The sequence below is a fragment of the Chitinophaga sp. S165 genome (genome assembly GCF_003182155.1).
Lineage (GTDB): Bacteria > Bacteroidota > Bacteroidia > Chitinophagales > Chitinophagaceae > Chitinophaga.
Map to the genome: position 1 here is coordinate 883,646 of NZ_QGTG01000002.1, position 57,671 is coordinate 941,316.

At 43.8% G+C, this 57,671-nt stretch carries 35 protein-coding genes (1 of these 35 cut by a window edge); 16 read left to right on the forward strand and 19 right to left on the reverse strand.

Annotated features, from left to right (window positions below; genetic code table 11):
* Window positions 1-437 precede the first annotated feature (437 nt).
* A complete protein-coding gene (locus C7475_RS11885) occupies window positions 438-1,304 on the reverse strand; it encodes an alpha/beta fold hydrolase (protein ID WP_110053565.1) in 867 nt (288 codons plus the stop codon).
* 118 nt (window positions 1,305-1,422) lie between these two features.
* On the opposite strand from C7475_RS11885, the gene C7475_RS11890 reads away from it, so the two are divergent.
* Together C7475_RS11890 and C7475_RS11895 are read left to right on the forward strand one after the other, a co-directional pair.
* Window positions 1,423-2,004 (forward strand): dihydrofolate reductase family protein, encoded by a 582-nt coding sequence (locus C7475_RS11890; RefSeq protein WP_110054049.1) that lies wholly within the window; start codon window positions 1,423-1,425, stop codon window positions 2,002-2,004.
* A 135-nt stretch (window positions 2,005-2,139) separates the two neighbouring features.
* Window positions 2,140-2,568: an energy transducer TonB gene (locus C7475_RS11895; RefSeq protein ID WP_146217530.1), complete on the forward strand. Its 429-nt coding sequence runs from the start codon at window positions 2,140-2,142 to the stop codon at window positions 2,566-2,568.
* Between the two features lie 115 nt (window positions 2,569-2,683).
* On the opposite strand, the gene C7475_RS11900 is transcribed toward C7475_RS11895, so the two are convergent.
* The 5 genes from C7475_RS11900 to C7475_RS11920 all read right to left on the reverse strand — a co-directional run bounded on the left by C7475_RS11900 (window position 2,684) and on the right by C7475_RS11920 (window position 7,936).
* Window positions 2,684-3,079, reverse strand: coding sequence for a DoxX family protein (locus tag C7475_RS11900; protein ID WP_110053567.1), 396 nt, complete (start codon window positions 3,077-3,079; stop codon window positions 2,684-2,686).
* Between the two features lie 277 nt (window positions 3,080-3,356).
* Complete coding sequence (locus C7475_RS11905; protein WP_110053568.1) at window positions 3,357-4,193, reverse strand: helix-turn-helix domain-containing protein; 837 nt, start codon at window positions 4,191-4,193, stop codon at window positions 3,357-3,359.
* A 32-nt stretch (window positions 4,194-4,225) separates the two neighbouring features.
* A complete protein-coding gene (locus C7475_RS11910; protein ID WP_110053569.1) occupies window positions 4,226-4,765 on the reverse strand; it encodes a thioredoxin domain-containing protein in 540 nt (179 codons plus the stop codon).
* A gap of 182 nt (window positions 4,766-4,947) precedes the next feature.
* Window positions 4,948-7,140: an ATP-binding protein gene (locus C7475_RS11915; RefSeq protein WP_110054050.1), complete on the reverse strand. Its 2,193-nt coding sequence runs from the start codon at window positions 7,138-7,140 to the stop codon at window positions 4,948-4,950.
* A 100-nt stretch (window positions 7,141-7,240) separates the two neighbouring features.
* Window positions 7,241-7,936: a LytTR family DNA-binding domain-containing protein gene (locus C7475_RS11920; RefSeq protein ID WP_110053570.1), complete on the reverse strand. Its 696-nt coding sequence runs from the start codon at window positions 7,934-7,936 to the stop codon at window positions 7,241-7,243.
* A 108-nt stretch (window positions 7,937-8,044) separates the two neighbouring features.
* Between C7475_RS11920 and C7475_RS11925 the strand changes: the two genes are divergently transcribed.
* Window positions 8,045-10,744, forward strand: coding sequence for a sigma-54-dependent Fis family transcriptional regulator (locus tag C7475_RS11925; protein ID WP_233259829.1), 2,700 nt, complete (start codon window positions 8,045-8,047; stop codon window positions 10,742-10,744).
* Between the two features lie 69 nt (window positions 10,745-10,813).
* On the opposite strand, the gene C7475_RS11930 is transcribed toward C7475_RS11925, so the two are convergent.
* Both C7475_RS11930 and C7475_RS11935 read right to left on the reverse strand, forming a co-directional pair.
* Window positions 10,814-11,011, reverse strand: coding sequence for a hypothetical protein (locus tag C7475_RS11930; protein WP_110053571.1), 198 nt, complete (start codon window positions 11,009-11,011; stop codon window positions 10,814-10,816).
* Window positions 11,012-11,024: 13 nt separating this feature from the next.
* Window positions 11,025-11,510, reverse strand: coding sequence for a ribonuclease H-like YkuK family protein (locus C7475_RS11935; RefSeq protein ID WP_110053572.1), 486 nt, complete (start codon window positions 11,508-11,510; stop codon window positions 11,025-11,027).
* 701 nt (window positions 11,511-12,211) lie between these two features.
* Here C7475_RS11935 and C7475_RS11945 point away from each other — a divergent pair.
* Both C7475_RS11945 and C7475_RS11950 read left to right on the forward strand, forming a co-directional pair.
* Entirely contained in the window at window positions 12,212-12,970 is a 759-nt protein-coding gene (locus C7475_RS11945) for a nucleotidyltransferase domain-containing protein (protein WP_110053573.1), read from the forward strand.
* Window positions 12,967-14,037 (forward strand): DNA polymerase beta superfamily protein, encoded by a 1,071-nt coding sequence (locus C7475_RS11950; RefSeq protein ID WP_110053574.1) that lies wholly within the window; start codon window positions 12,967-12,969, stop codon window positions 14,035-14,037. Before C7475_RS11945 ends, C7475_RS11950 begins: the two co-directional genes overlap by 4 nt.
* A 49-nt stretch (window positions 14,038-14,086) precedes the next feature.
* Here C7475_RS11950 and C7475_RS11955 read toward each other — a convergent pair whose 3' ends face one another.
* The 3 genes from C7475_RS11955 to C7475_RS11965 all read right to left on the reverse strand — a co-directional run bounded on the left by C7475_RS11955 (window position 14,087) and on the right by C7475_RS11965 (window position 17,106).
* Window positions 14,087-15,364, reverse strand: a complete 1,278-nt coding sequence (locus C7475_RS11955; RefSeq protein WP_233259830.1) for a DUF5690 family protein — start codon at window positions 15,362-15,364, stop codon at window positions 14,087-14,089.
* 35 nt (window positions 15,365-15,399) lie between these two features.
* Window positions 15,400-15,918, reverse strand: a complete 519-nt coding sequence (locus tag C7475_RS11960; RefSeq protein WP_110053575.1) for a hypothetical protein — start codon at window positions 15,916-15,918, stop codon at window positions 15,400-15,402.
* Between the two features lie 81 nt (window positions 15,919-15,999).
* The gene (locus tag C7475_RS11965) at window positions 16,000-17,106 is read right to left on the reverse strand and encodes a slipin family protein (RefSeq protein WP_110053576.1); all 1,107 of its coding nucleotides are present in this window, start codon (window positions 17,104-17,106) and stop codon (window positions 16,000-16,002) included.
* A 663-nt stretch (window positions 17,107-17,769) separates the two neighbouring features.
* On the opposite strand from C7475_RS11965, the gene C7475_RS11970 reads away from it, so the two are divergent.
* The 4 genes from C7475_RS11970 to C7475_RS11985 all read left to right on the forward strand — a co-directional run bounded on the left by C7475_RS11970 (window position 17,770) and on the right by C7475_RS11985 (window position 25,368).
* Entirely contained in the window at window positions 17,770-18,810 is a 1,041-nt protein-coding gene (locus C7475_RS11970; RefSeq protein WP_110053577.1) for a YafY family protein, read from the forward strand.
* On the forward strand, window positions 18,807-20,411 hold the full coding sequence (locus tag C7475_RS11975; protein ID WP_110053578.1) for a DUF6377 domain-containing protein: 1,605 nt from the start codon (window positions 18,807-18,809) through the stop codon (window positions 20,409-20,411). Before C7475_RS11970 ends, C7475_RS11975 begins: the two co-directional genes overlap by 4 nt.
* A gap of 434 nt (window positions 20,412-20,845) precedes the next feature.
* Complete coding sequence (locus C7475_RS11980) at window positions 20,846-23,800, forward strand: SusC/RagA family TonB-linked outer membrane protein (protein WP_110053579.1); 2,955 nt, start codon at window positions 20,846-20,848, stop codon at window positions 23,798-23,800.
* A 26-nt stretch (window positions 23,801-23,826) separates the two neighbouring features.
* Window positions 23,827-25,368, forward strand: coding sequence for a RagB/SusD family nutrient uptake outer membrane protein (locus tag C7475_RS11985; RefSeq protein ID WP_110053580.1), 1,542 nt, complete (start codon window positions 23,827-23,829; stop codon window positions 25,366-25,368).
* 1,723 nt (window positions 25,369-27,091) lie between these two features.
* Here C7475_RS11985 and C7475_RS11990 read toward each other — a convergent pair.
* The 3 genes from C7475_RS11990 to C7475_RS12000 form a co-directional block, all read right to left on the reverse strand.
* Entirely contained in the window at window positions 27,092-28,177 is a 1,086-nt protein-coding gene (locus C7475_RS11990) for a family 10 glycosylhydrolase (RefSeq protein WP_110053581.1), read from the reverse strand.
* On the reverse strand, window positions 28,170-29,279 hold the full coding sequence (locus tag C7475_RS11995) for a carbohydrate-binding family 9-like protein (protein WP_110053582.1): 1,110 nt from the start codon (window positions 29,277-29,279) through the stop codon (window positions 28,170-28,172). The genes C7475_RS11990 and C7475_RS11995 overlap by 8 nt, the downstream gene beginning before the upstream one ends.
* Before the next feature lie 164 nt (window positions 29,280-29,443).
* A complete protein-coding gene (locus tag C7475_RS12000) occupies window positions 29,444-30,346 on the reverse strand; it encodes a carbohydrate kinase (protein WP_110053583.1) in 903 nt (300 codons plus the stop codon).
* Window positions 30,347-31,264: 918 nt separating this feature from the next.
* Between C7475_RS12000 and C7475_RS33410 the strand changes: the two genes are divergently transcribed.
* From C7475_RS33410 to C7475_RS12030, 6 genes are all read left to right on the forward strand, one after another.
* Window positions 31,265-31,891 (forward strand): TetR/AcrR family transcriptional regulator, encoded by a 627-nt coding sequence (locus C7475_RS33410; RefSeq protein WP_110053584.1) that lies wholly within the window; start codon window positions 31,265-31,267, stop codon window positions 31,889-31,891.
* Window positions 31,881-33,245, forward strand: a complete 1,365-nt coding sequence (locus C7475_RS12010) for a TolC family protein (protein ID WP_110053585.1) — start codon at window positions 31,881-31,883, stop codon at window positions 33,243-33,245. Before C7475_RS33410 ends, C7475_RS12010 begins: the two co-directional genes overlap by 11 nt.
* Window positions 33,246-33,289: 44 nt before the next feature.
* A complete protein-coding gene (locus C7475_RS12015) occupies window positions 33,290-34,417 on the forward strand; it encodes an HlyD family secretion protein (protein WP_110053586.1) in 1,128 nt (375 codons plus the stop codon).
* 150 nt (window positions 34,418-34,567) lie between these two features.
* Complete coding sequence (locus tag C7475_RS12020) at window positions 34,568-36,142, forward strand: DHA2 family efflux MFS transporter permease subunit (RefSeq protein ID WP_110053587.1); 1,575 nt, start codon at window positions 34,568-34,570, stop codon at window positions 36,140-36,142.
* A 652-nt stretch (window positions 36,143-36,794) separates the two neighbouring features.
* Window positions 36,795-37,016: a hypothetical protein gene (locus tag C7475_RS32775; protein WP_146217531.1), complete on the forward strand. Its 222-nt coding sequence runs from the start codon at window positions 36,795-36,797 to the stop codon at window positions 37,014-37,016.
* 27 nt (window positions 37,017-37,043) lie between these two features.
* Window positions 37,044-37,304: a hypothetical protein gene (locus tag C7475_RS12030; protein WP_110053589.1), complete on the forward strand. Its 261-nt coding sequence runs from the start codon at window positions 37,044-37,046 to the stop codon at window positions 37,302-37,304.
* A gap of 3 nt (window positions 37,305-37,307) precedes the next feature.
* On the opposite strand, the gene C7475_RS12035 is transcribed toward C7475_RS12030, so the two are convergent.
* The 5 genes from C7475_RS12035 to C7475_RS12055 all read right to left on the reverse strand — a co-directional run bounded on the left by C7475_RS12035 (window position 37,308) and on the right by C7475_RS12055 (window position 45,234).
* Window positions 37,308-39,185, reverse strand: coding sequence for a monovalent cation:proton antiporter-2 (CPA2) family protein (locus C7475_RS12035; protein WP_110053590.1), 1,878 nt, complete (start codon window positions 39,183-39,185; stop codon window positions 37,308-37,310).
* Window position 39,186: 1 nt separating this feature from the next.
* Entirely contained in the window at window positions 39,187-39,735 is a 549-nt protein-coding gene (locus tag C7475_RS12040) for an NAD(P)H-dependent oxidoreductase (RefSeq protein WP_110053591.1), read from the reverse strand.
* Between the two features lie 39 nt (window positions 39,736-39,774).
* Window positions 39,775-41,619, reverse strand: coding sequence for a chloride channel protein (locus tag C7475_RS12045; RefSeq protein ID WP_110053592.1), 1,845 nt, complete (start codon window positions 41,617-41,619; stop codon window positions 39,775-39,777).
* A gap of 19 nt (window positions 41,620-41,638) precedes the next feature.
* Window positions 41,639-42,547: a transglutaminase-like domain-containing protein gene (locus tag C7475_RS12050; protein ID WP_110053593.1), complete on the reverse strand. Its 909-nt coding sequence runs from the start codon at window positions 42,545-42,547 to the stop codon at window positions 41,639-41,641.
* Between the two features lie 116 nt (window positions 42,548-42,663).
* Window positions 42,664-45,234, reverse strand: a complete 2,571-nt coding sequence (locus C7475_RS12055; protein ID WP_110053594.1) for a hypothetical protein — start codon at window positions 45,232-45,234, stop codon at window positions 42,664-42,666.
* Window positions 45,235-45,947: 713 nt separating this feature from the next.
* Between C7475_RS12055 and C7475_RS12060 the strand changes: the two genes are divergently transcribed.
* Window positions 45,948-57,671, forward strand: the 5' portion of a protein-coding gene (locus C7475_RS12060; RefSeq protein ID WP_110053595.1) for a gliding motility-associated C-terminal domain-containing protein. Its footprint extends 537 nt past the window's final position; the window shows 11,724 of its 12,261 coding nt (coding positions 1-11,724); the start codon lies at window positions 45,948-45,950; the stop codon falls past the right edge of the window.

Consider the following 57,671-nt stretch of genomic DNA (forward strand, 5'->3'; position numbering starts at 1 on the left):
AGCTGCTTTTGCGTAGGCTTTTTCCTTGAAGGGCCGCGTTTCTTCGCCATAATGATCTGCCCATTCCTTTCGTAGATCGTGATTTGCTTGCCGAGAGAACCTCGGACAAGTTGCATGAGGATATTGTCTTTAACAATGGCCATAAAAAGGTCGTTTTGAGGTTAGTAATACAAGTTTCCTGTATCGTTTCTCAAAGGTACGTATAAGGATACTAAATGGACATCAAAATATCATTTAAAGGTCACTTCAATATCGATTTGATATATAAATGACCTTTAAATACCCTTTTGGTGACATTATAGTAAGCTTGTATGAAGCCTATAGAAAGCCTATCAGAACACTTCAGAAGGATTAACTATACGGGCGGAGGTTATTATCAAGGGAACTCCGAAAAGTGGAAAGTGGAAATTAATGGTTACCAGAAAAAGGGCTACTTATCAAAACTTCTTAAGAAAATCACTTATAAGACTCAACACTTCATTAAAATTTGTTTCAAGCACCCAATGGCTACCATCGATAAGATGAACCTGGGCATCAGGTAAATCTCTCTTGTAACATACCGCCTCCTCTGCATTAAAGAACGGATCATATTTTCCCCATATAACAAGGGCACGGGGCTGATGAACACGGAAGTACTCCTGATAGGCAGGGAACATTTTCATATGATGTTGGTAGTCACAATTCAATTCATATTGCATGTCGATATTGCCAGGCCTTTTCATCGACTCCCAATCAAGTGTCCATAGTTCAGGGCTTATTGTTGGCAGCAATTCTTCAGGTAGGCCAGCAGTGTATTGCCATTTTACGCCTTCCTCACTTAAGAATGCATAGAGTTCATTCTTTTTTTCAGGAGTGGGGTTCTCCCAGTAGGCCCTCATTTCATCCCATATTCCATGAACACCCTCTTCGTATGCATTGCCGTTTTGCACAATTATTCCTTCAATCTTTTCCGGATGGTGTAAGCATATTTGAAGGCCGACAGGAGTTCCATAGTCGTGAAGATAGATAATGAAAGTCTTTAGGCTTATCTCATCCGTGAACTTGTTCATATGAGCTCCTAAATTCCTGAAAGAATATTCAAATTGATCCTTATCTGGAAAAGCGCTGAATCCAAATCCGGGGAAATCCGGAGCTACCAGATGAAATCTGTCTGACAAAGCAACCATCAGATTTTTGAACATTAAGGATGAGGTCGGGAAACCAGGTAAAAGTAGGATGGACGGATTTTTCCTATCTCCGGCCTCACGGTAGAAAATATCAATACCGTCAACTTTAACGGATCTGTTAAAAATTTGCCTGCTCATATTTCTGTATTGGTCAAAGACTGTGCCTCAAGTCCGCAATTACCCCCTATCTTAGTCTCTATTCCCCCCGTATCGTCGCGTGAGGATGGTCTATTTTTGGAACACAACTATTTTAACTATGAGAAAATTACACATGAAGATGTCAATGTCTCTCGACGGTTTTGTTGGCGAGACTAATGGGAATGTTGACTGGATCTTTAAGACGGGTGATGCGGAGTCGAAAGACTGGTCTGTAGGACAAGCACAGGAAGCGGGGATGATTATCATGGGCAGGAAGTCGTTTGAGGGAATGGCGCCTTACTGGCCGACTTCGACAGATGTCTTTGCGAAGCCGATGAATGAAATACCGAAGGCGGTCTTTACCAGAAATGGATTTAAAGGCGTTGATCTGGGAGATGATAAGTCACCTGCGGCAGCTTCCTGGAAGAATGCACGGGTCTTTGATGGAGATCTTGCCGAAGGGATCAGGGAACTCAAAGCTGGGGAGGGAAAACCAATTGTAGCGATCGGGGGCGCCGAATTCATGAGGAGTCTAATAGCAACGGGGCTTGTCGACGAATTCTACCTGGCTATCCATCCGGTGATATTAGGAGGGGGATTGCCGATCTTCAATGGTCTTGCGACACCGCTCTATTTGAAGCTGGCTGATGTCAAATCATTTCCAGGTGGCACCACCGTGCATGTCTATCGCTCTGCGTAAGTACCAGAATATGTTTCAGGCTGCTGGTTTCAGTTGCTGTTTAAGCGCAATCTGTTCCTGAAAGACAAACACTTCTACATCTTTTTATATTCCAACGGATCAGAAGTTAATTCTTCCTCCGACTATAGTTCTAGTATGAGAATAGGTATTAAAATAAAAGCGTGCTTTCTGCTGCTATCAAGTGCTTTTTTCAGCGGTAGCTCAGAAGCACAGTCTAAGTACGATTCTCTTCTGAAAATGACTGTATATACGTTTGTAGAAAGGCCTCCTGTTTTTCCTGGTGGCGAGGAAGCTTTAGCCAGATTTTTAAGTAAGATAGATTATCCCAAAGTGGAAAAGGATGCAGACATACAGGGGAAGATATACTTTTCATTTGTTGTAGATACTACCGGAAGCATACTTGATAAACGTATAGGTAATAAAAAGGAGAGCCAGTATACAAATTTGGAAAAGGTGGCGTTAGCTGCGCTTGATAAAATGCCAAAGTGGAAACCAGGAGAGCAGGACGGGAAGAAAGTGGCGGTAAGGTTTATAATACCGATGTTTATTGGCTGGCAGGAATAAATTGGATCTTACTAAAGATTAGGCCATCTATTTGCAACGTTATAAAAAAGAAAAGACTTGCAATAATGCAAGCCAGTTCTTTCCGCCAATATTATTGATCTATTCAATTCTAAGATTATGCAGTAACCGCTTTCCCGTAAGTAGCAGGATATAATTTCCTGAACATAATGTAAGTCACTGTTACCATAACAAATGCAACAATAGCGTCTGTACCGGCCGCGAAGTTAAGTACACTTAATTTCGAGAAGAAGGCAAAAGTGATATCGAAGAATATGCCTGCAAATACCCACTCTTTTAATCTAAGCAGTTTGTTCGGAGTTAAAAGAACGATAATGCCGGATAGCTTCGCAACACCGAGAATATAGATGAAGTGTGGAGGATAACCCAGTTGTACTGTTATGTCCCATACAATCGGATTGGTTGTTAGTTCAAAAATACCGCTTGCTCCAAACCATAAAGAGGTTAATATAACACCTATCCAATAAATTACTTTTGTTGTTTTTGAGTTCATGATCGTTGGTTTTACGTTGTTTGTGTTTGTGATACAAAGATGTTCCAAAACCCGTAGGCGTGCGAGTGGTTTGTCTTGAAGTGGACAAATTGAGGTGCCGGTCAGACAATTCCCGCCGTCACAACCTGGGACTAAACGAAAAACCGCCTCATATAGTAATGAGACGGTCTCTTTATAGTTGGGGTGTTTTTATTTTTGATAAATGCGTGAGTTATTGATAATCCAGGTAATTGAAAAAGAAGGAGCATAACGGTCAATGCCGGTATGCTCCTATCTGCTACACAGCTAAAACTTTCTCCTGTCGTTTCTTAAATTCCGAAAAATTGTATCCAGTCTCTTTCTTAAACAGTTTGCTGAAGTAACAGATGTCAGTGAAACCTAAATCCCACGCGACCTCTTTCATGCTGTTATCTGAATAAGCAGCATGTCTTTTGGCTTCCAGTATGACACGTTGACGGATATGGTGACCGGCGGTATACCCCGTGGTCTTTTTTATAGCCTCGTTCAGATAACTGGGAGTAACGCACATAATGTCTGCAAATTCAGAAACCTTTTTATGTGCTTTGAAGTGTTGGTCGACTAATTGGATGAATCGTTTTGCCTGTCTGTTGTTATGAGTTTGCTGATTAGTTGAAGGGGCGGCATGCGATTGCCTGGACATATGAATGAAAAGAATATTGAGGTACCTGCTTAGTATATCTGAGCTGTAAAGTTGCTGTTGCGAAAATTCCTGGATCAGTTTATCCATGATCGTCTTCATCTCATTACGGATCTCTTCACTGTAACTGACATTTGCTGATTGCATCAATACGAGGAGCAGATCGGCGTGATAAACGGAGTTATATTCCTGGAGAAAAAGTTCATTAAAACGGATGATATATCCTTGTGCATTAAAATCTGCAGTGAACTGATGCAGCTGATGAGGCATGATACCAAATACCTGGTCGCACTTGGGAGAATAAGTTTGCATGTCGACCTTCAGAGAGCAGTTGCCGGAAACGGCCCAGATAATTTCAATGAGGTCATGCGCATGCGGAACGGGGTTATTGAACTGTTGATTATTTTCTACCTGGTCAAAAGTATAGATTTCAAAAAATGGTTTGCTGGTATTCATAACAACGATATTTAAGCGTTAAGGAGGAAGGTTTATGCATGTACCTGCGAAATGGTCATCGCATATTTACAGGTCTTGTACAATGTGGCATAATGAAGATGCCCGTTATATTTTCTACCATTGATGAAGATGGTTGGAGCCACGTCTACACAACTTTTGTTGCCACTTTCATAGTCATTAATGATCTTATGAAAGACTTGTTTACGTCTACGGCCTTCCTCGTAAAGAGGCATTTCAACGCCAATAGCAGATGCTAAATAAGGAAATATGGTACGCGTCAGGCTGGATTGATTCTCAATAATGATATCGTGCATTTCCCAGAACTTGCCCTGTGTTGCCGCTATTTCAGTTGCAATAGCAGCTTCGAGTGACAAGGGATGTTTATCCGGGGCCGGATAATGACGGAATACAAATTTCAGATCTTTGCCCATAGTACACATCAGGTGTTTTATGGCAGGATATATGGCTGCACATGCTGCATTCTGCAGATCTGAATACATCAGCAATTCTACCGGAGCAAACTGGTTACCCTGGTAATGATCACGGACTGCGTTGAATATAGGATGTAGCATAACTGGCGGATTTAGATTTTAATAAATTGTCTGCTAATAGTTGATGTTATAAAACTACCCTAATTGGAAGGTGGGAAGAAGTGACGTTCGCTAAACGGGCAAAAACTGTCGCTATGAGGGGATACTTAAGCGCATAAAAAAAGGACAGCCATTGGCTGTCCCTTTGAATAACCGGGTTAACATTACACCTGTGAGTAAAAATCTTCAGCCTCCTGTAAGGCGTTATTCGTAAATGATTTTAGCATATCGATATGTATCAATAGCGCAGGAGCGACTTCTGTAGCTGATTCCAGTTCATCCAGCGTGGGAAATAAACGCTCCGTCAATCCCATAATAGAAATCGTCGTCTTCATATTATGGGCTGTACTTCTTAATGATTTTATATCGTTATTATGGAATGCAGATTCAAGTAATGCTATTTCCTGTGGCATTGCATCAATGAACTGTCCGGTCACTTTTTTCTCATACGCTTTATTTCCCCGGCTGATCTCTTTCATGTATTCCAGGTTGATGTACTGATAAACCGGCGTTTCCTGTTTATCCTGTATATACTGCCGTTCCTTAATAGAAGAGATAGAGGCAAACCTATTGATAAGCTGATACAGTTCCTTTTCGTTGATCGGCTTCGAAATATATTCATTCATGCCACTACTGAGACATTTTTCCCGTTCCCCCGCCAGGGCATGCGCTGTCATAGCGACTATAGGAACGTCCAGTTGCAGTTCCCGCCGGATGAGACGGGTGGCTGTATAGCCATCTATTTCCGGCATCTGGATGTCCATCAATATCAGGTCATACCGGTCTTTCTTCAGATAGTTGAGCGCTTCTGTACCATTGCCGGCCATGTCGAAAGACAGGTCCCACTCTGTCAGCAGATGCTTCATCAGGCTGCGGTTCATTTCGTTATCGTCCACCACTAATATCTTCACAGAACGGTTGGCTGTGATCTTAAACTGGCTGATATCTACTGTTTCCGGAACCGGTATTTGTCTGGATGCAATTGTATAAGGAATGAAGAATCTGAAGGTGGTGCCTTTCCCCGGCTCACTCTCAACGCTGATATCTCCGTCCTGTAATATGACCAGGTCCTTTACAATTGAGAGCCCGAGCCCGGTACCTCCATATTTACGGGTGATGGAATCTTCGGCCTGATTAAAACGGTCGAAGATGCAGGATAATTTGGAAGGCTCAATACCAATACCGGTGTCTGTAATAGAAAATTCCAGCTGAATAGTGTGGCCGTCACTTTGTTTATTACTGACTGCAATGGTGATCCCTCCTTTCTCTGTAAACTTAAGCGCATTGCCGATCAGGTTAACCAATACCTGTGTCAGACGGGTGGCGTCCCCTACCAGGGTATCCGGAACGGAGGGTGCTATTTCTCCCTGCAGTACCAGCTTTTTCTCTTTCACTTTTTCACTGAAAAGGGTCTGGATGGAGTGCAATAAGCCACGTACACTGAATGGGGTGGCTTCAATCCTTACCATGCCGGCCTCTATTTTGGAGAGGTCGAGAATATCGTTGATGATAGTAAGGAGGTTCTCCCCTGCTTTCTGTATAGAGCCGACGAATTCCGCGGAGCCCTCATCAAGCTTTTTCGCTTTTAACAGATTGGTAAATCCAAGTATGGCGTTTAAGGGCGTTCTGATCTCATGACTCATATTTGTCATGAAATTTTCTTTGATCATCGCTATTTCCCTTACCTTCTTTTCTGATCTGTCCAGCTCCAGTATCAGCTTCTGTTGCTGACGGATCCTGGTCATGACAAACCATAGCATTCCTCCTGCGGTCATCAATATCAGGCAGATGAGGATAATGCCCCAGTTCCTGGCTCTCCGGCTACTCTCATTAATATTATTACTGAGCTCTGTCATAACAGACTGTCGGCTGTCATATATCTTACGTGTAATAGTGCTGATCTCATTTGAGATCTCCCTGGCGCGGGGATTGGCGATCAGACTGGTATCATCCATTCTTCCGGTCCGGAAGAACTCGTGCATCAGCTGGTTTTTATTATGCAGTTTCTGACCTGCCAGAAACTGAAGTCTTTTGATATACGATATAGCACTATCATCAGTATTAACCTGTTTCAGGGTATCGACGAAAGCTTCCACTTCGGCAATTTTGGCGTCAACGCCTTCAATATGAGAGGTGTCGTCAGTGGCAATAGCAGCGCGGATGCGGCTTTCTACCCAGATGATATCCCGTTCAAGTTCACGCAGCTTGTTGCCTGCCTGCAATTCTCGGAGTAACTTTTGGTTTCCTTTGATCAACTGATCTATATTCCGCGAGGAATTATATTGTACAAATGCGAGCACCATTGTACCGGCAAGGAATGCTATCAGAATCAGATATGTAAAGCGATTGTTGTTCATGGTCAATCTATAAAGGTCATTTGCCATCATCATATCCATTGATCCGTTTCGCCAGAGAGGCAAAAACAATAGCCGGATGTCTCCAAAAAGCAGGTGGAGATCATAGTACGTTCATCCGCTTGTTAAGTATTTTACGGTAAGCATCTGCTACCGGAAGGGATTTGTCCCCTATTAGTACGGCTCCATCCTGAAGTGTATCTATTTTGTCAATCGCTACCATATATGACCTGTGGATCCTTAAAAAACGGGCAGCGGGAAGACGTTCTTCCAGTACCCGCAAGGATACGTGTATCGCGAAGAATTTCTTTGCGGTGAATAACTTTACATAGTCGCCCATCGCCTCTGCATACAGGATCTCTTCCAGCTTCAGTCTTCTTACAATATTCGAATCGCGGATAAATATAAATTCATCATTTTCCCAGCGCATCTCTTCTTTATTGCTGTCCAGGATCTGACGGGCCTTTTCTATAGCCTGTATAAACCTGCCGGGAGTGATAGGTTTTACGAGGTAATCGGCTACATTCAGCTCAAAAGCTTCTGCTGCATACTCTTTCTTGGAGGTGGTGAAAATGATCACCGGTCTTTTATTTCCGAGATTTTTTGTTAGCTCAAGTCCCGACATTCCTGGCATTTCGATGTCCAGCAACAACAGATCTACAGGATTCTCCTGTAGATAATTGTAGGCATCCAGCGCACTCCCGCATTCACAGGCAACAACAACACCTTTGATCTGGCTGGTCAACTCCAGAAGCGTACTACGTGCGATGGCATTGTCGTCGATAATAAGTGTGATCATAATAGGTCGAAAAGCTGATTTTTTATGTTGTGTCTAAGATTACTTAATTCCATGCCAATTGATAATTAATTGATTATTAAAGGTATGCGGTTTTTTTATAAAAAATGCATGACGATATATCGTCGTTTCGCCAAGGTCGGCCGTTATTTTGCTATTATAAAGCGATTATCTTTGTCAGTCAATGATTTATACAACTTTGGTTTTATTCTTTTTAATGCTGATATCGTGAATGCCAACAGTACGCCTTTTAGGGAAACATTACAGACCATTGATTTTTTGCTATCTGTCAGTAACGGGATTACTTCAATAAGGGATAAAAAGACCCTCTTAAATGTGCTACAATATAAGTTAAAGGAGGCATTCCTTTTTAAGGATATTGCAATACACCTTTATCCTTTTGAAGGACCGGATGAAATAGAGTGTCTATATACCGGCCGGGATATGGAGAATATGTCCGATCTGTTTGAAAATGAATTTATTGCTAAGGTCCGAAATGCAACGGTACCTCAGATCCTGCATACAGATGCTTTAAGTGTCATTTGTACTCCTATCCGGAATAAGGAGACGATAATAGGCGAATTGTTACTTTTTACCGTAAATGAAGAAGCGTATACTCCGGATGTTCTTTCACTGTTGCAGTTAGTCACGAATCACATATCGGCCGTTATCTGTAATATTCTTGCACAGGAACAAATTGCTGAAAGAGAACAGGAAAGGGCTATTCTGCTATCATTGAGTAATGACCTTGCATCGGTAAGAAGCAAAAACGATCTGTTGCAGATCATCCACCGGAAAATAAAAAAGATATTCCCTATCCGGAATGTGTCCATTAATCTTGTAAATGAGGATAGCATAACATATTCTCAATACCTGGTTGTGACCGAGGATGCATTGCAGCCCGTAAATTATGAAAATGTTATAACCAATAGCTATCCTGTTAATGACGGCTTCTTTAACAAGCTCCTTTATGCCGCAGATCCTGCGATCATAGATCTTGAGGCGCTGGCCGCTACCGGTAGTATTCCTGTTTTCATGAAATTCATGTTAGAAACAGGCATTAAGAAGGCGGTTATTGTGCCTCTTCGTACTGAAGCAAAACAGCTCGGGTTATTTACTTTATTCTTCGAAGAAAAGGTGGTGTTACGCCGGCGACAGCTCAACCTGATCAATGGTATTTCCTATCAGCTTTCCATTGCGCTGGCCAATATTTTTGCCAATGAAGACCTGGAGCAAAGAAATAAGGAGAAGGCCGTATTGCTTTCTATCAGCAACGCTATAGCAACCGTGCGTAATAAGGAACACTTGCTGGATGCTATCAATCCTTTCTTTTCACAATTGTTTCCTTTTTCATACGATCTGATAGGTAGCATCAGTGCAGACGGTAATAAGTTCAATATTGTTACTGCACGTTCAGGGAAACAGGCAGATCCCCTGGCTTCTTTTCAGGAAGGGGACGTCTGGCAATATTCAAGAGAGTACGAGCCTTTCCGGGAAGTTGTAGCATCGCCGCATCCTGTTGTATTCGATTTGGATACATTAATGAAGGAAAGACATAATCCTGACTTTCTGAAGTGGGCATATGTGCAGGGAGCCCGTGAAATGATCATAGCGGCTATTCGAAGCAAAGACAAGATCTGGGGCTATTTTATCTTTTTCTCCCAAAAGAAGAACAGGCCGGACCATAATCAGCTCAGCATCATTCAGTCAATAACAACGCAACTGACTACGGCATTATTTAATTTATTGTCAACAGAGAAGGTGGAGAAACAGCTTCTGGAGATCAGGACCTACAAAGAGAAGCTGGAGATGGAAAATATGTACCTGCAGGAAGAAATAGGAACAGTATATAATTACACTGAAATAGTTGGTAACAGTCCTGAACTGCAACAGGTGTTTCAGGTAATAAAACAAGTATCTCCATCAGACAGTACTGTATTAATATTGGGCGAGACGGGCACCGGTAAGGAACTTATAGCCAGAGCTATTCATAGTAATTCCGGAAGTAAAGGCAAAATGATGGTGAAGGTGAATTGTGCCACGCTGCCTGCTAACCTGATAGAAAGCGAATTGTTCGGTCACGAGAGGGGAAGCTTCACCGGAGCTACAGAACAGCGGATCGGTAAGTTTGAGCTTGCGAACAATGGCGTTCTTTTCCTGGATGAAATAGGCGAATTGTCGCTGGAACTTCAGTCAAAATTGTTGCGGGTATTACAGGAAAAGGAAATAGAACGGATTGGGGGGAAAAAAACGATCCGGCTGAATGTAAGGATTATTGCCGCTACCAACAGGAATCTCTGGGACGAAGTACAGCAGGGAAGATTCCGGGATGATCTCTATTACAGGTTAAACGTATTCCCGGTTGAATTACCTCCTTTAAGAAACAGAAAGGATGATATCCCATTACTGGTAAATCACTTTGTAAACAGGTACAGCCGTAAAACCGGCAGAGAGATAAAACAGGTTACTCAGAAAGTAATGACACAACTGGTGGAGTACAGCTGGCCGGGAAATATCCGCGAGTTGGAACATGTAATTGAGCGAAGTGTTATCATGAATCCCGGACCTGTAATAAAAGACCTTGTTTTGCCATCTGAAACAAAGAAGAGTGGTGTACATATCACTTCTGCCAACAGTGGATTTGAAGTAAAGACAATTGATGAAATGGAGCGCGATTACATTTTAAGTATCCTTAAAAGGTGCAATGGCCGGATTTATGGCGAACGCGGAGCGGCAGCCTTACTTAAGATCCCTCCTACCACCCTGAATTCAAAGATTAAAAAGCTGGGTATAAAAAGAGTGCATGATTAAATAGACGTCATTGTCAGCATTTGAAACGTATCTGACAGTGAGTTGTTCATTGCATTAAACAATGTATTTCTAATCATCCCGCTCGATCTCAGGTAAAGCCATCGCTCCCTTCATTATCGTCACGCCGGCATTATCAACAAGACCTGCACCCCGGTGCATTCTTGTTGCGACCATCACAGTTTCTTGTAAACCGGAGATGAGTGCTGTGTTGGCAATATCGTTGTCTTTTGTTAGTTCAGTGGCCTGAAGGCCGTTTACATAAACCATACAATTAAGAATTTTAATGAACTATTTTATTAGCGCAGGAAGTGCTTGCAAAAGCATGTGGCTTCGCTCTGAATGTGAAGCCCATCCCCATGATGTATCCCATTGCTTCCTTTAATGCATCATTACTCCTGAAGTTGGGATTGGTGTTGATATCGGCATGTACTTCCATATCCACATTATACCTGGTGAAAATGTTACACAGAGAATAAGCCACTTCAATACTCTTTCCTACCTCTACAAGCATCCTTTCTTTGATGCTCATTTTGCGTAGTGTACTGTCGTTATGGATGTACATGAATCCGCCTTTGCCCTTCCGGATAAAAACGATCACAGTGGCAAATTCAGTGACCCTGCCCTTTACCTGGCTATCGGTACCGATGCATACTTTCAGGTCATTACCTGCTTCTTTTTCTGCTGATAACATGTTGCTGATCTCATCAGCTATCGGCATGTTTATCTTTTCACCGTTCAGCCTTCTCCATTTGTAGATCTGTTGCATTGCTAAGTCATATTTTGTTGCATAAGAATTTAAAACATCATTTTGTTTCCAGACTCAGATTCGAACTGAGAACATCACAGTCAAAGTGTGATATGTTAGCCATTACACTATCCGGAAAAACTGTTGACCTGACCGGATTTGAACCGGTAACCTGCTGCGTATAAGGCAGATGCTCTAACCGTTGAGCTACAGATGAATAAAGGGTAACAAACAATAAAAAACCCGGTCGTGATAAACGACCGGGTTTATATGTAACTGATACAAGCGTACGCTAAATCAGACTATAATTTGGTCGTTGAAAAACAGGGAGCAGCTCATTACCTGCATACATCCACGCATAGCTATGGGATGTGCCTGATAACTGTCGTGCACTGATCTGTTTAAATTGTATGGGCGATAATTGTATTTGCATATCGTAAATTCAGGTAAATGAAAAAGCCCCGCAATTGCTTGCGGGGCTTGTGTTATATCGAATCAGTTATTATCAACTATTCTGCAGCATAACATGCCCCGCAAGTGCCTCGCCATAAATCTGGCAGAAGGTACTTTTTGGTTCTATATGTAGCTGTATGCGTGACATGATATTGTTTGTGTTTTGTTTTAACGATGCAAAGATGAAACTATTTTTTCGATAATAACAAATTCAACAGTAAATATTTTTATGAATTTTTATATCTTGTTGAGTTATAACCCTGTGTATAATGAACGATATAATAGCAGAAAAACTGCTGGCTATAGAGAAAGAAAAGAATGTAAGAATACTATATGCCTGTGAGTCTGGAAGCCGTGCCTGGGGCTTCGCTTCACCTGATAGTGATTATGATGTCCGGTTCATTTATGCCCAGCCGGAAGATAGTTATCTCAGTATCGAGGAGAGAAAAGATGTAATAGAATTGCCTGTGAATGAAGTGTTGGATATCAGTGGATGGGATATACGAAAGGCGCTGCAACTATTTCTAAAATCGAATGCGCCGCTATATGAATGGTTGCAATCTGATATTGTTTATAAAGAAAGCACTGAGTTTAGAAGCGAATTGTTCCGGATGGCTGGAGAATACTTCTCAGGGCGTGCCGGGTGCCATCATTATATTTCCATGGCAAGAAATACCTTTGAGCATGATCTGCAGGAAGAGCAGGTAAGGATCAAGAAGTATTTTTATGCCTTGCGCCCGGCATTGGCAGCACTGTGGATTATTGAGAAAAAGACTGTACCTCCTATCACTTTCAGAGAGTTGAGGGTCGCTGTTGATGATAAAGCCTGGAACGATGCGGTGGACGATCTGCTGGCACTGAAGAAGATCTCCGATGAGAAAACAAGGATATCACCACTACCTGTGCTGCAGGAGTGGATAGGAAAAATGATCACTTACTGTAAGGAACAAGCAGCATTCATACCTGCTATACAGCATGATACAATAGCGCTGAATAATGTATTCAGAAAATATATTAAAGTTCAATGACCTTAGAAGCATTACAATCTGGTACACAACACCTTTTATTGAAGTGTATAAGTGGCAGCAGAGCGCAGCACTTGCATTCCCCTGCCTCAGATACGGATATAAAGGGGATCTTTGTATTACCGCCCGGTGAGTTGTACGGATTGACTTATACGCCACAGATCTCAAACAGCACAAATGATGAAGTTTATTTTGAGATAGGCAGATTCATAGACCTGTTGAGTAAAAATAATCCTAACATCATAGAGTTGCTTAGCACACCGTCTGACTGTGTGTTGTTTCGTCATGCATTGATGGATCAAATAAAGCCGGAAGATTTCCTGTCGAAGTTATGTAAAGACACCTTCGCCGGTTATGCTGCATCCCAGATTAAAAAGGCAAAGGGGCTGAATAAAAAGATCCATAGGCCGGTAGATGAAAAACGCAAATCTGTACTGGATTTCTGTTACGTCATTGCCGGAAATGGTAGTGTACCTTTGCAGCAGTGGCTGGATGATCAAGGATACTCACCAAACCAATGTGGTTTGACACAGGTAGCGCATTTCAGGGATGTTTACCTGTTGTTTCATCAGCATCAGATAACGGGTGATGCGTTCCTGAAAGGCATCGTATCCGGAGATGCTGCTAACGACGTACAATTGAGCTCAATTCCTGCAGGCATTCCTCACCTCGCTGTCATGAACTTTAACAAAGATGGGTATTCAGTATATTGCCGGGAATATCTTGAATACTGGGAATGGGTCGAAAAAAGGAACGATGCCAGATACCAGAATACAATGACCCATGGAAAGAACTATGATGCAAAAAATATGATGCATACTTTCCGTTTGTTGAGCATGGCGGAAGAGATAGCGGTGGAGCGCAAGGTAATTGTACAGAGAAAAGACAGGGAATTTCTATTGAAGATCAAGAGCGGGGAATTTGAATACGATGACCTGTTGAAAATGGTGGATGCAAAACTGGAGAAAATGGATGATCTGTATGAGCGTTCCGGTTTGCCGGACGCGCCGGATATAAGTAAGGCAGAAGCTGTTCTTGTAAGTATCAGAGAGCAATTTTATAAACAATAGTCATGGACGGAACATTGCGCCAGGAGATTGGGCAGAATTGTTGCAGTAACTAAGGTTTTACTTCGGATCGATATTTCCTGATGAAGTAGACCATACAGATACTTGTGCCGATTATGCCCGCGCATCCTGTAATCAGCACTAATTGTGTATAGAACTGCAACCAGTTTGCCTGAATGCGGAACAGGGATTTGGTTAGCAGCACTCCTACACTGCCAAGATAACCGAAGGAGTCTGCCAGGTAAATGAGGAATCCGACATTGCCGGAAAACCGGAAGGTGGCAATAAAACGGTCAAACAATATACTGTTGAATGGAATGTAGACCATAAACAACCCTAAACCCACAAGTATCATCCACAAGTATAATGACAACCCCGATTGCAGATACAGCACAGTTGCTATCAGAGAAATGATGAATCCAAGCAGCATAATAATTTGAGTAATTAAAAATGCCTTATAATTATGCTGGATAAATATCATAGAGGCGATCATTACTAAAATGACGAGGGAAATGATAGTCTCCGTCTGGGCGAATACGCTGGCATCAAAGGATTCGCGCGAGGCTCTCCACATATCTGCCATAAAGCTGTCTCTTACTTCTCTTAGTATTGTAACGAGTATATAAATGATGATAAGCATTATCAGGCCTGGAAGAAATCTGGATATGAGTTTTTTTCTTTCTTCTACCGACATAGGTAAGCGCTGCATTCGTTGTGCTTCATCTGCCGCATCCGGTAATGGGATCTTCTCAAGTAAATATACAAATAGCAATAGCGGCAGGAGAAATACGCCACCCACTGTGAAGGGCATCCAGAATTCATTTACGTGAAGGGACTGCATTACCCATTGGGCGGTAGATTTAGCAAGGCCGGAGGCAAATATAAAACTGACAGCCAGGGCTGCACTGATGAGATCTGTAGTGCGCCGCCCTTCAACAAAAGAGAATACAATACCCCATATCATCCCTAATGGAAATCCGTTAAAGAAAAGACACCAGGCATTATAAGGCGGAGGAATGATCGCAAACAGCAGCCAGGCGGCCCAGGATAGCCCCACCAGAAATAATATCAATCGTCCCCTCCCAACTCTTTTCATTTCAGAAATGAACCTAATTCCGTAAAACTTGCTGCTCATATATCCGAATACCTGGGTGATCACTAATACGATCTTATAATCCAGCCCCAGTACAGTATGTCCCTCATATGGCGCTACATTAAAGGCTTTCCGGAAAGCGAAAATGCAGGTATATGCTGCAAAAGCGATCAGAGCAGAAAAAAATGCCACACTAAGCTGGCGGGAAGAGAAACGATTTGGTATTGGCTGATGCAAGGGAACAGGTTGATAGTACCTGTTAAAAATAACAATTAATTGCGCTCCAGGAACACAGCTTTTTCCTGGATCTTTATCTGTTTGCGGAATGAAGATTTATAGGGGCCTGACATCACATCTCCTTTAATTGTAACCAGGTAGCGTTTGGTATGACTATGGCTGGTATTGAAAGTAAAGGTGAAGTGTTGGTCTTCTGTCAGAGGTTGCAGCAATTTGGCCTTACAGGGCAATTCCCTGTAAGAATTGGCCTCGCATCTGCTCTCGTCATTTCTGACTGCAATTGGTATGAGGGGAGTGGCATTAGCCGGTGAAATATTGATTTCGAGATTATTTAGGTACACTGTTTCCCTTATGTCTTCAAAGTTGACAATCACCCTAAGTTCGTTATCGCCACTGATAAGAAATTCGGGCACGGCAGAGAAATAAGGGGTCATTGATGTATAAGCCGCTGCACGATCATACAACACAATAGTATCCAATTTGTAAGCAAACAGGAAATAACCGCAGATGGCTGCAGCGGTCACAATAAAGATGGTAATGCCATATTTTAGCATGTGCTAAAAATAGAGTGCATTGGGAAAAAACGGAATCCCTGAAAACAGGGGTTTTATAAAATAAAGAAGGGATGAACATTGTCACCCCTTTTTTGCTGGTAGGAAAATTTGTTTCAGTTGCCCCACGATGTCTCCACCTCCGCTTACTGTGATATTGCTGATGTTATCGGCAATCTTCTCTACATATTCCATCTCCTTCAGTTTGAACAGCATTTCATTGTCCTCCATTAATCGTGCAGTGTTCAGCAGGCTCCGGGTACTTGCAGTTTCTTCTCTTCGCATGATGCTGTTGGCCTGCGCCTTCTTTTCAGCGATCAGCACCTGGTTCATGATCTCTTTTACATCACCGGGGAGTATGATATCGCGAATACCGCAATCAAGCAACTTTACACCAAGATCGAGAGCCTTTTCTGTGACTGTATTCATGATCATTGGAGATATATCATCTCTTTTGTCAAGCAACTCGTCAAGGGTATATGCCGCCACCTGTTCCCGAAGGGCCAGTTGCAGCAACACATACAGTTGCTTATCATATTCTTTGTTCTCTACCAGCTTGTAAATGTCCGTCACGCTGTAACGAACAGTGAAGTTGATACGGATATTGGCCTTATCCTTTGTCAGGATCTCCTGTCCGTTGATCTCCATCTGCAATTGGCGGATATCTGTCTTGTATACTGTTAATGCAATCGGGTTCTTCCAGAAGTAGTGTATACCTGGTTCAAGCTCCTTGCTGAACTTTCCATCAACATAGAGCAATCCCTTTTCGTAAGACTCAATGGCATAGATCCTGATATAAGGCTGCAGCTCTGGTCTTACCAGGATGGCGCGTTCTACCTGCTCAGTGATATCATACTTGGAAAGGTCGATCGGGGTAACGTTATATTCAGCCATTCCCTTCCAGAATGCATGTTTTCCGGCTGTTAATACAGACTTGAAAAGGCCATTCTCATACAGCAGAGCGATCTCTTGCTGCTTAACAATGATCACATCCAATGCTTCTGCAATTGTTGTATGCTGTAAAAGTATATTCAGATCGATGGAAGGTTGAAATGGTTTTGTCATATCATAATGCATGACCTGCTCATTGGACTTCACCCAATATGCCCCTTCGTCAAGCATCCTCATGTAGCGGTTGTTTCTGAACACCAACGCCTTGCTATATGCTGCTACTTTAGTACGTGCTATCATAAAATTATTGTTTTCGGTTTAGGGATTAGTATTGATAATCAATATATAGACTCCTTCAGGAGTTGTGTGTCAATAGGGTAGCTACCATTTCTGTAACCTGCGGAAGCGGGCTTGAGTTGTTGTCGGTGAAACGTGTTCCAGCCACGGTACCTCGTGGGCTAAATGGATATAGGGATACCGGCAGAAATAAATCAGGCGCCGGGCCAGAGATCAGTTACACGTTCAACAACGGTATCTGCCTTTTTCAAGGCGGTTGCAGATGGAAAAGAAACCTTTTGCTTCCCTGCCGGCTGCTACCCTGTTTTTGTCAGAAGCAATATTTGTTAAAGCAGTTTGCTTTCTGCTGGAATTTGGATTTTCAGTCCATGTTTGAACCTGTTAAGGGTCCTACGTCTATTGCTCTACCTGTCTGAGCTATCTGCCTTGCGGCGGAGAGGGATTTGAACCCACGACCCATAGAATCACCAGTAACGATTAGTTGCGGAAGCAGCATATTGCCAGCTATTGCTGGCAATACTACGGGGCCATTCAGAAACCCTCATCCGGTCCGCCGCGGCCTTTCGAAACCATGCCATCAGCGATGACAAAACAAAGGTGAAAGTCATGTGCGCACTTTTTTTGCGCATTAGAATAATTTTTTCTACTTTTTGAAAAAATAGCCTGATGCCTGTTAATAAGAATGCCCTTATCCGTTACAGAACAATTGATTCCTGTCTCCGGAACCGTTTGCGGAAATGGACATTGCAAGACCTTATTAACGCTGTTGGAGATGCATTGTATGAATACGAGGGTGTTGAAAAAGGGATCAGCCGGCGTGCCATTCAGATGGACCTTCAGGCCATGCGAAGCGACAAACTGGGATATAGTGCGCCTATCATCGTAGTGGACAAAAAATATTACACGTATGAAGACCCGGAATACAGCATCACTAAGATACCTTTAAACGATCTTGACCTGAGCCGGATGAATGAAGCGGTAGAAGTGCTTAAGCAATTTAAAGGGTTCTCCCACTTCAGCAGTTTGAATGAAGTCGTACAGAAACTGGAAGATCATGTGTACGCGGCTTCTAACAATACAAAGTCGGTTATAGAGTTTGAAAAGAACGAGCGATTAAAAGGATTGGAATACCTGGAATTGTTGTACCAATCTATTATACAAAGGAAGCCGGTGAAGATCGGTTATCAGTCCTTCCGGGCAAAGAGCGGCAACTCGTTTGACTATCATGTTTGGTGGCTGAAGGAATTTAAGAACAGGTGGTTTGCCGTAGGAGTAAAGGGAAAAGGCATGCTGGTCACTCATCTGGCCCTGGACAGGATACAGGAATTAGAACTTTTGGACAGCCCTTTGTATATTGAGAATGAGGAAGTGGATCCGGCTGCCTACTATAAAGATGTGATAGGGGTGACTGTTTCCGAAAATATGCGCGCTCAAAATGTAAAGTTACTTGTCAGTCATGAACACGCGCCATACATTCTTACAAAACCGATGCATCATTCCCAGGAACTCATCGAGAGCCGGGAGGATGGTATCGTTATTAACTTAAAGGTCCAACTGAATTTTGAGCTGGAAAGGGAAATCCTCGGCTATGGAGATGGAATGATTGTTTTATCTCCCGGAAGCCTGGCAGCCAGAATGGAAAAAAAAATGCAGCAGGGAGTAATCAATTACAGTGACCCGCTACTGTTCCACAAAACTGAAAAATGAAATCGAAGCTTATTTGTTTGTTATTGCTAGTTGCATGTAAAATGTCATTTGCCGGTTCTTCCCGGGATAGTTTATTGGACAAGCTGAATCTGACAATCGAAAATGCGCATCTCTATGACGCGGAAAAACTGAAACAGATCAATACCTTAAGACATGCATTTGCTGCGGCAAGACACCTGACCCTTCAGGAGCAGTTTGTCATTTGTCATCAGTTATATGAACAGTTCAAAGTTTTTAAATATGATTCTGCTTTTGCCTATGCACGGAAATTACAGGATCTGGCCCGCGAAATGAATGATTCGCAGCGCATCAATTATGCAGGAGTTAAGCTGGGATTTGTATTGCTTTCATCGGGAATGTTCCGTGAAGCAGGGGACTACCTGTTAACAGTAAACGTCAATTCCCTGCCCGATACTGCCAGGGCGGAATACTACTCATTAAAGGGGCGTTATTACTATGACATGTCTGACTATAGCAGTGATACCTACTTTGCGCCTGCCTATACGCGCCAGGGGAATATCTACATTGACTCTGCTCTGATGTTATATAAACCACATTCTTTTAATTATGATTATAGTTATGGTTTAATGTATCAGAAAAAGCAGATGATGGACAGTGCGAAATATTATTACACCTTAACTGTGGCTCATACGGATATTACCATGCATCAGCAGGCCATCGCAACCTCCTCACTGGGTAATATTTATATACGGACAGGTAAACAGGACAGTGCGATCATCATGATGACAAAAGCGGCGATAGCCGATATTATGTCTTGTACCAAAGAAACGACGGCAATGTTCATCCTGGCTGAACTGCTTTTTAAGGAACGGGATGTCAAACATGCCTCCCGCTTTATAGAATATGCCGTTGCGGATGCTTCGTTTTATGGCGCCCGCTTGAGGAAGGTACAGGTTAGTGCGATACTGCCCATTATTGAAGTGGAGAAGATCAATACGGTAGAGGCACAGAAAAAGCTGTTGTTTGTCTATTCCGCCATCGCGACGCTGTTGTTGTTGGCGCTGATCTGGTTGTCGGTGATCATTTACCGGCAATATAAAAAACTACAGGCAGCTCAGCAGGTTATCACGTCAGCCCATGCACTGCAGCAGGAGATCAACTATAAGTTGATGGAGGCAAACAAGATCAAGGAGGAATATATTGGTTATTGCTTCCAGATCAACTCGTCTTACCTGGACAAAATCAAGAAATTTAAAAAGCTGGCTGATCAGAAGCTAACTGACAATAAATATGCAGAGGTCAGATATCTTGTCAATAATATTGATCTGAAGGAAGAAAGGGATGAATTGTTCAGAAATTTTGATCGTATCTTCCTGAAAATATTTCCCAACTTTGTAACAGTTTTTAACTCATTTTTTAGAGAAGAAGACCGGATCAGGTTAAAAGATAACGAACTACTAAATACAGACCTCCGGATTTTCGCCCTGATAAGGATAGGTATCAGTGACAATGTAAAGATTGCCCAGATCCTCGAATATTCAGTGAATACAATTTACACTTATAAAACTAAGATCAAGAACAAGGCAATTATTCCCAAAGAGGAATTTGAAGAACGGCTTATGGACATCAAAGCCCTTTAAACACGTTATAAAATGATAAGAAAACCCGGTTATTATCATTATATAGTAATAATGATAATATAATATTAATGCATTGTTAATCAATAAATTGGTTCTTATGAAAACACCATTTTGCGCTATATTTTCTATATAACGATCATATAAATTGTTAACCTGTGTCAGGCAGGCTTACTTTGACTTATCGACCGCATCCGTAAACTATCCGTTGGAGGTAGAACCAGTGAGACCACGTTAAGATCAATGTCAACAAATCCAGTTATGAAGCAAACAATCAGGCCCTAATTAGCCTAGCCAGGACTTATTGCAGAGAGACATTATCACGTTATGTAAGACATCGGTGCAGGGTTAAGTATTCCACGTTTGGTGAGCTGCCAGGCTTACCAGACCCATTTATTTCAGGCATCAATATTCCACAAACCAATAAAAACTGATCTATGACCAATCTTCTATTTCGCAAGGTGCGTCTGCTATGCTCGTTATTACTGCTTGTAGCAGGTATAGCCAGTGCGCAGACCAAACCCGTGACCGGCAAGATCACGGATGAAAATGGCAGCCCTGTTCCGGGAGCCACTGTACAAGTAAAAGGTACCAGTACGGGTACGGCTACAGGTGTAGATGGCACGTTCAAAGTGAATGTACCGGCTACCGCAACTACGCTGGTAATATCTTTTGTCGGCTATGTACAACAAGAGGTCGCCATCGGTAGTAAATCTGATTTTTCTATTTCACTCGTACCAACCAGCACTACCCTGACGGATGTTGTGGTAGTAGGTTATGGTACTACCAGGAAGAAGGACCTCACGGGTTCTGTTGTTTCTATTAAGTCGGCCGACTTTAACCGTGGTATCGTAACAGCTCCTGATCAGTTGATCCAGGGTAAAGTTGCCGGTCTCATGGTGGTAGCCAACAGTGGAGCCCCTGGCGGTGCCACTACGGTGAGAATCAGGGGTAATTCCTCTGTAAGAACTGGTAACCAGCCACTGTATGTGGTAGACGGTATGCCGTTGGACGGCCGTACTGCCAAACCCTCGGTAAGTGCCAATGGTCTGGGGCAGACCCCGGATGCCAACCCATTGAACTTTATCAATTCCTTTGACATCCAGTCCATGGACGTACTTAAAGACGCGTCTGCTACTGCTATTTACGGTGCCAGAGGTGCTAACGGCGTTGTGATCATCACTACTAAAAAAGGTGCGGTAGGAACCCCACGCCTGGATGTGAACTACTCCGCCGGTATGAGTAAGATCCTTAAAAAACTGGATGTATTAGATGCTGCCGGCTACAGGAGCGCGCTTAAGCAATATAACCTGGCCGGTGGAGATGAAGGCTCCAGTGTGGACGCAATGGAAAGCATTCTTCGTACAGGCGTTACACATAACGTGAACGTTGGTATCAGCGGAGGAAGTGAATCCAGTGTTTACAGAGCATCTTTTGGTATGCTCGATCAGCAGGGTATTGTAAAAAAGACCGGACTGAAGAAATATACTGCCAATCTGAATGGTCAATATAAGTTGCTTGAAAATAAGAGACTTGGAGTAGATTATTCGATACAGGCAGCGCACACTACCGAGCAGATCGCTCCAATCACCAGTAACGCAGGTTTCACTGGTAGTTTAATTGGTCAGGCATTGCAATGGAACCCTACTCTTGCACTGCGTAAACCTGATGGTTCGTTTAACCTGTTAGGCGTAGGTTCCGCAATCAATCCGGAAGCCATGTCGGCAGCCTACGACGATAAGGTGAACATCAATAGTATTCTGGCAAACGTGTCACCATCTTTCAAGTTCACGGATTGGCTGGAATACCGTTTTATGTACAGTATTAATCACCAGGTAGGTGAAAGGGAAACACAGATCGCCTCCTTTATTAATATTGACCAGGTATTCGGTAATGGCCAGGCTTATTATGGCAATAATACGCTGACGTCTCAATTGATGACCCATACCCTAAACTTCAACAAACAGGTTACTCCTGCCCTCTTCGTTGGTGCCGTGGTGGGATATGAACGCCAGAAGTTTGATTATAAGGGCAGAAATCTGGGAGGTCTTGGATTTACTACGGATGAGTTGAAATATACTGACATCCTCCAGAACCCAAGCCAGACGAATACATTCTTGAGCTCATTCCGTAATCCGAGGTCAGAACTACAATCCTATTTTGGTAGGGCTAACCTGAACTTCTTTGATAAGTACCTGTTGACAGCTACCCTGAGAGCAGACGGTTCAAGCAAGTTCGGTTCCAATAACAAGTACGGTTATTTCCCTTCATTTGCTGCAAAATGGAACTTGAGCAATGAGGCGTTCCTGAAAGATAACAAGACCATCAACCAGCTGGCATTACGTGTGGGCTGGGGTATTACTGGTAACCAGGAGTTCCCTGCAGGAGCTGCACAAGAACAATACACGCTTAATTCAAATGGTGGCGCCAGCTTGAGCAATGTTGCCAATCCAAACCTGAAGTGGGAAAGTTCCAAACAGCTGAATGCTGGTATTGACTATACTTTCTTCGGCGGCAGACTCTATGGTAGCGTAGATTATTTCCACAAGAATACGTCTGACCTGCTGTTCAATTTCCCTGCTATCCAGCCAGCGCCTGCTTCCAACTACTGGATCAACCTGCCGGCTAATGTGATCAACAAAGGGGTGGAAATCGTATTACGCGGCGACGTGGTGGCCACCAAGAACTTTACCTGGAACCTTGGTGTGAACGCTACTTTCCTGAAGAACAGACTGGAAAACTATGATGGTCCTCCAGTGCTGACCGGTTCCATCAGCGGACAGGGAGTGTCTGATGCTTATGCTCAGCGCCTTACCAACAATCAGCCGCTAAACTCATTCTATCTGAGAAAGTTTGAAGGTTTTGATGACAATGGCCAGGGTAAATATACTAACGGCGGTAACAGCCTGTTTTACCTGGGAGATCCTAACCCTAAAACAATGTTAGGTATTATTACTGCTGTTAATTATAAGCAATGGGCATTAAATATCAGCATGCACGGCGCCTATGGGTTTGATCTTTATAATAATACAGCCAACACTGTACTGCCTATCAACAACCTGGGTTCCAGGAACATTGCTGCCGACCTGGTGGGAACACAGGAAAGCCTCTCAAACCCAATCACAGTATCCAGCCGTTATCTGGAAAAAGGCAATTTCATGAAAATGGATAACGCCACTATCAGTTATAGTATCGGGAATATCGGAAAGGTGATCAAAAACGCTTCTATCTACATCACCGGACAAAACCTCTTCATTATTACGAAGTATTCCGGTTTTGACCCTGAAGTGAATACAGATAAGGCTATCAATGGTGTGACCTCTCTGGGTATCGAGTATTCACCTTATCCGACAGCCAGGAACTTTCTGGCCGGCATCAATTTCTCGTTATAATTCACTGATTTAAAAAAATTACTACTATGCGATTGAATAAAGCATTTATAATATTATCACTTGTCTTCGGATGTGGAATGTCTTCGTGCTCTCTTGATGAGGAGCTGGGTTCCACGCTGACACGTGAGCAGGCAGATTCACTGATCAAAGTTCCTGCACTTTTGATCTCGGCATATAATGGCCTGCAATTGCCTTTTCAGGACCAATCCAACTTTTGGGCACTTCAGGAAATGACGTCAGACGAAGCGGTAGCCCCTACCCGCGGTGGCGACTGGGATGACAATGGTGTATGGCGTGCACTTAAACTGCACAACTGGACGCCGGATCATACTTATATCAGCAATACATTTTCTAACATTCTGCAACTCCAGTTCCTGGCATCTAACGTACTGAGTTTTAAACCTACTGCACAACAGGCGGGAGAAGCGCGGTTCCTGCGGGCTTTTGCTATGTTTGCCATCCTGGACGGCTGGGGACAGGTGCCTTTCCGTAACCCGGGAGACACATTGCTGAACGCACCAAGAGTAATGCAACCTGCTGAAGCAACGGAATATATCATCAATGAACTGACGGAGATCATTGATATACTCGATGAAAATGTTCCGGCTTATACTGCTAATAAAAATGCAGCCAGGGCACTTCTGATGAAGGTGTATCTGAATAAAGGCGCTTTTGCAAACAGAGCGGCACCTACGTTCGATGCTGCCGATATGCAGAAGGTTATTGAACTGGCAGACGCCATCACTGCGAGCGGTAAATATACCCTGACTAATTATTATGACAACTTTGCCTTTAATAACGATGCTATCTCAAAAGAAAACATCTTTACCCAGCGTAACGGACCGGGTTTCAGTACAGTAAGAAGTGGTAATGCGGTATTCTGCCATTGGGCGCCTACCCTGCATTATAACCAAGACCCGAGCGGCTGGAACGGATATGCTACGATCTCTGATTTCTATGATAAATACGAAGCGACGGATGTTCGTCGTGGAGGCGCTTATCCGGGTGTAACAGAGAAAAGTGGTCTGAAAGTAGGCTTCCTGGTTGGACAGCAGTATAATGCTGCGGGTACAGCTTTAAAAGACAGGAAGGGAAATCTTTTGATCTTCACAAGAGAATTGAAACTACAGGAGACGGATCCGAATACACTGGAAGTAACAGGTATCAGGGTTGTGAAATATCCACCAGACATGACATCCAGTGAAACCAAGAGTAGTAATAATGCAAACAATGATTATGTTTTCCTGCGTTATGCAGACGTATTGTTGATGAAAGCCGAAGCGCTCCTGCGAACAAACAGTGCTCCTCAGGCATTGACTATTGTTAACTCGATCAGAGCAGACCGTCATGCCAGCGCCTGGACTTCTATCGATCTTGACAAACTGATTGATGAAAGAGGCCGGGAGCTTTATTGGGAAGGATGGCGGAGACAAGACCTGATCCGCTTTGGAAAGTTCCTGGATACCTGGCAGCTGAAGCCTTCTGATGATCCAAGAAATTTGTTATTCCCAATACCTACCAGTGATCTCGCCGTTAACAAAAATCTCAAACAGAACGACGGTTATTAATAATTTATCAGAAGAGACTGTACTATGCAGTCTCTTCTGATCTTTCACATACTTTTCATAGCATGACAACCTGCAGATTCTCCAGCAGGTGATCATGCCGGGTATTATTTGTCCTGCGGAGCAGGAGTATATGAAATGTCTTTAACACAAGAAACCTATGCATTGAAATTTACATCTTACGCCTAAACAGTATAGCAGGTGCTATAGCTGCAAATGGTAGTTTACACAAGGGGGATATGCTGGATTTGCTATGAACAAAGCAGTAAGCATAAAGATAGTGCAGAGTGGAATTGTGGTGGAATTTTGATGCAGCTTATTACCCGGTTGGGGGTAGAGATTGGTTACCTCCACCGGGAATAGGCATATATATCAGTTGTTCTGTTAATCCAATAATTGAGTTATTGTAATCCCGATTTTTCCTTCCTCAATTTGCATCCCGACTTGTTACTTATGCATTACAAATTTTTCCTTTCACTGCCTGAGTTGTATTAAAACTGAATAAAATGAATGCTATTGGTTTAATGAATATAATGATGCAAGGTTAATCGGAGAAGCCTGGTTACTTTTGTATTGTTGTCGCTAACGCCAATGGCATTTTAATAAAACAGCTTTAAGTTAATCCATATACCTATACGAAAATGATACGAGAATTTACTTAGTGAAGAACGCAAAATATTTTTCTTTCAATAAATTATTAAAGGGGATAAAACACAGCATCATGCAGGTAATGATTTCAGTCCTAAAGTACGGACGTTAAGCTCATATTGCCTTTGTTTTCCGGTCTATTTAGAATTTAGGGGTTAATTCAACAATTGGACACCGGGTATTAGTCTTGATACCTGGGATTTCTTAAATCATTCATGTTTTTCAGTAGCAAAATACTGTTATGGCGGTCTTTTGCCCTGATGTAAATAAAAGAGTTTTGTTTATAGTTATAAGTCACGCATTAACAAACAAATACGATCTCCAACCCGGGAACCATTCTTGGTACCTGGTCTATTTTAAAATCAATGAATCTATGTTACTGTGGTAAATAGAGGAAGAGGCAGTATAGATGATGTGTTGACAGAAAATACCAGGTGCTTTAAGATTTATATACGCCTGGTAGCGTATAATGGTTATAGTGATATGGCGCAGCGGGATGCTACTGATTTTGGAATATCTGGAATGATGATGATTGTGAGGGAGACTGAATGAAAGTGTCAGTAAAAAAAAGAAGATTAGCGCTGGGGTATAGGAAGTAGCTATGATATGTAGTCGGTGAGATAAATGAAGATTGTTATGATCGCAGTATTTGCTTTAAATGAGCATTTAGTATAGTGAAGAAACTTTTGGGGGGATGACACATGCGGCGCTGAGAGTAAAGTGGGAAAGCACTGGCGAAGGGCGCCGCATCTTTAATGATAATTTCTATTAGGGGTTTTCAATTTGTGACCCGGAAGCTAGTCATGGCATCCGGAACTTTTATGCCTCTTTAAGATATTTAAACTGGAATAATCTCAATCGCATAATAGGTGATTAGTCTGAGCTGGGCGCCATTCCTGGCGCCTGGTAATCTTAATGGTGTTAATTTATCGTTTTTGGTTGACAACAGGTATCATTCCTGGTACCTGAAACTTTTTTTGAAGCGAAGAAAATTCATAGTTACATGGGGTTAAATCAAAACCGGGGACCAATCATGGTCCCCGGCTGTATTTTAAACAAATGTCAGTATGATATTACACTATACACTTGCCTTTTTAATTGTATCCAACACAGTGCTGTCTACATGTCCGAATAGAGATACTCCAGCGGCCCCATTTTGCAATGCCAGGCGAACACCTTTTTCAAGATCGGCCATATTACCTTTAAAATCCGGTAGGTACAAGCCTGCATATAACGGGAATTTGCCGTGAAGGCCATTTACTCCCTCTGCCACGGCTTCTCCTATCCAGTTTACATCTTCTTTATAAAAACCATGATAGATCATTGGATTAACCGAATCCAGCGGCCAGTTCGTCCAATCTTGCCTCACAATACGTTTGGCGATATCGGGAGTTGGAAATACAGCAGCTGTAATAGGCTTTTTATGTTGTTTGGCCACTTGTGCCAGGTTGGTCACAACGTTAGTGATGCGGTCATATCTGTACTTCCTCCAGGAAGGGCTCTGATCAGGATGTTCCATTTCCAGAGGATCTATTCCTTTTTGTGCTTTATATTTTTCCCTGCAGGTTTCACAATAGCAGAAATCGTACTCAGGCAGTTCTTTAGACTGATCGATGCCATAGTTGCTCCATAAGTTTACAGGCAGCACCACATCGCAGTAGCGAACATAATCAAGGTGCAGGCCATCCACATAGTCTTTTGACAGTACAGACTCTGCCTGCTCTTTCAGGTAATTTATTACTTCCGGTTTGCTTGGACATAGCCAACGATAATAACCCACATAAGGAGGGTGTGTAGCGCAGGATTCACCTTTTCTGTTTTTTGCGTACCATTCAGGATGGCTGGCCAGTAGTTCCTTTTCGCCACGATTCATTGTCCAGATCCATCTATGTGCTTTAATGCCATTCTCTTTCGCCGCCCTGAAATGCTTTTCACTGTCTGCTTCAAAGAAGATGTCTCCAATACCGGCTTTTCTATAAGCAGCATAACGTTGTTGCAGTTCGGCAACGGTATCTTTTTCATCTGGATTGATCCAAACACGATGTCTGGCTGTTTTAGCCGGTTGTGCCGGTGCCTTGGCGGAAGCAGATAAGGTCGGGATGGCTGGCTGCATGATAGCCAGGCTACCGAGGCCAACTGATTTCAGGAAATTGCGTTTATTCATTTGACGATTTTTGAGAGATTTTCCCTTCTTGATTAATAGAACAATGTTCTTTGGTGTTTTTACTTACCAGTGTGGCTGTGAATTGGTCGGTAATACCTTCCATCAGCAAAGTGTAGGTAACTCCTTGCTCTGTAATAGCTGTCGCAGTTATACCAAGAGCACCGAGTGTGGATGCATAGCGGCCATTCTTTCTGCGATATTGTTGTTGTCTGGCATAGACGTCCCAAAGATATTCTTTGGCAGCTTCAATGGCCGGGAGTGGTAACGTTACAGGTGCGCTGCCAGCTGGTTGGGCAACGAAGGACAGGTAGCCCCACTTTTCGGGTGCGTGCATATTAATGATACCCTGAGGAGACCATACCCAGTTATGTTCAGGTAGTGATCTGCCGGTTTTGGGATCTTTCCGTTTAATATACTGTCCGTTCACAATATCGGTATCCCATTCAACACGGGAAAAATTAATTCTCCAGCGGGTGCCGTCTTTAGGTGTTAGTCCCTGATTGAATAAAACGAATGCACTGAAGGGAATGGCCATTTCTACTGTCCATTTTTTGTCTTTATCCTTTGGATTATTCAGGGTGCCGTCTATCTGTACTGCTGTCTGGATTCCTTTGGTGTCCCAGGTTAATAAGGCATCGCCGCCGGCCCTGTATGCTTTAGGCATAAAGAGGTCCATAACTGTGTTATGAGGATTGATCTCAATTTCAAAATACCTTTCACCGTCTCCATCCGGATCTACAAAAACTTCAAAATCATTATCCTGGAAGATAATGGTATCATGTTGATGTAAGGTAGCCCAGATATGAGGTTCTTCCAGTTCGGCGAAAATATATAGGTACTGCTTGTCCCACAGCATCTTCAGGCGGGTCCGCATAGCCGGAGTAGGCTGCTTGTCACCTTCGATATCTGTGAAATCATCACTCCATAAGGCTTTTGCCCACGCATCTTCGTCAGCTATCCCATCGATCTTGACGGGTACTGCCGTTTGATAAGAGTGATATTGCCTGGGTGGCACATAGGCCGGTTTCTGTTGTGCGTAGGATGGGAGGTACAGGCATACCATTCCTAATCCTGTAATCACATGACGAATAAGTTGAGACATGAGTTAAATATAAGTAAGATGAGCACGTTATTCATATTTTTTCAATGAATGGTTCAATGGGGTGTTTAAATTGCAAAAAAAGGGTATAATTTTAGTTATACCCTTTTCGATGTTGACTTGATCTGTTTCCCTGATTGTTTTAACAACCAGGTTATATGAAGTGTTTATTTATGGGCTGCTATTAGTGTAGTAATCTCAGTTTTCTGATAATCCGGACATCCTCCCTGGTAGGATGCGACTAGGGCACCGAGAGCGCAGGAGAATGCAAGAGAGTCAGAAGGATCATATTTTTTAATGGTGCTATATAAATATCCGGCCAGGAAGGCGTCGCCACTACCTATGGTGTCCGCTACTTTCACTGGATAGCCGGGATGTTGATAGAATTTCCCCCCTTTTAATAACGCTGCTCCTTTTTCACCCAGTGTCACAATGATCGTAGGAATAGCGTATTGTGTGCTAAGTGCTTTTACTTTTGCTTCCATATTATCCGGCCATTGATGCCAGTCGCCAATAATAGAGAGCTCTGTTTCATTCAGTTTTAGTATATGACAATGATGTAAAAGTTCAACCAACAGCTCCTGGTCGAAATGAGGAGGCCGTAAATTAATATCCAGTATAAACGTGCGATTTCCCTTTAACAAAGACAACAACGTTTGGCGGCTATCTATATTCCTGGCTGCCAAACTGCCGAAAACGAGAAAGGTATCTCCTGTCTGTTGGGCTAATTCCCGAAGAGAAGATGTAAAGGAAATATAATCCCAGGCTACGGGCTGAATAATCTCATATTTCATCTCCAGTGGATTGTCTGATGATGGGCGTGCATATACCTTTCCTGTTTCATGAACCGGATCGGTTTGAATGTAGTCGGTCGTCAGTTGATATTGCTTCAAGATTTCCAGTAAAGTCTGCCCTGGTTCATCATTACCAATACTGGATATCATTGCTACAGGCACGGATAGTTTCTGAAGATGATAGGCCACATTCATCGGTGCTCCTCCAGGTAAGGCCTTGTCCGGTAAAATATCCCAGAGCACTTCTCCAAAACAAGCTACTTGATACTGCGTCATAATTAATGTATTTGCGCTCAGTAATTATATTTTGATTACATAATAATACTCTTTTCCAATAGAACCTTTTATAGAAAGTGGTAGTTCAGGTGTTGGGACACCCGGGTCATTTTACTTACTACTTATGAATATGAAAGTGCCAGAGCGCTGAAAAGCGCTCCGGATTTTATATCTATTTTATCAACCTTGGTGTGTATAATACAAACCCCGTCCAGTGCATTATAATGAATTACAACGCCTTAGATACAAGCAATGGATGGACCTAGCGGCTATGACAGCGTCAAAGCAGCGTGGTAAACCTAAAAATGGAAATATTGACATGCCCGGATGGGACGGAACGATTGAATCCGGTATCGTTTTTCAGATAATGGATACGGATAGATATAGAGATCGGTTTAACCTTAGAATTAGATAAAGTAATAGATATAAATATAGAGATAGGTATAAAGATAGGCTTGGATGAACCTTGTTAACGGATATAGGCAGACAGCTTAATAAGCTATAGTCTTTTAAAGTATACTCCATAATAATGTATTGGTTCGAGATAAAGAATTAATGATTTGTTTTATCAAAGTGAACTCACGTAGGACTAGAAATAGCATAAATGATTGATTGAGTGGGACAACAATTTTTTTGACGGCTCAAAAGTAAAATGAAAACCAGAGAATCAGTGAAGCCATTATGTTCATTTTGATACTGTTAGTTCGTTCTGTTCACTGTCTTTGAAACAAGTGCTGGAAATTAAAAACGTATTAAAAAAAAGCATGTGTTACGCTCTCACCTTAGCCAAAATTAACCTGCCAGGGTATAAGACCTTAAAATTGGCTTAAAAAGGTATTGAATTTATCTAGAATTTAAACGGTCGTTTGATTTAATTAAATGTTTGTTTAACTTTGTGCCCACAATTCGATTTTACACATGGAATACAATCAAAAGCAATTATCAATACTGGAGGCTGCCGAGAAGCTATTCGCTTCTCATGGTTTTCATGCTACTTCAGTGAGGGATATTGCCCATGAGGCTGATGTGAACATCGCAATGATATCTTACTACTTTGGCTCAAAAGAGAAATTAATTGAAGCCATCTTCCTGAAAAGGATTTTTGCCTGGAAATTGACATTGACGGAAATGCTGCATAATTCAGCCCGTTCATATGTTGAAAGATTTGATTCGTTGGTGGAAACATATGTGGCCCGTGTAATGGGCAATCCCTGCTTTAACCTGATGATGATCAGAGCGCAGATCCAGGAGGATATCGGGGTAAACGACCTTATTCATGAAAATAAAAAGGAAGTTCATGAAGTGATCAAGGCATTTATTAATGAAGGGCAAGAAAGTGGCGTATTTAATAAAGATCTGGATATTCTAATGATGGTGAATACCCTGGTAGGGACTACTAATCACATCATGTCCACCAGGCATCATTTTCAGCGCATGAGTAATCTTGAGCATCTCTCAGACAACGAACTTCAGGAATACCTGATCAGTCATACTAGCAATCATTTGAAAAATTTGTTTAAAGCCATTCTAATCCATGAAGCTTAATAGCACATACAGGCGACTATGGTCTCTGACAGTATGCGCACTACTGACTTTACCGTATTATTATAGTCAGGCGCAGGACAGGAAGAGTCTGTCATTGAAAGAAGCCATAACGCTTAGTATACAAAACAGTAAAGAACTCAAACTCAGCAAAACAAAAATCGATGCCGCACTGGCATCAGTGAAAACTGCAAACAATTCACAATTGCCAGATATAAGCGTTTCGGCCTCATATCTGCGTATTAATGAGCCAAACGTAGATTTTAAACTGAATGTAGGCGGAAACGACAGTTCTGGTGGTGGGTCATCACCCAAAGTGAATTCAGTTGCTTATGCAATGGCGACTGTTTCCCTGCCGATCTTTTCAGGTTTTATCATTCAAAGTCAGAAAGCATCGGCCCGGTACCTTGCAGAAGCGGCCAAACTTGATGCAGACAAAGACCGGGAAGCAGTGATCCAGAACACGATAAACGCCTATAGCAATCTTTATAAAGCGCAGCAGGCCGTAACACTTGTACAGGAAAACCTAAAACAACAGCAACAGCGTGTGGCGGATTTTACCAACCTTGAAAAGAACGGGATCGTAGCACGTAACGATTTATTAAAAGTACAGCTGCAACAATCTAATGTTGAGGTATCGCTTGTAGAAGCAGAAAGTAACCTCAAGCTGGCCAATATTGCAATGAACTTATTGTTAGGATTGCCTGAAACTACAGTACTGGATGCGGATACTACCACTTTTAAACAAACGCCAACCGGCACGAAAGCTGCTGCTGAATGGGAACAAATAGCTATGCAGAACCGTAAGGATGCCGCCGCACTGTCTGCCCGTGAAAGAGCTGCCACAGCAGGCATTAAAGCTGCAAAAGGAGAATATTATCCTTCTGTCGGACTTACAGGTGGATACGTTGCTCTGACTGTACCTAATGCGCTTACTGTAACTAATGCACTGAACGCTGGTATCGGTGTTAAGTACTCTCCTTCTTCACTCTGGAAAGCAGGATCAAAAGTAACAGAAGCAAAAGTACGATTGCAGGAAGTACAGGTGAATGAAGAGCTGCTGGTAGATAATATCCATCTTTCTATCAATAAGGCATACCAGGATTACTTAGTGAATCAGAAAAAGATAGATGCCTATCAGAAAGCAATTGACCAGGCAAGCGAAAATTATAAGATAGTAAAAAATAAGCAGGAGAATAATCTGGCCACAACTACAGATCTGCTGGAAGCAGACGTAGCTAATGTTCAGGCAAAACTGAATTACGCTTTTGCAAAGGCTGATGCAGTGGTTGCTTATACCAGACTATTAGAAACGGCAGGCATTTTAAGTGAAACCGGCGCAGAGGCAGGGAAGTAATCAACTCAGGATTTAAATAAAAGTAACAATCATATATATACTATATGGAAACGCAAACAGCTACAACTAATAATAAAGGTTCCCACAATACTCAGGATGCTCCTAAAAAGAGGAACTATCGCTTTATCATCGTTTTGGCAATCCTTGTTATCGGTGGTGGTGCCTTCGGTATCTCTAAATACATACATGCTCAGCATCATGAAGAGACCGACAATGCACAGATAGAAGCAAACGTGAGTCCCGTAATACCAAGAGTAACAGGTTATGTGAAAGAAGTACGTGTAAAAGATAACCAGCGCGTTAAAAAAGGAGATACGCTGGTAATCCTCGATGACAGGGACCTGCAGATAAAAGTTGCACAAGCAGAAGCTGCATTGGCTGCTGCACAGGCAAATGTACAGGTAGCAGTTGCCACCACTACTGCTTCCCGCTCAAACATTTCTTCCTCTCAAGCCAATATCTATGCAGTAGATGCACAGATAGAAGCCGCTAAAGTAAATGTATGGCGCGCCAACCAGGACTACGAACGTTATAATAATCTTATAAAGGACCATTCTATCACTCAACAGCAATATGAACAGGCCCTGGCAGCGAAACAGACTGCTGAACGCCAATTGAACGTACTGCAGGAGCAGAAAAAAGTGGCAACCCGTCAAACAAGCGCAGTGTCTACACAGAGTGATGCTACTGCTGAACAGGTTAATGCTGCAAAAGCAATAATAAAAGAACGTCAGGCAGAAGTAGACAATGCTAAACTGGTACTGAGCTATTCTATCATTACAGCTCCTGAAGATGGTGAAGTATCAAAGGTATATGTGCAGCCAGGACAGCTGGTACAGGCTGGTCAGTCACTTTTCAGCGTGGTTTTATCCAACGACGTTTGGGTAGTGGCCAACTTTAAGGAAACACAACTGGATAAAATGAAACTGGGCCAGAAAGTAAGTGTACATGTGGACGCTTTTCCTGGTAAAAGTATTGAGGGTAAAGTGACATCCTTCTCTCCTGCCACCGGCGCCCGTTTTGCCTTACTGCCTCCGGATAACGCTTCCGGTAACTTCGTAAAAGTAGTACAGCGTCTTCCTGTAAAGATCGAATTTAATGATCTTAATCAGGCAGAAGTAAAACAACTTCGTCCAGGTATGAACGTAGTTGTAGACGTACATCTTGACTAATATCGGTTACGAATGGTCCCGCTTGTGTGGTGCAGATTGATAAACAAAATGGAATCGCTCTCAGACTGGTCTTATATACAATAGCGTATTATGCGTCACCAGGCGGGAACATTTGGTAACTGATCTTTATACAACTAATTGATAAACGTGATGCAACAACAATCATTGGTAGAATATGGGGCCCGCCGGGTCATCATTACAATTACTGCCATATTTTGCGCCTTGCTTGAGATCGTGGATACAACCATCGTGAATGTGGCATTGAATGATATGCGCGGAAACATGGGAGCGACGTTGAGTGAGATCGGTTGGGTGATCACTGCTTATGCTATCGGTAACGTAATTATTGTACCGATGACGAGTTGGTTATCACAACAGTTTGGACGCCGTAATTATTTCGCAGTTTCAATAGTAATATTTACCATTTCATCCTTTCTTTGCGGAAATGCTACCACTATGTGGGAGCTTGTATTATTCCGATTTATTCAGGGATTGGGCGGCGGTGCGCTATTGGTGACTTCGCAGACCATTATCACTGAAAGTTATCCTCCTGAAAAAAGAGGGATGGCGCAGGCAATATACGGTCTGGGCGTGATCATTGGTCCGACACTGGGCCCTCCATTAGGTGGTTATATCGTAGATAACTATGCCTGGCCTTATATTTTTTATATAAACATTCCTATCGGTGTAATCGCAACCCTGCTTACACTTCAATTTGTAAGAAGTCCAAAATATGGTGAAAAGAAATCTGCCAGTGAAGTGGATTGGTTTGGAATTGGGTTCCTGGCCTTAGGGGTAGGATCGCTTCAGTACGTCTTAGAACGTGGGCAGGAAGATGACTGGTTTAATGACTCGACAATATTAATATTAGGAATTGCAGCAGTATTAGGCTTCTTCTTCTTTGTCTGGAGAGAACTTTCATATAAGAATCCGATTGTAGAGTTAAGGGTATTGGGAAATGGGAACCTTCGGGTAGGTACGCTGTTATCGTTCCTTATGGGTTTTGGGTTATATGGGTCTACATTTATTATTCCTTTATATACACAGAGTACATTAGGTTGGACAGCTACACAATCAGGTATGCTAATGATACCGGCCGCCTTGACAACTGCATTTATGATGCCTTTCATTGGTAAAATGCTGGAAAAAGGAGTGCCACAACAGTACCTGGTAGCATTAGGCATGTTCTTATTCTTTATATTCTGTTTGTGGGGATATAAGATCATTACACCAGATACAGGTTCAGAAGCATTTTTCTGGATGCTCATTGTACGCGGTATGGGGATGGGGATGTTATTCATTCCAATTACGACACTTTCATTGTCTACACTGAAAGGCCAACAGATAGGACAAGGCGCTGCGTTCACCGGTATGATGCGTCAGTTGGGCGGTTCTTTTGGAGTGGCGTTGATCACTACTTTTGTTTCCCGCCGCAATGAATTGCATCGCGTAGATCTTGTAAGCAAGCTGGATACAAACAATCCGGACGTGATGAAAAGAGTTTCCGGAATGACAGCCAACTTTGCAGCAAAAGGAATGGACCTAAAAAAAGCAGCAGGAAGTGCTTACCAGTCACTGGAATATAGTGTGATGAAACAAGCTGTAGTGATGTCGTATATGGATGTATTCCTTTATCTGGGATTGATGTTCCTGATCTGTGTGCCGTTTGTATTGATGGTAAAAGGAAGCAAGAAAACGAAACTTGATCCAAGTGCTATGCACTAAAAGATATTAAAGATATGTTACTAACAGTGTAACAGTTGTAGGTTTAGGTAATGAGCCGGAATAATCTTATTCCGGCTTTTTTTTATTAGCGGAAATACGATGAAATGAGGTTTAGGTAGATCTGATATGAGCAGAGAAATGGAATAAAAACCCTTGCCTGGAAAGGCAGTGGGTACTTTTTATCTCAAATTAATCAGTACCGGTGTAGAGTCAAAAAATAGAAACACCGGCATCACTTAATCATTATAAACTGGAAATATTCTGATTCATCATTTTGGTAGTTATTCACATCACATGGTAGTTAATTACTATGCCTGTCACGGCGTTTAGCCGTTGCGTAATACTAAAGTAGGATAAAATTATGGTAAAAAAGTTTATAAATGATTCGTTTATGTAAAAGTTATCAGTATGATATGTGCAATTTCAATACGGAATATTGGCGATAATTTAGACATACAGTTATTCACATTTTCTAAGTTTCCATTAAATGTGGAAAAATATCTACGTGAAAAATCATCCTGATAGTACCTTTGCTTCACGGACACCCATGGCATTTTGTTTGCCCCCTGAAACATTAGAATTAACCAACAAAAAAACGGACAAAAGATCAATTAATTCGAGAAGATTAAACGGATCCCAAAACGTACCCTTTATGAAGAGAATTGCATTCGCTTTTGCGATCTTAGGAACAGTACTGGCTGTTTTAGCGCAGTACGCTATCATTAACGACTGGACGTTGTTCCGGCTATTTCACACACTCGGCTTTATCGGATATATACTGATTATCAGTGCCGCAGCCTCTCTTTCGTTGCTGTTCATTCATCAGTTGTCAAGAGAAGAGAAAATGCGTATCCGGAATAAGAGTTTTGAATAATGTATTTTGCATGCTAACTAGTGAACTATGGAAAGTTTAGACGAACCATTTATACTGAAGTTTGAATACAAGGAGAAACCCCATATCCTAGAAGTACGTCCGTGGATACAGCAATACAAGATCAGCTACAAAGTTACTGTAGAAGAATGTGAGATCACCTTTGAGGAAGATGAAGAAGGGCAGCTGCGAGCTATTGGTGATAAACACGTACATGCAGGACATACGGTTGATCAGCAATTATTGCAGGACATCGGCCGCAGGATACAGGAAGCTGTAAGCGGTCAGTAATCTTTAGTCCTGATTGGCCTCATCAATGAGAGATTGCTCATCCCATCCCTGTGCAGAAGGATTCCATTTGGTCACCCTTTCATTGGACATCAGTTTTTCGAGTTCTTCAATACGCTCCTTCACCGTATTGATGTAGAGTTTCTTGTCATTTCTGATGGCAGACAGGCCCTTCAATGCTTTCTCATCCTGTTTTCTGAATGTGCTGACATTGCGGTGTGCATGGTAGGCCCTTATACCTAACATCTGTAAGGCATCTGCGCCCATACGTAGTGAAGTGTCAAGCGTTTCCCGGTAAATATGTAATACGCCGAGGTCCATCAGCTCATAGGTATCCGGGATGTTCTCCGCTTTTACCAGCATCTGCAGATGAGGAAAGTTTTTACGAACCATTTTTACCACATCAAGTGTTTGTTCAACAGTATCCATGGCAATGATGATGATCTTCGCATCAGCGGCGCCCGCGGCTGCCAGCAGATCGCGACGGGAAGCGTCTCCATAATAAACCTTTACACCCAGGTTGTGTAATGCATCCACCCTGTCTGAATCCAGGTCCAGGATAGTTGCCTTTACACCATTGACACGCAGGAAACGTCCTACGATATTTCCGAAACGGCCAAAGCCAGCAATAATTATAGGATGTTTCTCATGGATCTCGTCAGCTTCACGTGTATTTGTGTCTTTGTCCGTCTTGCTGAACTTTGGTTGAATAACACGCTCGTGTATTAGTAACAACAATGGTGTCAAGGCCATACTAAGTGCTACTACAGCCGTCATTATACTGACCATCCGGGTGGAGAGTATATTGTTCTGTTGTGTAAAAGCCAGTAATACAAAAGCAAATTCTCCTATTTGAGAAAGCGCCATTCCAAAGAGCAGGTTTTGTTCTGTATTGATCCGGAATACTTTTCCAAGAATCAGTAGTATTATCGCTTTCAGTATTATTAAGGATACAACCAGCCCCAATATCACCCATGGCATGGACAATACTAGCTTGAAGTCGATAGATGCTCCCACAGCCATAAAGAACAGTCCTAATAGCAGCCCTTTAAAGGGCTCAATATCGCTTTCTAATTCATGTTTATATTCACTGTTGGCAAGTACCACTCCTCCCAAAAATGCACCTAATGCCGGGCTTAAACCCACAAGGCTCATAAGTACAGAGATCGCTACTACAAGTAATAAGGAGAAGGCTGTAAACAATTCCCTTACGCGTGTTCTTGCCACTACCCTCAACAATGGACGAACCAGGTATTGTCCGGCTACAACGATCACTATTACAGCGCCCAGTACGACTAACGTTTGCATCCAGGCCGGCAGGTTATCTCTAAGTGAGGCAGTATGCCCTGCATTATTGCTGGCATCCGGGCCAGCCAGCAATGGGAAGATTGCCAGCATTGGAATAACGGCGATGTCCTGAAAAAGTAGTACGGAAAAAGCACTTTGGCCGGCCGCGGAGGCAAGTTGCCCTTTCTCCTTCAGGCTTTGTAATACGATCGCTGTTGATGACAGGGAAAGTGTCATCCCAAGTGCCAGTGAGGCATTTAGCGGTTGCCCAAGTAAGAGGGCAATACCAGTAATTGCAGCAGTCGTGATCAGTACTTGTAGTCCACCTAACCCCAGAATAGGCGCCCGCATATTCCATAGTAATGCTGGCTCCAGTTCAATACCGATCAGGAACAGCATCATCACTACGCCAAATTCCGCGAAGTGCATAATATCCTGACCTTCCTGTCCTACGAAGCCCATTAGAGAGGGGCCTATCACGACACCTGCCAGTAAGTATCCCAGCACAGAACCTAATCCGAGTTTTTTGGCCAATGGGATGAAAACCACCGCAGCGGCCAGATATATCATTGCTATAAAGAAGTAAGAATGTTCCATGTCACTTAATTTTAAGTTGTCCGTCTCTCAGCCTTTCCAACATCTGTTTGTAGGAAACGGCCTGCTCTGCAATGCCCGAATAGGTAAGGCGGTGCGTGCCGTAAATAACGAATGGTTCTAGGTACTGCATATTGCACAATAGTGCAGTTTGCCTGAATGGCAGAAGGAATTCACTCACGGAATAGTGATGCCATCCTTCTCTGCCGTAAGCTGTTTCTTGTGCACCGGCAGTAACAACACTACCGGCTATTTTGCCCCGTAAAGCAGTACCGGTATGGCCATAAGCCCAGCCATGTTCCAATACGAGGTCCTGCCATTGTTTAATGAGGGCGGGAGCACTATACCAGTAAAGAGGGTGCTGAAATAATATAATATCGTGTTGAAGAAGTAATGATTGCTCATGCCTTACGTCAATACCCATGTCAGGATATACTTCATAAAGGTCATGCAGGGTTACTCCCTGCATCCCGCGTATGGCAGCCAGTAATTGAGAATGCACCCTGGATTTTTCAAAAGCCGGATGCGCAAATAAGATGAGAATTTTGGCCATAAAACGGATTAAATTTCAAGCATGATCCAACCAACCAGATCATGAATATTCCTGCAATAATAGTCTATATTGATTAAGGATGCCAGACTTGGAAACAAAGCCAACCAGCTTATTTTCTTCAATGACCGGAAGGTTCCAGGCATGCACCTCATCAAATTTATTGACTACATCCACTACGTTATCATTGATGTCAATAACAGCCAATGGTGGCTTCATGAGTTGCCTTACTGTTAAGGTATCGTATAGGTCTGGACTGAACATGATTGGCCGGATATCGTCTAGTGTGATCACACCATCGAGGTTGCCGTCAACCCCTACAACACCGATCATGTTACGGTTTCCTTCTTTTACAAGTTCTATTAATTGGCGAAGAGTCTCATCCGGAGATATTCTTTGAATATTTTTTTCCACCAGTTCTTCCAGTTTTAGCATCGACAAGATATTTTTATCATGCGCTTTGGTGAAGATCTTTCCCTTATCTGCCAGATGTTTTAATTCAGGAGAAATCGGGGAAAACCATTTTGCCAGGAGAAAGGAAGTGGTAGACACGATCATCAATGGTATGAAAAGGTCATAACCAGAGCTGGATTCTGCAATCAGGAAGATGGCTGTCAATGGTGCGTACAGGACACCACTCATCACACCGGCCATTCCTACTATTACAAGGTTAGTGAAGGGGACATTATCAAATCCAAGATGAGAACATAATAAGGCAAAGAAATATCCCAGGAAACCACCAGCAAAGAGAGATGGTGCGAAATTTCCACCATTACCTCCACCATGAATGGTAAAAGCGGTCGCAAACACTTTCAGTAAACATATGCAACCAGTGAACAATAACAATATCCAGCTTTGTGTAGGAATATATCTGAAAAAACTGTTCTGAATGATCTCATCGGAGTGGCCTCCCGCCAGTAATTTTACACTGGTATAGCCTTCTCCAAACAGAGGCGGCATCAACACGCATAATATAGAAACTATCACACCGGCTATAATGGCTTTTCGGAGAGCAGACCACTTTAAGCCGGCAATAAAATGCTCGATACGCCCGGATACGACGATGAAATAACGTGCATACAATGCAGATAATAACCCTAACCCAATGTAGAAAGGGACATTATGGTAATTGAATGCCTGCCTTGTTTCAAAGTGGAACAGCACTTCTTCCTGTAAAATGATCTTGGACAATAAGCTACCGCAAACAGCTGCTAATATCAATGGAATGAAGTCTGAAAAAACAACCCCCGTCAATAGGATCTCAAATGCGAACATAACCCCTGCAATAGGTGCATTGAATGCCGCCGCAATACCTGCGGTAGCCCCTGCCGCCAGTAGTAAGGTCCTTTCTTTATATCCCAGGTTATAGTTGTGGGCATAGTTACTACCGATAGCTGCACCGGTCACCGCAATAGGGCTCTCTAATCCTGCAGATCCTCCCAGTCCGATGGTGATCGCACTCTGCATGATCTGGGAATACATTTTTACTGGTGGAATAAGGCTGGAATTCTGGGCAATTTCATGTAGAATAAGACCAATGCCTTTCCTTGATTGGCCTTTAAATACCCAGATCACCAGTATCGTGGTTAATACAATGCCCAGGAAGGGAAAGAGAGCATAAAAAATTACCTGCGTACTGAAATGTACTTTATGAGTTATAAAATAGTGTATATAATGCACCAGGACTTTAAGTAATACACCTGCCATTCCTGCCACAAACCCTACGAGGATACCGGACAATATCAGGAATTGACTTCTGGTTAATACTTTATGCAACCAGTGAAAGATAATCTCGTAACTTCTTACTTTTCTTAAACTATAGCGCTCAAAATCACGTTTAAACTTGAAAAATGAGTGATATTTTTTTACTGTTTTAAATTGGCTCATTACTCATGCTTTCTTTGTGTCATAATTCAATCAACGCATAAACCTTGTCGTTCATATACTTCCCGCCCGGATGGCGTGCTGTATAGTCGAGGTTTATCCAATATTCGCCTTTCATCTCGTGGTAGTGAATCTCCTTCACCGGTGGTTGAGGGAACAAAGTAACAATTGCCTGTTTCATGATCTCAAAGTCTTCCTTACTACCGCAATAAAGCTCCGGATAGGCATGTCCCTGAATAAGTACGATGCGGCAACGCGCACCGATAGATTGCAGGCAGGATGCCATCAGGATGGAGTGGTCATCACAATCGCCACCCAGGCCATTCTGGATAGTCTCCATAGGTGTAGCAAAATATTCGTCACGATGCGTATCTGGCACATATTTAAACCGCCTGTTTATGTAGTGAAATAGTGCGAGGTATCGCGACACCTTCCCATATTTGGGAAAATATTCGTCAAAATCTTCCAGTGAATGTGCTACGGAAAAATTGCGGACAAGGGAATCTTTATAGTTGACCTTATCCCTCATGCCTCTTACCGTTTTATCCCGGTAAGTTTCTACACGTCTAGGATATAGACTGAGGATATCGAATTGTTTGTTATTCTTGGCGCCCCAATTACCCTGTACCATTCCTTTATAGTCGTTAAGGACATTATTAAAGGAATAATTGTCGGTAAAGTAGTTGATAACCAATATGCTACATACTAATACGAAGGCCGGAATAATCAACGGTTTAAAAATCCACAGTAGCAAACGGGTGAACAGAAATGCGATCAATACGGCCACAAACATGTCCATGTGCCAGCCCTGCAAAACTAATGTAGGAATATACCTGTTCAGATAGGGAGCTAATGGTACAATGGTCAACAAGCTCAGTAGATTGAGCAGAAATTGCTGGAATGTAGAGTATTTACTTTCATCGATGGCCATTATCGTATGCAATAACGCAAAATTATGCCAGACGAGTTGCAAAAAAAAGCTAAATCCGGTTTAAAAGCTTTCCCTCTGCTCTTATTGATCAGTATAAATTATTGATTTGTAATGGATTATTTAGCGACAGCACTTAAGAGCTTGTCAAAGTGTTTAAAGGAGGTACTTTTATTGATCAATACCATCTGTTGTTGTGCCTGATTGTATTGTTTGTCGAAACGGACTTGCGAATACATCTTACTAAGTAATTTAAATCCTGTCAGCAGTAACAATTTATAATCCATCTTCTGAGAAATTTCTATAGCTGCTTCTGCTGTACGGATTGCCCGGTTTAACTCCTTTTCCTTAAAATATACCTCTGCCAGGATCATTTTCTGTAGTACCTCAATATGTCGCCCACCGGTAAAATCAAAAGAATAGGTCTTCAGAAGCTTATCAGTATGTTGGCAGATCCTGTTTGTCATGGCAAGATTATCCTGCCCCAGATAGGACATAGCCTGCCAACATAATAGGGACAGGCGTAGAGGGCTAGTTCGTTGGTATACCAATGCCGGGAAACATTCAAATATGCGCTTGGTATAATTGAACATATGTGGATAATCATTCAGCAAGGCAAAGGCAAACCCAGTCAGTCTGAAAACGGTTTCCTGTGCAACTGTGGGTGCATGTCTCGTACTACCGGTCAAATAACGCGGGTAGTTATAGATCTTATCCTTTATGCTCTCATTGATGATCCCGAATTTCATGTATTCGTATACAAACAGGTAGAGGTCATGTGGTGATACCCATACTTCATCGTCAATGGTATCCCTGGATATGAGTTTTTTGATATTATTCAGTTCCAGTTCACATTGTTCTGCGTCCAGCTGCAACAACGACATTGTAAATAGGATACTTCTGATCTTTAGCCTGTCGTTGGGCATTTCGGATAGGTCAAGAAGCGCGTTAAGGACCTTCCTTTTTCCGAAATGGAGGAAATTATCATTGAGGAATCGACTTAATGGATTTTTGCGGAAATACCCCTGTGGGAATACCGTGCTCAAGATCTGTTTTTCTCCTTCATGCTGATAGTGCACGGCCAGGTATTCCAACAAATAAGACTTTTCCATTGTACTCAACGGCAGGTAGAAGATCTTATGGATCCCTTCTAGTTGCTTATTGTTGATCGCATAACGTAGCAGCCATTTAAATACTCCTACTCTATAGGAAGATGCCGGTAATTGTTTGGCGATCTTCTGCAACATATTGTCATCGATCACATCATTGGCGTGTTTGATGTAATGCATGGCTGAAAAGTATTCAAGCAGGAACTGGTGAGCGAAACGTACTTTAACCACGAACATCACTTCCTGACTGAGATTTTCTTCTACCAGTATATTGTCTGCCAACAATTCTTTATATGCCGGGAAAAGATCTGCATTTTTATTCAGCAGCAAGTTTTTGTCTGTGTATTGTCCTGCTTTGCCGAGGTCCAGGAGCCATAGCATTTTCTCAATGATCCGGACTTTGAAGGTATTGGCTGGAGAATTGAAGACTTTGATCTGAACAAATTTTGAGATCATCTCGAAGAGGCTGAGATGCTCACTGACGAAATTTTGTTCCGGACCTGTATTCAGCTGACAGAATAATTGCAGATAATAAGGATATCGCAATTTTTGCAGGAAGCCTTCACTGAAGGTCCGGACTGTAGCAGGATCAATTCGGTGATTATATAATACCGATTTTACCTCCTGCTCAGTAAGAAAAGGAAGGTTAATACTGGTTTCTTCATCCATTTCCGGCCCCAGGTACCAGTATCTGCGGAAGGCAGGATATTGAAGTGAGTGCTGGAAAATATCAGACCAGGTACTGCTGCGTATGGAGAGGATCACTTTTACCCAGGGGAACAGATCGTTTGAGTATACAAATTCTTCCAGTTTGGTATATAGCAGTTTCAGCTTGTCCCCCGCTATCGTGATTTCATCAAAACCATCTATGATCAGTATCAGTCTTCCCCGGATTTTATCAAAATGGGAAGCGAAGTATTCTCTGAAATTTTCTCCTGCGCCGAGGTTCAGCTGGTTGTCGAGCCAGGTTGCCAGTGAGAAGCCTCTAAGCAGGAGGCTACCTGCAGCATGAGCATGAATGAACCAGCAGATGTCCTTTTTAAACTTGGCGTCCTTACTGAACCAGAAATGTTCAGCCATATGCACCAGGGTCACGGATTTACCCCAGCCCGAAGGGGCTATCAGTGCAGTGGCCGCATAGTCACTTTCCAGGAAACGTTCAATATGCGCAAAGCAGGACGGACGGGGAACTGTCAGGGCGAAGGGAATGCCTGACCGGTTCTTTAATGTAAGAATGGTATAATGAGAAATGGTGACAGCCTTATTTTTTAGCTCCAGCCATTTGCTATCATTCAATTCATTACCGTCGGTCTGTATATAATGTTGCGCCTGGAAATCATCCCAGTCCTTATAATGACAATATTGCGCAAGCGTGTTAAGGGTATAACGTGAAAAGCTATGTTTAGTCGTAGCAAACCCAAAAACCCTTTTGAGAGTGGTTTCACTAACAGCTTTGGTAGTTTCATCCCTTATGAGATCAGACAACCGTTTACAATCACTGGGTGTGATGGTATCGGCTCCAAACTTACGAGATACTTCATTTTGCAACGTTATGATAAAGTCATAGGAGAGATCTATCATATGGGGACAAGGAAATGGATTTTGAGTAAATGGATTCTGGTCATTTTGAAGTAAACTTACGTAGCCATTTTCAATTCAGATTTATTCGTATAGAAAATGGTTAAAATGAATGAAATAAATTAGAATGAATGAGATGTACTAGCGATTGATTATTAATGTAACTACGTGATTTTCATTCAATATCATGGCGTGCCAATTATCCTGGAACAACAAGATGCCTATCTTATTTGATTAGCTCTACTAAGCAATATTTGGCCGATAAAGCAGGCAGTATCTCCCATTAAAAACAGTGAGTACCTCCTCTTCACAATTTAATATTAAGACAGCCGTTCTTAACAATATGCCAGGTTACCCCTTAGAAGTCAGGAACTTTATTATAAGTATATTTTTCTGGTTCAATTGTGAATGAACAAAATGAATACTCAATTTTTATGGAATGAACGAAATGAACAGGTTCTACCATACTGAATAAAAAGAACTTCCTTTAAACCATCCTATCAACATACTTTCGCCTAGTTGTTTTCAACATTTTCTCAACATAAGGACGGCCTGTGTGTATTTGAATGTTTTGACCTGAGAACACCCCTACCCTTATTCCCTGAGTATCATAGCCCCTGCCCCCTATAGAGTAACAGACAAAACCGACTATGGGACAATCTGTTTAGCAAACTTTCAATATATACACGCTTTATAACCCGAACCAATTGAATGCTATGTATTTTAAAGCTACCCTGAAAAGCTGCCTGAAAGCTTTTATGCTTATTCTTATTTATCTCGTCTGCCTGGTTGGGTTGCCAGTCGGTGAAGTTTCTGCAAAGGATCTGCCCGCGACCAATACTGTGTTGACAAACAATGCAACAACCTGGTTAGATAACTATCTCACCCATCACCCTTATTCCCCTTTAGTGCGTAACGCCTGGCGTAACACTGGTAACCAACTTGCTGCCGATGGCCCACTATGGAGCTTCGCCGGCAGTCAGTCCTTCGTTACATTTGGTGTAGCTTGTGCCTTATGCCGGGTTGATGATGGCGCCAATGCTATTGATGCAAACACTAATACTGCTGCAACACTTGTGTTGCCTGTCGGCGCTGTGGGTGGCGTAGGGCTCAAACTCAAATTTTCAGGCAGCTATCAGGCTGGAGATCATGTGGCACTTGACCTTGAAATCCCCGATCAGATATATTCAAAATCACTTCTTTCCGCTCTTTCTGTAAATACATTTAATGGAGGAGTGTCTAATAACGACTTGATTACATTGAATAGTGATCTTGTCAGAATAAATTTGCTGGAGCTTGGACTTGGAACTACACCTAAGTTTAGAGTGATCATTCCAATTACTCACAGTTTCGATGAAGTACAGATCAGCCTTTCTGCTTTGATCAGTGAGTTTGCTGCCCTACGTGTTTATGAAGCAACGGCTTTCATTCCTGTAATAATTAATCCTGCAACCCACACTGTCAATTCCGGAGGAACGGTTACTTTCTCTCCCTCTATAAGAATTCCCGGTGTCACATTCAACTGGTATACAGCACCCGAAGGTGGTTCTCCTATATTTAATGGTGCTGGATTTACGACACCTCCATTGAAGCGTACCACTACTTATTATGTGACCGCTACTAATCCTGTAGACGCACTGGTAAGCCCTGTTCGTACACCGGTAACTGTCCGTGTAAGCGGCGGTGCTGGTCCGATATGGACATACGCTGACCAGGAAACAAGCCCTATTACAGCTGGCATCGCCTGCGCATTATGTTATGTTGATAATCCGGCTGCAGCTGTTGATGCAGATACTACTACGGCATCGACACTTTCATTGCCGGTGGGTGCATTAACATCTGTAGGGCAATTGCTCAAATTCCCTGGAGACTATAAAGCCGGTGATCAGATCATTATGGACCTGCAGATCCCCGGCCAGTTGATCTCGGCAGGAGCGCTATCAGCCATTCAGGTGCAGACCTTTAATAATGATATAGCTAACAATGATCTTACCACCCTGGGTGTAGGATCTGTTCGTGTAGATGTATTGGGCGTAGGTACAGATGGTTCCCCGAGGTTTCGGGTGACTATCCCTGTAACCAAAGATTTTGACGCGGCCCAGATAAGCCTTTCCACTGCATTTGCAGCTTTTGGCGCTCTCAGAGTGTACGAAGCTGTTGCCGCTATTCCGGTTGTTGTTACTCCTACGGCTCCGTTGATCACAGCTGGTAGTAGTATTACATTGAACGCTGCTACCGACGCACGTATATCCGCGCCTGTTTTCAGGTGGTATACAACACCTACGGGAGGAACACCGCTTGCTATTGGCAGTAGCTTCCCAACGCCATTGTTAAGCCGTACGACTACTTACTATGCGGAGGCCTTTAGTGCTGCTGATAATCTAAGTAGTTACGCACGCACCCCCGTTACCGTAAAAGTGGCTGGTGGCGCCGGAACTATCTGGAGTTATGGCCAGGAACAGCAAAGCCCTATTACCGGAGGCATTGCATGTGCAGCGTGTGCTGTTACCTCTCCGGATCTGGCGGTTGATGGAGATACAACAACTTCTTCAACACTTACTGTACCCCTGGGGCTTGCTGCAACAGTAGGGCAACTCGTAAAATTGCCCGGCGTATATCAGGCTTTAGACAGCATCGTATTATTTCTTCAGGCACCTTCTGAAGATCTGGCCGGGGTAGTATTGCCGAGGATCAGAGTGACCACCTTTAATAACAGTATTGCAGGTCCGGCTGTGTCCAACAACGATGCCGTAAACCTGGATGCGCCAACAGTAAAGCTGCAACTGCTGGGAACCGGTTTGAATAACGCCAGGAAGTTCCGTGTTACCATTCCTGCCACCAAAACATTCGATGGTGTGCAGGTCGATTTCGGGGGCTTAGTAGGGGTGTCTGGTTCGTTACAACTCTATGAAGTTGCCGCAATGATCCCTGTAAATGTATTGCCGAAACCTGCAAGAACTGCTTACAATACATCAATAACTTTAACACCCTCTATCCGTATTTCAAACCCGGTGTTCAGTTGGTTCAGCACACCGGAAGGTGGAACACCCCTCTTTACGGGTTCCGGGGCATTTACAACTCCTTCCCTTTTACGCAATACAACTTACTATGTAGAAGCGGAAGATCCTGCCGGCACTACAAGTCTGATAAGAACTGCCGTGCCGGTGACAATAGGTGGTGGTACCGGTCCATTGTGGACCTTTGGTACTGATCAGCAGGGGCCTATTACAGGCGGTGTTGCCTGTGTATTGTGTACGGCTCAAAACCCGGCATTTGCCGCGGATGGAGACACTACGACTGCTTCTCGTTTATCACTGCCAATAGGTGTAGGGGCGACATTGGGACAAAAGATCTCTTTCCCGGGGGTATATCATAGTGGCGACAGCATCATTCTGATCCTGGGTTCGGAAGCTGATATCCTTGCAGATGCATCTCTGTTGGGAAGTATCAGGGTAACAACCTCACTGAATAATGTAAGCAATAACGATCCACGGTTCCTGAACAATCCCGCTTTAACTTTTAACATTCTGGAGGGAGAGAATAACATCAATAAATTCAGAATAGCCATACCTGTATCACATACTTTCGATGCGGCCCAGGTAGATCTCGCGGGGCTGCTGGCAGCAAACAATACCTTATATATTTATGAGGCGATAGCAATGAAACCGGTAACGGTTTCCCCAAGTCCTGCTACTATTACTGCAGGGCAGACAGCTTCGCTGAATGCGGCTTTGCCCGCTATACCGGGTGTTATTTTCAACTGGTATGAAACCCAGGAAGGAGGTTCTCCGGTACATACCGGCAATAATTTTACAACACCACCTTTATTCCAGAATAAGACTTATTATGTAGAAGCCGTTTCTCCTGTTGATGGATTGATCAGTATCCAAAGAACTGCGGTAACTGTGAATGTGAATGGAGCCAGCGGTAACGGAGAGTTAAGCTGTAGCGGTTCTCAAACACAGAACGGCGGTACAGGTGGGCTGGCTTGCCTGTTATGCGGTGTTGAGAATGGCGCATTGGCGGTAGATAATAATCCAGCAACTGCCTCCACCGTGCGCCTCGGTATCGGAGCTCTGGGATATGTTTACCAGGACCTGGTATTCCCAATTGCCGGTAAAGCCGGTGATACTATAAGACTCGGTCTGGGTACGACCACAGGCTTACTTGATCTGGCGTTGATCGGCGGCATTGGAGTAGGGTTGGGAAATGGGGTGAGACCTACAGATGCTGAGATGGGGGGATTGCAGAGTGATTTGCTTACCGCCCGTTTATTAAACGGAGTACAACAGAATGCCTATACTTTTGTTGCAAATAAGACGTTCGACAGGGTTGAGATACGACTGAGTGCGGTAGTTGGGGCAATTACCTCATTAAACGTATATTATGCACAGGTGGTCACTCCGATTGCACAGGTAGCCGCCGGAACGATATTCACCTGTAGCGGAAGTCCGGCTGTGCTGACTGCGCTGGGCCCTGCAGGCTATACACTGCGCTGGTTTACTTCATACACAGGTGGTACACCGGTAGGATATGGTGCTACATTCACCACGCCAGCCATTACCAAAGACACTACCTATTTTGTAGAAGCTGTCGGAGCAGATAGTTGTGGCAGTGAAAGACGTACGCCCGTTCAGGTAAAAACAGGTCTTCCGGGAGTGGTGGTTACACCATCGTCTGCATCCGTAGAGGAAGGCACTACTCCTACATTTGCCGTTGTTTCGCCGAATCCCGGTTATATCTATAATTGGTACAGTGTGCCAACAGGCGGAACGCCCGTGTTTGTCGGCACACAGTTCACTGCGCCTCCGGTAACAGGGAATGCCACTTTCTATGCAGAAGCGGCATTACAGGGTAATGCTGCCTGCAGAAGCTTGCGTACGCCGGTTTCCATTACACTCAATGGTGACGGTGGTCCAGCTACTCCTGGTGATATTGATTGTGGTGGCGCTACAAGTCAGTTGACCAGTGCAAGCGGCATCTGTGTGGGTTGTTATGTAGAAAAGCAGGACTCTGCTGTAGATAACAGTACGCAAACAGCATCTGTAATGCATGCTGTTATTGGCCTTGGGTCTAATATTCAGCAATCTCTTATCTTCTCTGCTCCAGGTATAAAAGGCGACAGTGTACGCATTAAACTCGGGTTCAATACCGGAATAGCAGATCTCAGTCTGTTAGGAGGCATCCGGATTTCTTCGTCCAATAATGCTACTTCTAATAATGATGAGGTAACCCTTTCTCCATCTCTGTTGAATTTACAGTTACTCAATGGTAACAGGGACCTGATCTACTCTTTTGCTCCCGGTGCAGCCTTTGACAGGGTGAATGTTAAATTGGGTGGTACAGCTACTGCGCTTACCATTTTGAAAGTCTACTCAGCCCAGATCTTTGCGGGAACACCGACAGTAGAAAAAGATACAGTTTATATATGCCAGGGCAGTGCCGCCACACTCCGGGCTACCGGACCTGGTGCTTCGTTCCGTTGGTATAACCAGCCTGCCGGTGGTACCGTGCTGGCTACAGGCGCTACCTACCAGGTAAGCGATGTAACGAACGCTATCTATTATGTTGAGGCTATTTCTTCTACGGGTTGTGTGAACCCAGTAAGAAAACCTGTGTATGTGATCGTTGGTTTACCACAACCATTGGTAACACCAGCAGTAAGTACGATCAATGCAGGTCAGACGGCCACTTTCACGGTTAATAATCCGAACCCGGCATATCAGTATAACTGGTATAATGCGCCAGCTGGCGGCACACTTGTACAAGGTAATTCAATCACCTTTACTACTCCTCCTTTGTCTGCTGCCGCAGTATATTATGTGGAAGTAAGAGATCCGGTGAATAACTGTACAAGTCCTGCACGTACAGTTGTACGGGTGGACATTAACATGCCTGCAGAACCTACTCCATGTAGTTATGCCACACAACAGGTGAGCCCTGTTATTTCAGGGATCTGCCTGTTATGCTCTGTGGCCGATCCTGCTCTGGCGGTAGATCAGAATGCAAATTCAGCTTCTACTATTACATCTACTTTAAATGCAGTTGGATACGTAGGCCAGTTATTACAATTCGGAAACACACATGCTGCAGGTGACAGCATCACGCTGGACCTGGAAATTCCTGGTCAGTTAGCAGATGTGGCACTACTGGGTGGAGTGAGACTGGAAACTTATAATGGAAATACCGCTAACGGCGATGCAGTGTTCCTGAATAATTCGACGGTGCATCTGCAGTTGCTTAACATCGGTAATAAGTTCCGTGTAACGGTGCCTGCTACAAAAGCCTTTACCGGTGCAATGATAAGCATCAGCGGTCTAGTTGCCGCGCTCACGCGGGTGAAAGTATATTTCGCTGCAGTGATCACGCCAAGACCACAGGTAGCTGCTGCAAATGTGAATATCTGCAGTGGCAGCACTGCTAATCTGGTTGCAACATCTTCTAATGGCGCAGATCTGGCATGGTACAATACTGCTGTAGGCGGTACACCATTACAGGTGGGAGGTTCATATACAACCCAACCGCTAACTGCTTCGGCCACGTACTATGTTGAATCCGGTCGTTTTGGTTGTGCTAACCCTGTCAGAGTACCAGTAATGATAAACGTTGGTACAGTGGCAGCCGCACCTACGGCCGCAGGAAGAAGTATCTGTTCCGGTAATCCGGCTACGCTGCTGGCAACTGCTCCCGTGGGCGCTACCTTCCGTTGGTACACCGCTGCTACAGGAGGCACGCTGTTGGCATCCACAGCTAATTATACGACGAATGCGCTGACAGCCGATACTGCTTTCTATGTGGAAGCAGATAATAATGGCTGTAAGAGCACTACAAGAACAAGAGTGCCTGTAACTGTCAGTGCAGCTCCGACCAATCTCACCGTGACCCCGTTAAGTACGTCTGTGAGCAGTGGCCAGGGCGCCATCTTTACGGCAAATGCGACAGGTGCAAATGTGATCTATAAATGGTACAATGCGGCCGGCGACTCCATCTTTACCGGAGCCGCATTTAACACTGGTCCGCTAACTGTTACCAGCTCCTTCTCTGTAGAGGCAGTAAATGCCGGAGGCTGCAAGAGCGGCCCGAGAGTATCTGTAACTGCCACTGTAGTTCCGGGCAACAACGACATTCCTTGTGATGCGGCTACCAGCCAGGTGAACGGTGCCAATGGTATCTGCGTTGGCTGTTATGTTGAAAATCCTGCGTTGGCAGTTGATAACAGCACGGCTTCTAAATCGATCCTGCATGTAGTGTTGGGCCTTCTGAACGGGTACGTACAGCAATCACTGATCTTCCCACAGATCAGCGAGCCCGGTGACAGTACTATCGTATCAGTTTCTTTTGATGCTTCCCTGGTTGAAATAGGACTGTTGTCATCAGTAGAGATCGGATCTTACAATGGCGCAGTATCCAATAATGACTTCACTCCTTTGAATAGTCCGCTCGTGAAAGTGGCATTGCTGAGCGGCAATCAACAGGCACTTGTAGGCTTCAAACCAAACGCGTTGTTTGACAGGCTTGTAATACGCCTGAAGTCTGGTGCAGCCACTGCACTAAGCAGCGTAGGTGTTCATTATGCCCGCCGCGTAGTTAGTCTGCCTGTAGTAAAAGGAGATACCGTATGTACAGGCAACCGTGCAACATTGACAGCTTCCGGTCCGGCAAACGTTTCGTTCCGTTGGTATACAACTTCAATAGGTGGTACCGCTGTTGCTACCGGTACAAGTTATCAAACACCGGTACTGACTGCAAATACTAATTACTATGTAGAAGCTGTTAAGACAAGTCTGAATTGTCCTAATCCGCAGCGTGTGCTGGTAGCTGCAGTTGTGGACCCAGTGCCGGCAATTCCTGCTCTGGATACTACCGCATTGTCCATCTGTAGCGGCAGTACCGCAACCTTTAATGTGAAACCTGTGACAGGTGTGATTTACCGCTGGTACGCTGCTCCTGCAGGAGGTACAGCGTTGTTCACAGGATCCTCCTTTACAACGCCTAATCTGACTGCCACTACTGCATATTACATCGAGGCTTCTAATGTTGCGGGTTGTTCCAATACAACACGTAAGATGGTAACGGCCAATGTAATTGACAGGCCTGCCGTTCCGGTTGTGACTCCAGGAAATGCCACTATCTGTGCAAATAACAGCGCACAACTGGCGGCTACATCTACGACGCCGGGAGTAGTGTTCCGCTGGTATACAACAGCAGCAGGCGGTACGCCGGTGTTTGAAGGAGCATCTTTCCAGACACCTGTACTGAATACAAACACGACTTATTATGTAGAGGCCGCCGCAGGTACCTGCAACAGTGCTACAAGAACTGCAGCAACAGTTACTGTAAATACTGTACCGGCTACTCCGACCGTTACGACGATTCCTGCAAACGGGGAAGTAGTGAGTGGTCAGTCTGCACAATTGAATGCAAGCTCCACGACTCCGGGTGTTACGTTCAATTGGTATACTGTGGCAACAGGTGGAAGTCCTGTATCGACAGGAGCAGCATTTACAACACCTGCGCTTACAAGTGGTATTACCTATTATGTTGAAGCGGTTACAGGCACAGGTGCTTGCCCAAGTCAACGTGTTGCTGTGCCGTTAACAGTAACGGTTGTGCCAAATACTGCCTGCGATTTCGCAAACGATCAATCAAACAGTACCACTGCTGTGTGTGTGTTATGTTCAGTGGTAGATGCAGCAAATACTACAGACGCTGATATTAATAACTTCTCAATACTTTCAGTGCCACTGGCAGCAGGAAGCGGTAGCGTACAGCAACGCCTGATCTTCCCTGATGTGGCGGCCGCAGGTGATAGTGTGCGTATCGTAATGGAATTACCTGCCCAGGTAATAGATGCAACGCTGCTGAGTACTCTGGAAGTATCCAGCTTCAACGGAGCGACCGCTAATAACGATGCAGTGTTACTGAATACAGGTAATGTGAGCATCAGATTAGTGTCTGGCAGCAATAAATTTACGGTGGCTTTTGCTCCAGGTGCTGCATACGATCGCGTACAGGTACGTCTGAGAGCTGGTGTACTGGCTGCGCTGGTGAAAGCTAATATTTACTATGCGACAAGACAGGTATCAGCTCCGGTAGTAGCTACACGTAATGTTACTATCTGTAGCGGCAATACTGCTACCCTGACAGCGACAAGTAGTGCAGTGGCAAAACTTGAATGGTATGATGCACCTGTCGGCGGACAGAAAGTGTTTGAAGGTCCATCCTTTATAACACCAACGCTGACAGCTACGAAAACATATTACGTGCAAAGTGTGCGTACCAGCAATAATTGCGCTAATCCGAACAGGGTATCTGTAACGGTAAGTGTAGTGCCAGGTCTGGTAGCGCCAACTGTTACGAATGCATCGATTTGTGCGGGCCAGCAGGCTACCCTGACAGCTACTGTATCAGGTCAGAATATACAGACCCGCTGGTATAGTGCGCCAACAGGTGGTACATTGTTATTCACAGGTACCAGTTATGTGACAAATGCCCTGAATGCAGATACAGCATTTTATGTAGAGACAGGCAACGGTTCATGTACATTGGCTACCAGGGTGAGAGCTACAGTATCTGTAGGGGTGGGAGCACAAACACCCGTACTGGATACGCCAAATGTGAGTCTCTGCGCAGGCAACGCTGCTACTTTCAATATCGTATCTCCTGCACCGGGAGCTATATACAGATGGTATACAGCCTTAGCTGGTGGTACGTTGGTACATACGGGGGCAACGTTCACTACGGCGCCACTTTCAGCTACAACAGTTTATTACGTAGAGGCAAGCAATAATTCCTCTGCATGTGGACAGGCCAGTGCAAGAGTAGCAGCTACAGCTACTGTAGCTACAAGGCCGGCTACACCGACATTGGTAAGCAATGACGTAGAGGTATGTGCTGGTCAGAATGCTGTACTGTTCATACAAAATCCGCAGAATGATCTGAGCTACCAATTCTATAGTGCACCAACAGGTGGCACGCTGGTATCTACCGGACCTGTATTTGTGGTGATCGGCGTAAACAGCGATGTGACCTATTATGTGCAGGCCGTTAACAGCAATGGTTGTGCTAATGCGGGTGCACGTGTGCCTGTTTCGATCACGGCAATACCGGCCCCTGTAACACCAACAGTAACGGCTCCAAATGTTACCGTATGCCCAGGATCTACTGTTACCCTTACTGTGCAGAATCCAAACGCGGCATTCAGCTATCGCTGGTATACAACTGCAACAGGCGGTACTGCGGTAGACACAGGTAGTAGCTTTACAACACCGGCTATCAATACAGCCAGAAACTACTATGTAGAAGCGGCTAACGGTAATTGTAGCAGCCCTGCAAGAGCAGTTGTGGCGGTAGGAGTATCAAGTGCGCCTCCGGTGCCGGTACTTGAATCCGATGATGTAAGCACCTGTACCGGTACTGCAACATTGCGCGTAATTTCCAGCACCAATGGTGTAACCTATAGTTGGTATACAGTGGCTACCGGTGGTACACCTGTATTCAGCGGTCCTGAGTTTACGCCACCAGCTATCAATACTACTACCACCTATTATGTAGAAGCTGTAAGTACTAATGGTCAGTGTACTGGTACAAGCACCAGAGTGGCAGCTACCGTAACTGTGGGAGCTTCGCCGGATGTACCGGTACCAGCATTCTCCAGTGCAATCATATGTGTTGGTGAAAATGTAATCTTGTCTGTACGGAATCCGAATGCAGCATTCACTTATCGTTGGTACACAACAGCAACAGGAGGTACTCCGGTTGCTACAGGCAGCAGCTTTACGACACCGCCTGTCAATGCAGCAATAAACTACTATGTAGAGGCTGTGGATGGTAGTTGTGTGAGCGCATCAAGAGCCCTGGTGGCCCTCTCGGTATCTACCGATCCTCCGGTGCCCGTGGTTGAGGCGAATAATATAAACATATGTACAGGACAAACAGCAACACTGCGTGTAACTTCCAGTACAAATGGTATGATCTATAATTGGTACACTACTGCTACTGGTGGCTCACCGGTAGAGAGTGGCCCTGAGTTCACAACTCCTGTTCTGAACAATACCACTACTTACTATGTGGATGGAACAACTACTAATAACCAATGTATCGGTACCAGCGCAAGAGTGGCAGTTACCGTAACGGTAGGTACGTCTCCAAATGTACCGGTACTGACTGCTTCTAGTGTAAGGGTATGTGCTGGTCAGGACGTGACCTTGTCAGTGCAGAATCCACAGGCAGGCATCACTTATCAGTGGTTTAATGCAGCAACTGGCGGTACGCTGGTATTCACAGGCAGTTCCTTTACGGTGACAGCTGTTAATGCAGATGTCAACTACTACGTGCAGGCTGCTTTAGGTGCTACCTGTGTAAGTGCGAACCGCGCTGAAGCAAGTATAGTGGTAGACGCGGCAGCGCCAACACCTGATGTTGTTGCTGCGAATGTGATCACCTGCGTTGGTGGTACATCTACATTCAATATCCTCAATCCGGATGCAGCACTCACCTATCGTTGGTACAATGCTCCGGATAATGGTACCCTGCTGGCTACTGGCACAGAATACACAACCGCGGCACTAAACAGCAACACTACGTTCTATGTGGAAGCGCTGAATGGAACGGGTTGCAGCAGCCAGGCGAGAAAGGGTGTAACGGCAACAGTGGTAAATACTATTGATGCTCCGCTGGCCAATGGTGCAACAATATGTGCCGGCACTTCCGCCGTACTCACGGTAGAGAATCCTCTGGCAGGTATCAGTTATAGATGGTATACAGCAGCTACGGGTGGTACACCTGTATTCACCGGCGCAGCCTTTACTACATCACAGCTGAATGCGAATACGACATACTATGTGGAAGCTGCTACAGGCGGCTGTATAAGCCAGAGCCGTACTATTGTACAGGTAACGGTCAATGCAACCCCGGCATCACCGGTAGTAACTAACGGAGCAATAACCGCATGTCAGAACGAAAGACCTACGTTGAGCGTGCAGAATCCGGAGGCAGCACTGACCTATCGCTGGTATAGCAGCCTGACTGGCGGGACACCGGTGGCGACGGGAAGTTCGTTTATGGCCCCTGCGGTTACAGGAAATATCACATACTATGTAGAGGCGCTGAATACTTCCAATTGTACAAGTATTACGCGTACTCCTGTAAGCATCACATTGGGTGCTCCGGCTAATAATGCGACAGTTACCGGTAATGAAGCAGGCGTTTGTCCTGGAGAAACAGCGACACTCACCGCTACATCAACAACACCAAACGCAGGTTTCCGCTGGTATACAACAGCTACAGGTGGTGCAGCAGTATCAACAACTGCGACGTTTATCACACCTGCTCTGAATCAGAATACGACCTACTATGTAGAGGTGGTGACGGCAGGCGGTTGCACCAGTGCTTCCAGAATTGCTGTACAGATAAACATCCTGTCGCCACTGGCCACACCT

Excerpts from the sequence above, each read along its gene's own strand:
- C7475_RS11885 (WP_110053565.1), bottom strand. The coding sequence starts at position 1,304 with ATGAGCAGGCAAATTTTTAACAGATCCGTTAAAGTTGACGGTATTGAT.
- C7475_RS11890 (WP_110054049.1), top strand. The coding sequence starts at position 1,423 with ATGAGAAAATTACACATGAAGATGTCAATGTCTCTCGACGGTTTTGTT.
- C7475_RS11895 (WP_146217530.1), top strand. The coding sequence starts at position 2,140 with ATGAGAATAGGTATTAAAATAAAAGCGTGCTTTCTGCTGCTATCAAGT.
- C7475_RS11900 (WP_110053567.1), bottom strand. The coding sequence starts at position 3,079 with ATGAACTCAAAAACAACAAAAGTAATTTATTGGATAGGTGTTATATTA.
- C7475_RS11905 (WP_110053568.1), bottom strand. The coding sequence starts at position 4,193 with ATGAATACCAGCAAACCATTTTTTGAAATCTATACTTTTGACCAGGTA.
- C7475_RS11910 (WP_110053569.1), bottom strand. The coding sequence starts at position 4,765 with ATGCTACATCCTATATTCAACGCAGTCCGTGATCATTACCAGGGTAAC.
- C7475_RS11915 (WP_110054050.1), bottom strand. The coding sequence starts at position 7,140 with ATGAACAACAATCGCTTTACATATCTGATTCTGATAGCATTCCTTGCC.
- C7475_RS11920 (WP_110053570.1), bottom strand. The coding sequence starts at position 7,936 with ATGATCACACTTATTATCGACGACAATGCCATCGCACGTAGTACGCTT.
- C7475_RS11925 (WP_233259829.1), top strand. The coding sequence starts at position 8,045 with ATGACGATATATCGTCGTTTCGCCAAGGTCGGCCGTTATTTTGCTATT.
- C7475_RS11930 (WP_110053571.1), bottom strand. The coding sequence starts at position 11,011 with ATGGTTTATGTAAACGGCCTTCAGGCCACTGAACTAACAAAAGACAAC.
- C7475_RS11935 (WP_110053572.1), bottom strand. The coding sequence starts at position 11,510 with ATGCAACAGATCTACAAATGGAGAAGGCTGAACGGTGAAAAGATAAAC.
- C7475_RS11945 (WP_110053573.1), top strand. The coding sequence starts at position 12,212 with ATGAACGATATAATAGCAGAAAAACTGCTGGCTATAGAGAAAGAAAAG.
- C7475_RS11950 (WP_110053574.1), top strand. The coding sequence starts at position 12,967 with ATGACCTTAGAAGCATTACAATCTGGTACACAACACCTTTTATTGAAG.
- C7475_RS11960 (WP_110053575.1), bottom strand. The coding sequence starts at position 15,918 with ATGCTAAAATATGGCATTACCATCTTTATTGTGACCGCTGCAGCCATC.
- C7475_RS11965 (WP_110053576.1), bottom strand. The coding sequence starts at position 17,106 with ATGATAGCACGTACTAAAGTAGCAGCATATAGCAAGGCGTTGGTGTTC.
- C7475_RS11970 (WP_110053577.1), top strand. The coding sequence starts at position 17,770 with ATGCCTGTTAATAAGAATGCCCTTATCCGTTACAGAACAATTGATTCC.
- C7475_RS11975 (WP_110053578.1), top strand. The coding sequence starts at position 18,807 with ATGAAATCGAAGCTTATTTGTTTGTTATTGCTAGTTGCATGTAAAATG.
- C7475_RS11980 (WP_110053579.1), top strand. The coding sequence starts at position 20,846 with ATGACCAATCTTCTATTTCGCAAGGTGCGTCTGCTATGCTCGTTATTA.
- C7475_RS11985 (WP_110053580.1), top strand. The coding sequence starts at position 23,827 with ATGCGATTGAATAAAGCATTTATAATATTATCACTTGTCTTCGGATGT.
- C7475_RS11990 (WP_110053581.1), bottom strand. The coding sequence starts at position 28,177 with ATGAATAAACGCAATTTCCTGAAATCAGTTGGCCTCGGTAGCCTGGCT.
- C7475_RS11995 (WP_110053582.1), bottom strand. The coding sequence starts at position 29,279 with ATGTCTCAACTTATTCGTCATGTGATTACAGGATTAGGAATGGTATGC.
- C7475_RS12000 (WP_110053583.1), bottom strand. The coding sequence starts at position 30,346 with ATGACGCAGTATCAAGTAGCTTGTTTTGGAGAAGTGCTCTGGGATATT.
- C7475_RS33410 (WP_110053584.1), top strand. The coding sequence starts at position 31,265 with ATGGAATACAATCAAAAGCAATTATCAATACTGGAGGCTGCCGAGAAG.
- C7475_RS12010 (WP_110053585.1), top strand. The coding sequence starts at position 31,881 with ATGAAGCTTAATAGCACATACAGGCGACTATGGTCTCTGACAGTATGC.
- C7475_RS12015 (WP_110053586.1), top strand. The coding sequence starts at position 33,290 with ATGGAAACGCAAACAGCTACAACTAATAATAAAGGTTCCCACAATACT.
- C7475_RS12020 (WP_110053587.1), top strand. The coding sequence starts at position 34,568 with ATGCAACAACAATCATTGGTAGAATATGGGGCCCGCCGGGTCATCATT.
- C7475_RS32775 (WP_146217531.1), top strand. The coding sequence starts at position 36,795 with ATGAAGAGAATTGCATTCGCTTTTGCGATCTTAGGAACAGTACTGGCT.
- C7475_RS12030 (WP_110053589.1), top strand. The coding sequence starts at position 37,044 with ATGGAAAGTTTAGACGAACCATTTATACTGAAGTTTGAATACAAGGAG.
- C7475_RS12035 (WP_110053590.1), bottom strand. The coding sequence starts at position 39,185 with ATGGAACATTCTTACTTCTTTATAGCAATGATATATCTGGCCGCTGCG.
- C7475_RS12040 (WP_110053591.1), bottom strand. The coding sequence starts at position 39,735 with ATGGCCAAAATTCTCATCTTATTTGCGCATCCGGCTTTTGAAAAATCC.
- C7475_RS12045 (WP_110053592.1), bottom strand. The coding sequence starts at position 41,619 with ATGAGCCAATTTAAAACAGTAAAAAAATATCACTCATTTTTCAAGTTT.
- C7475_RS12050 (WP_110053593.1), bottom strand. The coding sequence starts at position 42,547 with ATGGCCATCGATGAAAGTAAATACTCTACATTCCAGCAATTTCTGCTC.
- C7475_RS12055 (WP_110053594.1), bottom strand. The coding sequence starts at position 45,234 with ATGATAGATCTCTCCTATGACTTTATCATAACGTTGCAAAATGAAGTA.